The 57671-nt window shown below is 39.7% G+C and carries 50 protein-coding genes and 1 tRNA gene (2 of these 51 cut by a window edge); 31 read left to right on the top strand and 20 right to left on the bottom strand.

All coding sequences use genetic code 11. From position 1 onward, the window contains the following. The 7 genes from miaB to groL form a co-directional block, all read left to right on the top strand. On the top strand, positions 1 to 1104 hold the 3' portion of the coding sequence (miaB, locus tag BLS33_RS07810) for a tRNA (N6-isopentenyl adenosine(37)-C2)-methylthiotransferase MiaB (protein WP_089887017.1). The gene continues 342 nt to the left of window position 1, outside the view; the window shows 1104 of its 1446 coding nt (coding positions 343-1446); its start codon lies off the left edge, out of view; it ends in the stop codon at positions 1102 to 1104. 71 nt (positions 1105 to 1175) lie between these two features. Continuing rightward, positions 1176 to 2450 carry a sigma-54 interaction domain-containing protein gene (locus tag BLS33_RS07805; RefSeq protein WP_089887015.1) on the top strand — a complete coding sequence of 425 codons (1275 nt, stop codon included), beginning with the start codon at positions 1176 to 1178 and terminating at the stop codon, positions 2448 to 2450. A gap of 64 nt (positions 2451 to 2514) precedes the next feature. Continuing rightward, positions 2515 to 3045: an LptE family protein gene (locus tag BLS33_RS07800; protein ID WP_089887013.1), complete on the top strand. Its 531-nt coding sequence runs from the start codon at positions 2515 to 2517 to the stop codon at positions 3043 to 3045. 104 nt (positions 3046 to 3149) lie between these two features. Further along, positions 3150 to 4076: a hypothetical protein gene (locus BLS33_RS07795; protein WP_089887010.1), complete on the top strand. Its 927-nt coding sequence runs from the start codon at positions 3150 to 3152 to the stop codon at positions 4074 to 4076. Between the two features lie 4 nt (positions 4077 to 4080). Then, complete coding sequence (gene secG, locus BLS33_RS07790) at positions 4081 to 4455, top strand: preprotein translocase subunit SecG (protein WP_089887008.1); 375 nt, start codon at positions 4081 to 4083, stop codon at positions 4453 to 4455. A 147-nt stretch (positions 4456 to 4602) separates the two neighbouring features. After that, complete coding sequence (locus BLS33_RS07785; RefSeq protein ID WP_089887006.1) at positions 4603 to 4881, top strand: co-chaperone GroES; 279 nt, start codon at positions 4603 to 4605, stop codon at positions 4879 to 4881. A 112-nt stretch (positions 4882 to 4993) separates the two neighbouring features. After that, positions 4994 to 6634, top strand: coding sequence for a chaperonin GroEL (gene groL, locus BLS33_RS07780; RefSeq protein WP_089887004.1), 1641 nt, complete (start codon positions 4994 to 4996; stop codon positions 6632 to 6634). A gap of 99 nt (positions 6635 to 6733) precedes the next feature. Here the strand turns inward: groL and BLS33_RS07775 are convergent, their stop codons facing one another. The 7 genes from BLS33_RS07775 to BLS33_RS07745 all read right to left on the bottom strand — a co-directional run bounded on the left by BLS33_RS07775 (position 6734) and on the right by BLS33_RS07745 (position 15212). Then, positions 6734 to 7825, bottom strand: a complete 1092-nt coding sequence (locus tag BLS33_RS07775) for a DUF3179 domain-containing protein (RefSeq protein WP_089887002.1) — start codon at positions 7823 to 7825, stop codon at positions 6734 to 6736. A gap of 5 nt (positions 7826 to 7830) precedes the next feature. Then, a complete protein-coding gene (locus tag BLS33_RS07770; protein WP_143017585.1) occupies positions 7831 to 8796 on the bottom strand; it encodes a transporter in 966 nt (321 codons plus the stop codon). A 110-nt stretch (positions 8797 to 8906) separates the two neighbouring features. After that, positions 8907 to 9263: a heavy-metal-associated domain-containing protein gene (locus BLS33_RS07765; protein ID WP_089886998.1), complete on the bottom strand. Its 357-nt coding sequence runs from the start codon at positions 9261 to 9263 to the stop codon at positions 8907 to 8909. Positions 9264 to 9281: 18 nt separating this feature from the next. Then, complete coding sequence (locus tag BLS33_RS07760) at positions 9282 to 11543, bottom strand: TonB-dependent receptor plug domain-containing protein (RefSeq protein WP_089886996.1); 2262 nt, start codon at positions 11541 to 11543, stop codon at positions 9282 to 9284. A 23-nt stretch (positions 11544 to 11566) separates the two neighbouring features. Further along, complete coding sequence (locus tag BLS33_RS07755) at positions 11567 to 14062, bottom strand: heavy metal translocating P-type ATPase (RefSeq protein ID WP_089886993.1); 2496 nt, start codon at positions 14060 to 14062, stop codon at positions 11567 to 11569. Positions 14063 to 14135: 73 nt separating this feature from the next. After that, a complete protein-coding gene (locus tag BLS33_RS07750; RefSeq protein WP_089887174.1) occupies positions 14136 to 14702 on the bottom strand; it encodes an AraC family transcriptional regulator in 567 nt (188 codons plus the stop codon). Positions 14703 to 14798: 96 nt separating this feature from the next. Then, a complete protein-coding gene (locus BLS33_RS07745) occupies positions 14799 to 15212 on the bottom strand; it encodes an HYC_CC_PP family protein (protein ID WP_089886990.1) in 414 nt (137 codons plus the stop codon). A 213-nt stretch (positions 15213 to 15425) separates the two neighbouring features. On the opposite strand from BLS33_RS07745, the gene BLS33_RS07740 reads away from it, so the two are divergent. From BLS33_RS07740 to rodA, 7 genes are all read left to right on the top strand, one after another. Then, complete coding sequence (locus tag BLS33_RS07740) at positions 15426 to 15722, top strand: hypothetical protein (RefSeq protein ID WP_089886987.1); 297 nt, start codon at positions 15426 to 15428, stop codon at positions 15720 to 15722. Positions 15723 to 15925: 203 nt separating this feature from the next. Then, positions 15926 to 16393, top strand: coding sequence for a GAF domain-containing protein (locus BLS33_RS07735; protein WP_089887171.1), 468 nt, complete (start codon positions 15926 to 15928; stop codon positions 16391 to 16393). A gap of 277 nt (positions 16394 to 16670) precedes the next feature. After that, a complete protein-coding gene (purH, locus tag BLS33_RS07730; RefSeq protein ID WP_089886984.1) occupies positions 16671 to 18203 on the top strand; it encodes a bifunctional phosphoribosylaminoimidazolecarboxamide formyltransferase/IMP cyclohydrolase in 1533 nt (510 codons plus the stop codon). A 65-nt stretch (positions 18204 to 18268) separates the two neighbouring features. Further along, positions 18269 to 19297, top strand: coding sequence for a rod shape-determining protein (locus tag BLS33_RS07725; RefSeq protein WP_089886981.1), 1029 nt, complete (start codon positions 18269 to 18271; stop codon positions 19295 to 19297). A gap of 97 nt (positions 19298 to 19394) precedes the next feature. Continuing rightward, on the top strand, positions 19395 to 20210 hold the full coding sequence (gene mreC, locus BLS33_RS07720) for a rod shape-determining protein MreC (protein WP_089886979.1): 816 nt from the start codon (positions 19395 to 19397) through the stop codon (positions 20208 to 20210). A 498-nt stretch (positions 20211 to 20708) separates the two neighbouring features. Continuing rightward, the gene (locus tag BLS33_RS07710; RefSeq protein WP_089886974.1) at positions 20709 to 22577 is read left to right on the top strand and encodes a peptidoglycan D,D-transpeptidase FtsI family protein; all 1869 of its coding nucleotides are present in this window, start codon (positions 20709 to 20711) and stop codon (positions 22575 to 22577) included. Continuing rightward, positions 22567 to 23850 (top strand): rod shape-determining protein RodA, encoded by a 1284-nt coding sequence (gene rodA, locus BLS33_RS07705; RefSeq protein WP_089886972.1) that lies wholly within the window; start codon positions 22567 to 22569, stop codon positions 23848 to 23850. Before BLS33_RS07710 ends, rodA begins: the two co-directional genes overlap by 11 nt. A gap of 70 nt (positions 23851 to 23920) precedes the next feature. Here the strand turns inward: rodA and BLS33_RS07700 are convergent, their stop codons facing one another. Continuing rightward, positions 23921 to 24742 (bottom strand): DNA/RNA non-specific endonuclease, encoded by an 822-nt coding sequence (locus BLS33_RS07700; protein ID WP_089886970.1) that lies wholly within the window; start codon positions 24740 to 24742, stop codon positions 23921 to 23923. A gap of 154 nt (positions 24743 to 24896) precedes the next feature. Between BLS33_RS07700 and msrB the strand changes: the two genes are divergently transcribed. From msrB to BLS33_RS07670, 6 genes are all read left to right on the top strand, one after another. Then, entirely contained in the window at positions 24897 to 25361 is a 465-nt protein-coding gene (msrB, locus tag BLS33_RS07695; protein WP_089886968.1) for a peptide-methionine (R)-S-oxide reductase MsrB, read from the top strand. Beyond that, the gene (gene msrA / locus BLS33_RS07690) at positions 25351 to 25902 is read left to right on the top strand and encodes a peptide-methionine (S)-S-oxide reductase MsrA (protein ID WP_089886966.1); all 552 of its coding nucleotides are present in this window, start codon (positions 25351 to 25353) and stop codon (positions 25900 to 25902) included. The genes msrB and msrA overlap by 11 nt, the downstream gene beginning before the upstream one ends. Positions 25903 to 26093: 191 nt before the next feature. Further along, complete coding sequence (locus BLS33_RS07685; RefSeq protein WP_245731322.1) at positions 26094 to 26537, top strand: peroxiredoxin family protein; 444 nt, start codon at positions 26094 to 26096, stop codon at positions 26535 to 26537. A gap of 28 nt (positions 26538 to 26565) precedes the next feature. Continuing rightward, positions 26566 to 26877 carry a GNAT family N-acetyltransferase gene (locus BLS33_RS07680; protein ID WP_089886963.1) on the top strand — a complete coding sequence of 104 codons (312 nt, stop codon included), beginning with the start codon at positions 26566 to 26568 and terminating at the stop codon, positions 26875 to 26877. 64 nt (positions 26878 to 26941) lie between these two features. Beyond that, positions 26942 to 27190, top strand: coding sequence for a peptide methionine sulfoxide reductase (locus BLS33_RS07675; RefSeq protein ID WP_089887169.1), 249 nt, complete (start codon positions 26942 to 26944; stop codon positions 27188 to 27190). Between the two features lie 8 nt (positions 27191 to 27198). Further along, positions 27199 to 27720 (top strand): peptide-methionine (S)-S-oxide reductase, encoded by a 522-nt coding sequence (locus BLS33_RS07670; protein WP_089886960.1) that lies wholly within the window; start codon positions 27199 to 27201, stop codon positions 27718 to 27720. Positions 27721 to 27734: 14 nt separating this feature from the next. On the opposite strand, the gene BLS33_RS07665 is transcribed toward BLS33_RS07670, so the two are convergent. Together BLS33_RS07665 and BLS33_RS07660 are read right to left on the bottom strand one after the other, a co-directional pair. Further along, positions 27735 to 29507: an SLC13 family permease gene (locus tag BLS33_RS07665; RefSeq protein ID WP_089886958.1), complete on the bottom strand. Its 1773-nt coding sequence runs from the start codon at positions 29505 to 29507 to the stop codon at positions 27735 to 27737. Positions 29508 to 29792: 285 nt separating this feature from the next. Beyond that, positions 29793 to 31991, bottom strand: a complete 2199-nt coding sequence (locus tag BLS33_RS07660; RefSeq protein WP_089887166.1) for a carboxy terminal-processing peptidase — start codon at positions 31989 to 31991, stop codon at positions 29793 to 29795. 202 nt (positions 31992 to 32193) lie between these two features. Between BLS33_RS07660 and surE the strand changes: the two genes are divergently transcribed. The 5 genes from surE (at position 32194) to BLS33_RS07635 (ending at position 37116) form a co-directional block, all read left to right on the top strand. Then, positions 32194 to 32967, top strand: a complete 774-nt coding sequence (gene surE / locus BLS33_RS07655; RefSeq protein WP_089886955.1) for a 5'/3'-nucleotidase SurE — start codon at positions 32194 to 32196, stop codon at positions 32965 to 32967. A 68-nt stretch (positions 32968 to 33035) separates the two neighbouring features. After that, positions 33036 to 33320 (top strand): hypothetical protein, encoded by a 285-nt coding sequence (locus tag BLS33_RS07650; protein ID WP_089886953.1) that lies wholly within the window; start codon positions 33036 to 33038, stop codon positions 33318 to 33320. Positions 33321 to 33362: 42 nt separating this feature from the next. Further along, positions 33363 to 34475 carry a lipid-A-disaccharide synthase gene (gene lpxB, locus BLS33_RS07645; RefSeq protein ID WP_089886951.1) on the top strand — a complete coding sequence of 371 codons (1113 nt, stop codon included), beginning with the start codon at positions 33363 to 33365 and terminating at the stop codon, positions 34473 to 34475. Positions 34476 to 34508: 33 nt separating this feature from the next. Then, positions 34509 to 35060: a C40 family peptidase gene (locus BLS33_RS07640; RefSeq protein ID WP_089886950.1), complete on the top strand. Its 552-nt coding sequence runs from the start codon at positions 34509 to 34511 to the stop codon at positions 35058 to 35060. Positions 35061 to 35088: 28 nt separating this feature from the next. Further along, entirely contained in the window at positions 35089 to 37116 is a 2028-nt protein-coding gene (locus tag BLS33_RS07635) for a ComEC/Rec2 family competence protein (protein WP_089886948.1), read from the top strand. Positions 37117 to 37144: 28 nt separating this feature from the next. Here the strand turns inward: BLS33_RS07635 and BLS33_RS07630 are convergent, their stop codons facing one another. Next, positions 37145 to 38503, bottom strand: coding sequence for a peptide MFS transporter (locus BLS33_RS07630; protein WP_089886945.1), 1359 nt, complete (start codon positions 38501 to 38503; stop codon positions 37145 to 37147). 11 nt (positions 38504 to 38514) lie between these two features. Beyond that, positions 38515 to 40680, bottom strand: coding sequence for a S9 family peptidase (locus tag BLS33_RS07625; protein WP_089886942.1), 2166 nt, complete (start codon positions 40678 to 40680; stop codon positions 38515 to 38517). Positions 40681 to 40923: 243 nt separating this feature from the next. Between BLS33_RS07625 and BLS33_RS07620 the strand changes: the two genes are divergently transcribed. Then, a complete protein-coding gene (locus tag BLS33_RS07620; RefSeq protein ID WP_089887163.1) occupies positions 40924 to 42246 on the top strand; it encodes a hydroxymethylglutaryl-CoA reductase, degradative in 1323 nt (440 codons plus the stop codon). Then, the gene (locus BLS33_RS07615; protein WP_089886939.1) at positions 42243 to 43190 is read left to right on the top strand and encodes a GYDIA family GHMP kinase; all 948 of its coding nucleotides are present in this window, start codon (positions 42243 to 42245) and stop codon (positions 43188 to 43190) included. Before BLS33_RS07620 ends, BLS33_RS07615 begins: the two co-directional genes overlap by 4 nt. A gap of 37 nt (positions 43191 to 43227) precedes the next feature. On the opposite strand, the gene BLS33_RS07610 is transcribed toward BLS33_RS07615, so the two are convergent. The 6 genes from BLS33_RS07610 to BLS33_RS07580 all read right to left on the bottom strand — a co-directional run bounded on the left by BLS33_RS07610 (position 43228) and on the right by BLS33_RS07580 (position 51043). Continuing rightward, complete coding sequence (locus tag BLS33_RS07610; RefSeq protein WP_089886936.1) at positions 43228 to 45345, bottom strand: peptidylprolyl isomerase; 2118 nt, start codon at positions 45343 to 45345, stop codon at positions 43228 to 43230. A gap of 160 nt (positions 45346 to 45505) precedes the next feature. Further along, positions 45506 to 46795, bottom strand: coding sequence for a hemolysin family protein (locus BLS33_RS07605; protein WP_089886934.1), 1290 nt, complete (start codon positions 46793 to 46795; stop codon positions 45506 to 45508). A 198-nt stretch (positions 46796 to 46993) separates the two neighbouring features. Further along, positions 46994 to 47602 (bottom strand): LPS export ABC transporter periplasmic protein LptC, encoded by a 609-nt coding sequence (gene lptC / locus BLS33_RS07595; RefSeq protein ID WP_262495062.1) that lies wholly within the window; start codon positions 47600 to 47602, stop codon positions 46994 to 46996. 3 nt (positions 47603 to 47605) lie between these two features. Then, positions 47606 to 48979 (bottom strand): tetratricopeptide repeat protein, encoded by a 1374-nt coding sequence (locus BLS33_RS07590; protein ID WP_089886925.1) that lies wholly within the window; start codon positions 48977 to 48979, stop codon positions 47606 to 47608. 42 nt (positions 48980 to 49021) lie between these two features. Further along, positions 49022 to 50314 carry a BamG family beta-barrel-assembly machinery protein gene (locus tag BLS33_RS07585; protein ID WP_089886922.1) on the bottom strand — a complete coding sequence of 431 codons (1293 nt, stop codon included), beginning with the start codon at positions 50312 to 50314 and terminating at the stop codon, positions 49022 to 49024. After that, on the bottom strand, positions 50315 to 51043 hold the full coding sequence (locus BLS33_RS07580; protein ID WP_089886920.1) for a type III pantothenate kinase: 729 nt from the start codon (positions 51041 to 51043) through the stop codon (positions 50315 to 50317). A 120-nt stretch (positions 51044 to 51163) separates the two neighbouring features. On the opposite strand from BLS33_RS07580, the gene BLS33_RS07575 reads away from it, so the two are divergent. Further along, a tRNA-Phe gene (locus tag BLS33_RS07575) sits at positions 51164 to 51236 on the top strand. A gap of 139 nt (positions 51237 to 51375) precedes the next feature. On the opposite strand, the gene BLS33_RS24820 is transcribed toward BLS33_RS07575, so the two are convergent. Further along, on the bottom strand, positions 51376 to 51522 hold the full coding sequence (locus BLS33_RS24820; protein WP_176801351.1) for a hypothetical protein: 147 nt from the start codon (positions 51520 to 51522) through the stop codon (positions 51376 to 51378). Positions 51523 to 51676: 154 nt separating this feature from the next. On the opposite strand from BLS33_RS24820, the gene BLS33_RS07570 reads away from it, so the two are divergent. The 3 genes from BLS33_RS07570 to BLS33_RS07560 all read left to right on the top strand — a co-directional run bounded on the left by BLS33_RS07570 (position 51677) and on the right by BLS33_RS07560 (position 57397). Then, on the top strand, positions 51677 to 52981 hold the full coding sequence (locus tag BLS33_RS07570) for an ADP-ribosylglycohydrolase family protein (RefSeq protein ID WP_089886918.1): 1305 nt from the start codon (positions 51677 to 51679) through the stop codon (positions 52979 to 52981). A gap of 244 nt (positions 52982 to 53225) precedes the next feature. Continuing rightward, positions 53226 to 56138, top strand: coding sequence for a PEP/pyruvate-binding domain-containing protein (locus BLS33_RS07565; RefSeq protein ID WP_089886915.1), 2913 nt, complete (start codon positions 53226 to 53228; stop codon positions 56136 to 56138). Further along, the gene (locus BLS33_RS07560; RefSeq protein WP_089886913.1) at positions 56135 to 57397 is read left to right on the top strand and encodes a serine hydrolase; all 1263 of its coding nucleotides are present in this window, start codon (positions 56135 to 56137) and stop codon (positions 57395 to 57397) included. The genes BLS33_RS07565 and BLS33_RS07560 overlap by 4 nt, the downstream gene beginning before the upstream one ends. On the opposite strand, the gene BLS33_RS07555 is transcribed toward BLS33_RS07560, so the two are convergent. Next, positions 57394 to 57671, bottom strand: the 3' portion of a protein-coding gene (locus BLS33_RS07555) for an Npt1/Npt2 family nucleotide transporter (protein WP_089886911.1). 2548 nt of this gene lie beyond the right edge of the window; the window shows 278 of its 2826 coding nt (coding positions 2549-2826); its start codon lies beyond the right edge, outside the window; it ends in the stop codon at positions 57394 to 57396. The genes BLS33_RS07560 and BLS33_RS07555 overlap by 4 nt on opposite strands.

The raw sequence follows: 57671 nt of genomic DNA, 5'->3' as shown, positions 1-57671 counted from the left end.
GAAGAGAAAATTGTGGACATGGTCGTGGGGCCAGATGCTTACAAAGACCTCCCCAATCTTGTTCAAGAGATCGATGAAGGCAGAAATGCCGTCAATGTACTTCTCTCTAAAGAAGAAACCTATGGTGATGTTGCCCCGGTACGTTTAAATTCGAACGGGGTTACCGCTTTCGTATCCATCACAAGGGGCTGCGACAACATGTGTACTTTTTGCGTCGTACCCTTTACGCGTGGGCGCGAACGTAGCCGTGACCCGCAGTCTATTATCGGCGAAGTAAACGATTTATGGAACAAAGGTTTTCGTGAAATAACCTTATTGGGACAAAATGTGGACAGTTACCTATGGTATGGCGGAGGATTAAAAAAGGGTTTCGATAAAGCCACCGATATGCAAAAGGCCACATCGGTAACTTTTGCCCAATTACTAGAACTAGTCGCCCTCGCACAACCAAAGATGCGCATTCGCTTTTCGACGTCAAACCCACAAGACCTGACGCTAGACGTAATTCATACCATGGCGAAGCACAAAAACATCTGCAAGCATATTCATCTTCCGGTGCAAAGCGGAAGCAATCGAATTCTTAAGGAAATGAATCGTTTGCACACACGTGAAGAATACTTTGAGCTTATCGATAACATCAAAAAAATAATTCCTGATTGTGGCATCTCGCAAGACATGATTATTGGTTTTCCTACCGAGACAGAAGAAGATCATAAAGACACCCTTTCTTTAATGGAATATGTGAAGTATGATTTCGGGTATATGTTCTCGTATTCCGAAAGGCCCGGAACCATGGCGGCCAGAAAACTTGAAGATGATGTTCCTGAAGAAATTAAAAAACGAAGGTTATCGGAAGTAATCGCATTGCAGAGAGCACATTGTCAAGAAAGAACCCAAGGAAACATCGGACAGGTTCAGGAAGTGCTTATTGAAGGCGCTTCGAAGAAATCAGATGCCCACTGGATGGGTCGCAATTCACATAATACGGTCGCCGTATTCCCAAAAGAAAACTATAAAGTAGGTGAATTTGTCAACGTAAAGATGCTCCATTGTACTTCGGCCACCCTGATTGGTGAAGCAGTGGGCTATTCTGAAAATAATTAAGCGTTTCATTATCTTATTTAAATTAAAGAGAGCTCCTGCAGCTATCTAAAACTAAGGGGACAGAGAAATAAATGGAATCTATACAAGCCATAAAACAACGTTTTGAAATCATCGGTAACGATGTAAAGCTAAATCGTGCAATTGAAAAGGCAATGCAAGTCGCACCTACCGATATCTCAGTTTTGGTAACGGGTGAGAGTGGTGTTGGCAAAGAGGCCATACCCAAAATCATTCATGCACTTTCGCACCGTAAGCATGCAAAGTATATCGCTGTGAACTGCGGCGCGATTCCAGAGGGCACGATAGATAGTGAACTTTTTGGCCACGAAAAAGGAGCCTTCACCGGGGCAACCCAAACCCGTAGTGGTTATTTTGAGGTCGCCGATGGTGGCACCATTTTTTTAGATGAGGTGGGCGAACTTCCCTTGACTACCCAAGTACGCCTACTTCGAGTTTTAGAGAATGGTGAATTTTTAAAAGTTGGATCTTCCCAAACACAAAAAACCAATGTACGTATTGTAGCCGCCACTAATGTAAATATGTTCGAGGCGATTAAAAAGGAAAAATTCAGGGAAGACCTGTACTATCGCTTGAGCACTGTTGAAATCAATATTCCGCCGCTACGCGAACGCCGGGATGACATTCATCTCTTATTTCGGAAATTTGCTTCCGATTTTGGACAGAAATACAAAATGCCCACACTTCGTTTAGACGATGATGCCGTTCAAATATTGTCAAAATACCGCTGGCCAGGAAACATCCGTCAGCTTCGAAACATTGCAGAGCAGATATCGGTATTAGAAAAAGGCCGATCTATTTCGGCATTTACCCTGAATAGTTATTTACCCAATTCACAAGGCTCCAACTTACCAGCAGTCATTGGTCGTGAAAAAAAAGAAAGCGATTTCACCAACGAACGCGAAATACTCTACAAGGTATTGTTCGATATGAAAGGCGATCTTAACGACCTTAAAAAACTGACCTTGGAGTTACTAAAGAACAATGACTCTCAAAAGGTACAGGAAGAAAATGAAAACTTGATTCAAAAAATTTATGGTAATAACGGGGAAGAAATAGAAGAGGAACAAAATTCAGACACTACTATGGAAGTGATGCGGCTTCCCGAACACGATAGAGAAAAGGCAGTACCTAAAGCACCCCAAGAGGACAAATATCATTTTGCCGAAGAAATACAAGAAGAGGAAACCCTATCTTTACAAGATAAAGAAATAGAGCTTATTAAAAAATCGTTGGAGCGTAATCGTGGAAAACGAAAAGCCGCCGCAGCGGAACTTGGTATTTCAGAACGAACGCTTTATCGAAAAATTAAACAATATGATCTTTAAAATCGGCTTCATGTATGTTTCCGATTTTGGTCATCTTCAACTAATACAAACCCAAGTCTTTTAAATGACAAAAAAATTGAATAAATTAAAAAACTTGATTGTCTTTTGTCTACCCCTTTTTTTACTTTGGGGCTGTGGCATTTATAATTTCACTGGTGGTAATGTAGGCACGGCAACCTCTTTTACGGTACCCACTTTTCAGAACTATGCTTCGCAAAGTCCTGGATCGACTTTCGAACCTGGCCTTGAACGAGATTTCACCTTGGCCTTACAAGACAGAATATTGAACCAGACCAATCTAGATTTGACCCCGAGTAACGGTGATTTATTATACGAAGGTGAAATAATCGAATATCGCATATCGCCGATGTCGGCTACGGCCCAACAGACGGCTGCCCAGAATAGGCTAACCATGGCAGTTAAAGTAAGGTTTTATAATAAAACAAAAGAAGATGCCGATTTTGACCAGCGTTTTTCTTTTTTTTATGATTATCCAGCAGCATCGCAATTATCATCGGTTAAAGACGAAGCGCTGCAAGTTATTTTTGAACGGATAACTCAAGATATTTTTAATGCCTCACTTGCCGATTGGTAGAAGCATTTTGAGGTTTTACAATAGCGAAAACATATGAATTCTTAAAATGTGCCATACCTCATCATAGTGTTACAAACTAAATAAGGAAGCAACCAGTAGTATAAATGAAAGTACAAGACTTCACATATCTCTTGCAAAACCCCAATAAAGTAGTCTCCCCAGTTCAGACCAAACACTTGGAAGATATTCTTGAGGAGTACCCATACTTTCAAGCCGCAAAAGCGCTACATTTAAAAGGACTCAAGAATCTGAATAGCTTTAAATACAACAAGGCACTCAAGATTACCGCGGCCTACACAACAGATCGCGACATTCTTTTTGATTTCATCACTTCCGACGAATTTTTACAAAACAGCATTGCCGACACTATTGCCGGCAAAACCACTCCTTTGGTTGACCAAGAAATTATTTCAGAGGAAATTGTAACTGTACCAGAAAACGCTCCAGCGACCACAGCATCGACCGAGCCCCAAATATCGCTGACTCCCGAGGATGCAGAGCAAATTCTAGACCCAAAACTTTTCAAGTCGAAAGATCCGGAAATAGATAAAAAACTGGCCGAAGAATCAAAGGCCAAACAGCAGTTACAAATAGGCAAGCCACTGCCCTTTACCAAAAAGGAAAAATATTCTTTTGCCGAATGGCTTCAGTTAACTTCACCCAAGGCAATACAACGAAATAAGGAAGAAAACGCTGCAACTTCCGACAAAGAAGAAAAACAATTCACGCTAGAGGAAGAGGTCTTAAAAAAGAAAAAGTTCGAGTTAATCGACAAGTTCATTGAAGACAATCCGAAAATAGCACCTATTGCCAAAGAAGACCCTTACCCCAAAATAGATATCAAGCCTTCAATCGAACTTCATAAAAAAGAGCTGATGACTGAGACGCTCGCCAAGGTCTATTTGGAACAAAAAAAGTATAAAAAGGCTATTCAATCCTATAAAATTTTAAGTTTGAAATATCCGGAAAAAAGTGGTTTCTTTGCAGACCGTATTCGAGCGGTGGAAAAATTACAGAAAGAAAACAAATAATATAATGAGTACCTTTTCAATATTCTTAATTCTTATAATCGTCGTATGTTTCCTTTTGGTCTTGGTCATTATGGTTCAAAACCCTAAAGGCGGCGGCTTATCATCTTCGTTTGGCGGAGGTGGCAGTCAAGTAGTTGGCGGTGTAAAAAAGACAGGTGACTTTTTAGATAAAAGTACATGGACCTTGGCTACTCTTCTTGTTGTTTTGATTTTGGCTTCCAATATTGCCCTTAAAGGTAATTTTGGCGATGCTGATTCTAAACTCTTACAAGGGGGCGATGATATTGAAACTACAGTTCCTGAAACCGTACCCGAAACGGTTCCTCAAGAAGTTCCGGCACCGGCAAGTAATGATGCCGATCCGACCGATAGTCAATAATCAATTACAAATATCATATCAAAATGCCAGCCAAAATGACAAGCTGGCATTTTTGCGTTAACAATATGTCAGTTTTCGCATCATGGCATAATTTCTGTCAATGCATACGTGGAATTATTAAAAATCAATTTTAAAATTTAAATTAATATGGCTAAAGTTAAGATTAAACCATTGGCAGATCGGGTTCTTATTGAACCTATGGCAGCCGAAACCAAAACGGCATCTGGCATCTATATTCCTGACACTGCAAAGGAAAAACCCCAACAAGGCAAAATTGTTGCTGTTGGACCCGGAACCAAAGATGAAAAGGTGACGGTAAAAGTAGGGGATACCGTTTTATACGGAAAGTATGCCGGTACCGAGCTTAAATTGGAAGGCACCGATTATCTTATGATGCGCGAAAGTGATGTTTTGGCGATTATTTAAACTATTTTAATTGTTCCCATAAATCTTGATAGCCATCAAGAGGGAATCCCAAAAACTTAAGATTAATTAAAACAAGTTCTCGTCAACACGAGAATGAAAATGAAAATTTATTATGGCAAAAGACATAAAATTTGATATCGATGCACGCGACGGCCTTAGAAGAGGTGTCGATGCATTGGCAAACGCAGTAAAAGTCACTTTAGGACCCAAGGGAAGAAACGTAATTATTAGCAAATCTTTTGGAGCACCACAAGTCACCAAAGATGGGGTGACCGTTGCAAAAGAAATAGAATTGGCAGACGCCCTTGAGAACATGGGTGCTCAAATGGTAAAAGAAGTTGCTTCAAAAACCAATGACTTGGCCGGTGACGGAACCACAACTGCCACCGTATTGGCACAAGCCATCGTTAAAGAAGGATTGAAAAACGTTGCTGCAGGTGCAAATCCAATGGATTTGAAAAGAGGTATCGACAAAGCCGTTGAGGCGATTGTAGCAGACCTTGGCAAACAAGCCAAAAAAGTTGGAGATTCTTCCGAGAAAATAAAACAAGTAGCTTCTATATCTTCGAATAACGATGAAGTTATCGGTGAACTTATCGCTGAGGCTTTTGGAAAAGTAGGTAAAGAAGGTGTTATTACTGTTGAAGAAGCCAAAGGAACCGATACTTATGTAGACGTTGTTGAAGGTATGCAATTCGATCGTGGTTATCTTTCTCCTTATTTTGTTACCGATTCTGAAAAAATGACTGCAGATTTGGAGAACCCATACATCTTGTTGTTTGACAAGAAGATTTCTTCAATGAAAGATTTGCTTCCTGTTTTAGAGCCCGTAGCTCAATCAGGTAAGCCATTGTTGATTATCGCTGAAGATGTTGATGGTGAAGCACTAGCTACTTTGGTAGTAAATAAATTAAGAGGGTCTTTGAAAATAGCAGCTGTAAAAGCTCCAGGTTTTGGAGATCGAAGAAAAGCCATGTTGGAAGACATCGCTATCTTGACCAAAGGTACTGTAATCTCAGAGGAAAGAGGGTTCTCACTTGACAATACAACTATCGACATGTTGGGTACTTGTGAAAAAGTAACTATCGACAAAGACAATACGACTATTGTTAACGGTGGCGGTGTTGCAAAAGACATTAAGTCTCGTGTTAATCAAATCAAATCGCAAATCGAAACTACTACTTCTGATTACGATAAGGAAAAACTACAAGAGCGTTTGGCCAAATTGGCCGGTGGTGTTGCCGTACTTTATGTAGGAGCAGCTTCTGAAGTTGAAATGAAAGAGAAGAAAGACCGTGTTGATGATGCCCTACACTCTACTAGAGCTGCCGTTGAAGAAGGTATTGTTGCTGGTGGTGGTGTTGCATTGCTAAGAGCCAAATCGGTACTTTCAAAGGTGAAAGTAGAAAATGCTGATGAGGAAACAGGTTTACAAATCGTTGCCAAAGCTATCGAATCTCCAATTAGGACTATCGTAAGCAACGCAGGTGGTGAAGGATCTGTAGTGGTTGCAAAAATTCTAGATGGTAAAGGAGATTTTGGTTATGACGCCAAATCCGAGACCTATGTTGATATGCTAAAAGCAGGTATAATCGATCCTAAAAAAGTGACTCGAATAGCTTTAGAAAATGCTGCATCTGTTGCTGGTATGATCTTAACTACCGAATGTGCTTTGACCGACATTAAGGAGGAAGCTCCTGCTGGCGGTGGTGGACACGCCCATGGCGGCGGCGGTATGCCCGGAATGATGTAATTCAAGTATAAATTATACTTACAATTTAAAACCGCCATGGAATGTCCATGGCGGTTTTTATTTTTTAGCGAGATTTGCGATTCAGGTAAACACCAAACTTTAGTCGCCATAAATTACCGTGTTATAAAAGGCGGGTATAGAAAACCAATATCCCATGAACGATTCGGAAGGTTTTAAGTGTTCGGATCCTGAAACGGCTTCCCCAAAAATATTGTACTGCCTACCTTGATTATCTTGCAATACGACTTCTGAGGTGCCATCAAAAACATATTCGAATTCCATACTATCCTGTGAAGCATCCAACTCAAATGAAGCTATAAAATTGGCATTACCTACGACCAGATAATTCCTTGCCCTGAAAGTATCTTTGATAACATGAGCCGTTTGAAAATCAGAAAATTGGTACACCTTGGCAAAACCGCCAATGACTATGGCATGAACCCTATCCTTCAAAGTCAATCTGGTATCTTTAGGCGTTGGAAAGAAAAATAAATTAGTATTGGTTTTGTAATCGGAATACGGATAGGTACCATAAGTTCTTGAAAAACCTGTATTCAAACTTATGACAATCGTATTCGGAAACATTGCTTTCCATGTCTTCCAATCCGTTTCAACAAGTGTAATCAAATCTATGTCTTTACCGGCCAAACTGCCATTTACAGATTCCCCCAAGATTTGTGACCAATTACTTTTCGTCGCCCTATCAAAGGGAATCAAATTCGTTTGGTACAACAGTCCCGAAACTCCAAAAGTGGTATCGCTTCCATCTATGAATCTGTTCCAACCAATGCCCGTTCCCGTCAGCGGGCAATAGGTGATTGCCAATGATGCATCCCCAATATTATCATTTACGATTTCATGCCAGTCCAGCACAATATGTTGATATGCTCTAATATCGTTCCCGTTCTTATATCCTAGAACCAGATCGGTATCTGACAAAAGTGAAGCATTTTCCGCTTTTACCATATCCGGATTTTCCAAAGCAGGTATGCCGTCCCTACCGGGGCCTCCATCCAACACGTCACTTACCGGTATAAGCCAATCCGTATAGGTGTTTTCTGTTTCATTTGGGTCAGGGTTAGAATTCGATGGCCGTGTTCCCGATGTATTTTGGGTTTCCTGTGTACTTGACGAGCTACAGGAAAATAGCGATAGGGCGTAGACCAAAAAAACTAATGTATTCCTTATCATAGCGTTTAATTTAAAATATTCAATTTTTTCTTTTTTAATACAAAGGAAATACCCGCAGTGAAACGAAGGGTAGGTGTCAATTGTGTGCCATCGACATAGCTATAAAGAGGGAGTTCCAATCTTGAGCTAATCGTGATACTCGGTGTCAGCAGTGCTGAAAGTTCTGGTCGTATGAAAATCCATTCACCGCCTGTATTGGGCAATCTCGAACCATCTATCTTATCGAAAGATGCTTTTCGATATTTGAATATCAGTCCAGGACTAAAAATGGTATTGAACAATAGAAATTGATCCGTATAACCCACATTGGCTTGGAATACGTTACCAAATTCATAACTGGATGAATCGCTTAAATAAGAAGTATTCTTACCGGTCAATCGATACGTAAGACTTGCTGAAATAGTCGCCGAAGGTCTAACAGAAAGTCCCTTTGAAACTGACGACCACCCTAAAACGTCCCAAGCACCACTTCCAGGTTGCAAATCTGCGATTAGTTGAAAACCTTCAGCAGTAGTCAAATCAGATTTACCCAATGGCACTTTTGTTCCCAGGCCTACATTCAAGACGGAATTTGTTCCCAAAATATCGGGAATGGCATATTTTATTAAAAATACTGCATCGCCAATTCCTTTTGTAGTAGTTAAATTTTCATTCCCGAATTGAGAGATAATGCGTTTCTGGTTGACCCATGTAAAAAGACTTTCAAAAGAAACCCTATCGGAAATAGCATAGCCCAAATTCAATAAAATAGAATTTGTAACTCTTAATCGTGAATCATCGTCTAGCTTCTCGACACCAGCATTTAGGGTGTTCAGATTATTATAGTCATAATTTAACCCAATATGTAACGACCCTTTGCCCTCGTTGGGTAGTCCCAAATTATTGGATAACGGCACCCCGCCCGAGCAACAGGTTTGTGACCATAAAGGTTCACCGTAGCATAAAAGCAGCATAAACAACAAAATCCGCACCAGTTCTCATTTAGAAGTTGTACGGATTTAGTAATAAAAAAGGGGATTTCCTTACAAGTCCGCAAGTAAACACGCTTTTATTTGCCAATTATTAATGAATAGCTGCCAAATCAATGATCGGCACCATCATCTGTATTATCTTCACGATACCTACAACATGGGTGTACACTCTCATAGGCCTCCTTAGTAGCTTTCAACTCTTTGGTATCATGACCAACGGCGACTATGGCCGTTTTAATTTTCATAGCATCCGTTTTACGCTCGTCCATAATAACGGCTAATTGATGCGTTGGAATATCCCATAGCGCATATTTAACTCCTTTAACACCCAAAGCAGCTTTTTCTATACGTTCTTTACACATGGCACACTTACCGTTGACATCAAAGGTCATTTTTTTATTCTTCTCTTGAGCAAAAGTTACAAGGGCAAAAAAGGTCATGGCTATTGATAAAATCGTCGTTTTCATTTTATTGGTATTTATTCGTTAAATTTTAAATCTAAATCCTGCGTAAAACATTCGGCCCATTATGGGCGCATATACTATTGTTGTATCAAAATTAGGACCAAAAGGGTTATCACCTCCCAAAACAGGATTGCTTTGTTGTACATCAGAGAGGTTTTCTCCTCCCATATACAGTTCAAACGCATTTGAGAACACTTTTGTTATCTGTGCATTCATATGGTTATACGGTGATGAATACGCCGCCAATTGATGCGCAACTGGATTAGAAGACGTATCGGGCAACCTTTTCTTACCCAAACTGTGCAAGGTGTAATCAAACTTCCACTGGGAGCCGTTTTCCCTTGCTTTGGTTTTATACCCAAAGTTAGCAAAAAACCGGTGCTGCGCCTGTAAGGGTTTCTGTAAAGAACCACTTTTATAATCTGTAGCAACATCATAATATTTATAGGCTGTGCGAAAATCTAACCGAGGCAAAAGCTCATAATTTACCTCTACCTGAAAACTACTGCCCTTACTCTCCCCGTCTAAATTATAAAAGGATACTTCCTGTGGGTTTTCCCAATCTACCACAACCTGATTTCTAAAATCGGTAATGTAATAATCAAAAACAATATTTCCCTTTCGACCCAAAAAATTAAACCCCTGCAGAAAGCTAACTCCGTAATTCCAAGCATCTTCTGGCTCCAAACCATAAACGTCTCCTTCTGAATTCAGAATTTTAATTTCTCTTGATGATGCAAACAGCTGCTGATTCTCGGCAAAAATATTCGCGGCACGCTTTCCCCTACCAAAAGAACCACGTAAGCTACCTTTTTCCCAAGGCGTATAGCGTATGTGAAATCTAGGGGTTATAAAAGTTCCCAGTCGGTTATGACTATCAACTCGAAGACCAGCAGTTAAACTTACCTTTTCTAGATTTTCAAAACTGTACTCAAAAAATGCCCCTGCGGATTTATCCTCCCTTGAATAATCTGTCGTGTTTACTAGCTCATTGTACCCATCGTAAGCAAAAGTAAGTCCGGTTTTGAACTTGTTTCTAGTATCGCCAATAATAGAATTAAAAAGCAGGTTCGTATAGATACTTTCGTGGTTTATGTCATAGCTTCTTAATCCGAAATACGAATCTTGCTTATGCAAACTGTACGCTGTTTGAAAACCAATACTTTGAAAAGGAAGCTCAGGAAAAACGTATCCCAATTTTAGTGACGTATCAAATCGCCGCGTATCAATTTCACCTCCCCACACTCCGGCTCCGCTCAATGCACCTCGATTTCTATCGACTCTGTCGGTATCAGGATTGAAATTAACCTGCCCAACTTGCTTTTCATCATTCAAGAATCGAACATTAAAAAAACTTACCCAACCCTTTTCAGCATCTTGGTACTGCCAACGGTTCATTACATTGATTTGATCAGCAATTGGCGCATCTAAGAATCCGTCTCTATTGTCGTCTTCTTTTTGGGTTCGCTTATTTCCGTGGACATACAAGCCCGTACTCCATTTATCGGTCAGTTTTTTATTTAAATGAGTATTCAACTCGTACCGGCCGTTCTCATTTCCGTACCCATTCACAAAAATGGCTGTATCGGTAAGCGGTTTTACCAACTCGGTATTTATTTGGCCCGAGATACTCTCATAGCCATTCACTACGCTACCTGCGCCCTTTGTAATTTGAATACTCTCTACCCAAGTACCGGGAGTAAATGTTAATCCGTACGCCTGAGAAGCACCGCGAACCATAGGAATATTCTCTTGTGTAATCAACAAATACGGACTCGTCAACCCCAACATCTGAATTTGTTTCGTTCCCGTTAACGCATCGGAAAAATTTACATCGATTGCCGGATTGGTTTCAAAGCTTTCCGCTAGATTACAGCAGGCCGCTTTCAACAATTCCGCACTATTAACCGTAACCACATTTTGCGGACTGAAATAGGCTTTCTGAATGGCGTCACGCTCTTGTCGCACGACTACTTCATCCAATTCATTGGATGCTTTTAAACTATGACGAATAGTTTTAGGCTCTTTTATAGTTAAAGTATCCGACTCAAAACCTACATAACTAATTATTAATCTATCGTATTCTTTTTTATAGGGAATAGAGAATCTTCCCTCTATATCGGTAACTACTCCCATTTGCGAATCTTGCCAATAGACATTGGCACCTGATAGCCCCGCGGTATTAGAATTTCCGGCCTCTACGATTATCCCTTCCACTTTTTCCTGAGAGAAAATGAGCCAAGGCACTACTGTTAAAATAAGTACTACTTTATATTTATTCATTTATTTTTTTTGCTCAAACTTTATCAATTAATTTTTGCCGCTCGTAGACGCAAAGCGTTGGCGATTACAGAAACAGAACTAAAACTCATGGCCAATGCGGCAATCATAGGCGAAAGCAACAATCCGAAAAATGGAAACAAAACTCCCGCCGCAATAGGAATACCAACAGTATTGTAAATCAATGCAAAAAATAAATTCTGCTTGATGTTTTTCATCACCGCATTGCTCAGCTTGCAGGCCTTCACAATACCATGCAAATCGCCTTTGACCAAGGTAATCGAAGCACTTTCGATAGCAACATCGGTACCCGTACCCATGGCAATGCCCACATCACTTTTTGCCAATGCAGGTGCATCATTGATACCATCACCAGCGACCGCAACTTTTCTGCCCTCGGCCTGTAGACGTTCGACCTCTGCTAGTTTATCTTGTGGAAGCATTTCTGCTTTAAAGTCAGCCAAATTGAGTTGATCTGCTACGGCCTTTGCCGTATCGTAATTATCCCCTGTCAGCATGACCACCGCAATACCTGATTTTTGTAATTCCTCAATAGCCTTTTTACTCGTTTCCTTAATCTTATCACCAATAGCAACAAAACCGACAGCCTTTCCATCGATAGCCAAGTATGACACCGTTTTTCCTTGTTTTTGATGTACGACTACGTCTGATTTTAAATTATCTGTAATAGCAACTTTTGCTTCGACCATCATCTTTTCATTACCCAAAGCGATGGACGCACCATATATTTTTCCGGTAACCCCTTTTCCCGTTACGGAATCAAAATCGGCAACTTTCAAAAGTTCTACATTCTGGGCTTTTCCATATTTTACAGTTGCATCAGCCAATGGGTGTTCACTATATTGGTTTAAAGAAACGATGTACTGTAACACCTTTTTCGAATCGAAATTGGTAACACTGACAACTTTTTCCACCGATGGTTTTCCTTCTGTTATGGTTCCAGTTTTATCGACAACTAGGGTATCAATTTTGTCCATACGCTCCAAAGCCTCGGCATTCTTGATCAACACACCTGATTGTGCCCCTTTCCCCACACCGACCATCACCGACATCGGTGTTGCCAGACCTAAAGCACACGGACAGGCAATTATTAATACGGCAATCGCATTGACCAACGCATAGACATAGGCAGGTTCAGGCCCGAAAATGACCCAAACTACAAAGGTGACCACCGAAATAAAGACTACTGCGGGCACAAAATAACTTGAAATTTTATCAGCCAATTTTTGAATAGGAGCCTGACTACGACTCGCTTTGTTCACCATTTCGATAATTTGGGAAAGCAAGGTATCTGCACCTACTTTTTCGGCCTTCATCACAAAGGAACGTTTGCCATTTATGGTACCCGAACTCACCTTATCTCCTTCTACTTTTTGAACAGGTACGGGTTCTCCCGTAATCATAGATTCATCAACCGTACTTTCACCATCGTCGACAACACCATCAACGGGAATTTTATCTCCAGGTTTTACCCGTAACAAATCACCTTTTGAAATTTGGTCGATCGCAATGGTTTCATCTTTTCCATCAACAATTCGGATTGCGCTATTGGGAGCCAATTTCAACAACTCTTTTACTGCAGAATTGGTCTTACTGTGTGCGCGAGCTTCCAACAACTGGCCAAAAAGCACCAAGGTCAAAATAACCGTAGCGGCCTCAAAATATACATGAACTGTGCCTTGTTCTGTTTTAAATTGGGGCGGAAAGAAGTCCGGTACCAAAATAGCAAACACACTGAACAACCATGCTACACCTGCACCAATACCAATTAAGGTAAACATGTTGAGATTCCATGTTTTTACAGAACGGTAGGCACGTTCAAAGAACATCCAAGTAGCATAAAAAACTACAGGAATCGAAAGTGCAAACTGAATCCAATTCCAAGACTTTAAGCTCAATAGTTTATAAAGCGGATTATTAGGTACCATCTCTGACATGGCGATGATAAAAATGGGCAACGTAAAAGCGACCGCTATTTTGAACTTGTTCAGAAGCTTGCCGTAACTTTTTTCTTCCGCAGAGATATCTGCCTGCTTTGGCACTAATTCCATGCCACATATAGGGCAATCACCCAGCTCATCACGAACAACTTCGGGATGCATAGGACAGGTATATTCTTGGGTTACGCTATTGGAGGCACTAACCTGTTCGACCAAATCCATACCGCACACTGGGCAATCGCCCGGCTCGGTATACGTTTTGTCGCCTTCACAATGCATAGGGCAATAAAAAGTACCGTTGCCATTCTCCTGTTTTGTCGGTTTAGTGACCTCGTTACGATGATGGGAACCTGGTTTATGAATGGAATAATGTCCACCATCTTCTTTCATTACATTTTGCAACGTTTCTAAGGGAATTTCTTTATCCATTTCTAAAATGGCTTCGGCCTTTTCTAAATCTACCGAAACATTGGTCACCCCCTTAACGTTGGCCAATACCTGCTCTACATGGGCTCTACACCCATTGCAAGTCATTCCGTGAATATGATATGTATGATTCATTCGTATATTCTTTAAGTATGACACAAAGTTACCACGGAAATTCAGCGCACACTTGACTAGTTATGGTTAAGACTTATACAATTTGGTCTAAGGGTTTGCGCGCCCAATTTTGTGAATTCTTGTATTCAGACATTGACAACCCCGTTACCGCTTTAAACTGCCGAGCGAGATGGCTGCTACTTTTATAGCCCAAAGTATATGCTATCTCGGAAAAGCTCAAATTGTTCATTTGAATCAACTCTTTAGTTCTTTCCGTTTTTAAATTGATAACATATTTTTCTATGGATACACCTTCTGTTTTGCTAAAAAGTTTACTTAGCAAGGAATACTCACGATTTAGTTTTTCTACTAAAAAAGCGGAAACATTCTCTTCCTTTCTTAACTTTTCAGGATTGACAAAATCAATAAGATTCGATTTTACTGCTTCTATTAGAATTTCGTTTTTATCTAAAATCAATTCAAAACCCCTGCTTTCCAAAATATGACGCACTTGTTCAAAATCCAATGGAAAATCGGATGCCACGCTAACCGCGCCTAATTCAACATCGATAGGTGAAGCGCCGATTTCTTCAAATGATTGGGAAACAATCATTTTACATCGATCGCAAACCATATTTTTTATACGGAAAGTGGTTGTCATTTGATAATTTTTAGCAAGCTCAGAATTATTGAAATACATCGAATTTATGCAATCCGAATGCACCTCGAAAAAATGATAGAAAAAACTAAAAAGAAATCAAATCAAGAAGATAGCATCAAGTAAATGGATATTCTTGACAATTTTGGGCGGTATATATGCTGAATATGAAATATACTTAGCCTGCAATGGCTCGAACAGGCCAACATAAGAAGGTGCATAATCAGCGAAGAACAGGCCGTGTTCTAGGTCTAAATCGTTAAAAGCAGGTTTGAGGTCATTCTGACCTTCCACAGCAATTACCTCATGGGCACAGCAAGAGTTTTTTTCTTGGGTCACTTCCGTTTCGTATTCCGAAGACGGGTTCATTCCACAACCTTGCGCATCGACAAAAAAAGCAATATCCACTAAGTGCCCCATACAATAGTGCTTCTCTACTTTCCAAGAAATTGTAGAAAATAGCAGCACGACCGCCATTAGGCAAGAAAAATAGCGATGTAGTTTTTCTTTCATCAGTGCAAAAATACAAATAATTCCGTGTTCAAAGAATTAAACCATTCTTCGATGAAAAATTGAATAGCACTACCATTTATCTGTTGTTTTTGAATTGAAGTGGTTTGTAGACTATGTTAAAATTTAAAATATCCCCTAACAGCTGTTAACCTTGTTACTCGAAAAGCATAAAAGAGCAAATAAAACATTTATTAATCTTTAAATTTTAGTATTATGAGAACAGCAGTTTTAGTTTTAGCCTTTTTGGCTTTCAGCGCAAACACCATGATGGGGCAAACCCGTTGTGCAGATGAAAATGGACGCCCTATTGAATGTCCCAAAATATACCAGATAAAGCCCGATTTGAATCCGCTTGGCCCAAATTGTCTGTCATGTCCAACAAATTTAGACCTTAAAAAAGATTGGCTCTTTAGAAATACTTTCTTCGAAAAAATAATAGGGTTGCCATTTATGATTGCAGCGACCACAGTGAAAATTTTTGATGGGAAGCAGATCAAAAGTGTCAAATAAAAACGTTAAGATGGCTGACTAAAGCGTCGGCATTTTAAAAAAGTTGAAGAATGGCCTATCTGGTATTGTTATCGGGTAGGTCATTTTTGCATTCAAAGTATTTAGGTATCCTTTTTCTAATGGTTACATAAGTTTCATTTTTGATTCGAATACGAAACATCACAAGTTTCTACAAAGCACTACTTTTGCAAAAAATCAAAATTATGTTCAGCGAATTGGAATTGAAAGTCAGTGCGATTTTAAGCACCTCTGACTCCTCCATAGAAAATCGGCTTCAAGCCGTATGTGAATTATTGAAGACCACGGTATCCCATTATGATTGGGTCGGATTCTATTTTAAGAACGGCAATAAAGAAGAATTGAAACTTGGCCCCTATTCCGGAGCGCCCACAGATCATACGATTATTCCATTTGGCAAGGGCATCTGCGGACAAGTAGCCGTCAGCAACCAGAATTTCGTAGTGCCCGATGTTAGTGCCCAAGATAATTACATCGCCTGCAGCCTGACCGTTAAATCCGAAATTGTTGTGCCTTTATTCTTAAATGGTGAAAATGTAGGTCAAATCGACATTGACTCAAATACAACAGACCCATTTTCCGAACAAGATGAACGGTTTTTAGAGTTTGTAAACCAAAATGTGGCCAAGATAATTGATGGCTACCTCGAATAATTACCCCTAAGCAGTAATAAAGCCGTTTTTACCAAAGAGCCAACGCAGCCCCTAAATATAGTGGAGACGGTTCAAAACTTTAACGATTTTGTTGATAACGCGACCGTACTTTTCCCTGTAAAAAAAGTACTTTTGCGCTGTTATACGCCCCGTGCTATTATAATCGGTTCCGAATAACCAGCAAACCATTCGAATTTTTGAAAATTAAACAATAAAGTATTCTCGAAATCGGCAATCAAAATCGAGGATTCATCCCACAATTCCAAACACAAAAAAAATGAGCAGTACCAAAAAAGCCACATCGGCCCTAATTTCCGTATTTCATAAAGATGGATTGGAACCCATCGTAAAAAAATTCGCAGAACTCGGCATTACCATCTATTCTACAGGAGGTACTGAAACATTTATTAAGGATTTGGGCATTGACGTCGTTCCCGTTGAGGAAGTTACCAGTTATCCCTCGATTTTAGGAGGAAGAGTAAAAACCCTTCACCCCAAAGTTTTTGGAGGCATTTTGAATCGCCAGGACAATGAAGGTGATGTTGCCCAATTGGAAGAGTATCAAATTCCACAATTGGATATCGTTATTGTTGATTTATATCCTTTTGAAAAAACCGTTGCCAGTGGTGCATCGGAACAAGATATTATTGAAAAAATAGATATCGGAGGTATTTCATTGATTCGCGCTGCGGCAAAGAACTTTAAAGATGTTCTTTGTGTCAGTTCAATGGAAGATTATAGTGATTTTCTAGATGTAATTTCTTCCAATAATGGAAATACTGTTTTAGAAGACCGTAAACGCTTTGCTGCAAAAGCATTCAATGTTTCCTCGCATTACGATACTGCAATTTTCAATTATTTTAATAAAGACAATCAAGAGACCGTTCTTAAGATTAGTGAAACTAATGGGCAGGTATTGCGCTATGGTGAAAACCCTCATCAAAAAGGTTTCTTTTTTGGTGATTTTGACGCCATATTTAGCAAATTACATGGCAAAGAACTCTCCTATAATAATTTACTCGATGTCGACGCAGCAGTAAACTTGATGAATGAATTCAAGAACGACGATCCCACTTTTGCCATACTAAAACACAACAACGCTTGTGGATTGGCAACAAGAAATACAATTCATTCAGCCTATGTCGATGCCTTGGCAGGAGACCCTGTTTCAGCATTTGGAGGCGTGCTTATCAGTAATGTTGAAATTGACAAAGCTACTGCCGATGAGATTCACAACTTGTTTTGCGAGGTAGTCATCGCGCCAAGTTATTCAGAAGAAGCTTTGCAAGTATTAAAAGGTAAGAAAAACCGCATCATACTTATACAGAATGAAATCGAACTACCTAACACTAATCTCAGGTCATGCCTGAATGGCGTATTGGTTCAAGAAAAAGATTCAAAGACTGATGCTTTGGCCGATTTGCAATACGTAACAAAAAAGCAACCCTCAAAAAGAGAAATTGAAGACCTTATTTTTGCTTCGAAGTTGTGTAAACATACAAAAAGCAACACCATTGTCTTGGCAAAAAACAAGCAATTATGTGCTAGCGGTACCGGGCAAACCTCTCGCGTAGACGCTCTGAATCAGGCGATTCACAAGGCTACATCCTTTAAGTTTGACTTAAATGGCGCGGTTATGGCAAGTGATGCTTTCTTTCCTTTCCCAGATTGTGTTGAGATAGCCAATAAAAGTGGTATTACCAGCGTTATACAACCCGGTGGGTCTATTAAAGATCAATTAAGTGTTGATTATTGCAATGAAAATGGTGTAGCCATGGTAATGACAGGCACGCGTCATTTTAAGCATTAATTTTACTACTTTTGTTGATGAAAATACACCCCTATCAAGCTACTAACATAACCAAACGATAAAAAATGGGATTTTTTGATTTCTTGACAGAGGAAATTGCCATCGATTTAGGTACGGCGAACACCCTGATCATTCACATGGACAAAGTCGTGGTCGATAGTCCATCTATTGTTGCCAGAGATAGAATTTCCGGCAAAATAATCGCTGTTGGCAAAGAGGCCAATATGATGCAAGGTAAGACCCACGAGAATATTAAAACGATTCGTCCTTTGAAAGATGGTGTAATCGCTGATTTCGATGCTTCTGAAAAGATGATCAGCATGTTCATCAAAAACATTCCAGCACTAAAGAAAAAATGGTTTCCACCTGCTTTACGCATGGTTATCTGCATTCCTTCAGGAATTACGGAAGTAGAGATGCGGGCAGTAAAAGAATCGGCTGAGCGTGTCAATGGTAAAGAAGTTTATCTTATTCACGAACCCATGGCCGCAGCCATCGGTATCGGATTGGATATTATGCAACCCAAGGGAAACATGATTGTTGATATAGGTGGTGGTACAACAGAAATTGCAGTCATTGCCCTAGGGGGTATCGTTTGTGATAAATCTGTCAAAATTGCCGGTGATGTTTTCACCAATGATATTATTTATTATATGCGTACCCAGCATAATTTATATGTAGGCGAAGCTACTGCTGAGAGCATTAAAATCGAGATAGGTTCAGCAACAGAAGATTTGCAGACACCCCCTGATGAAAAATCGGTACAGGGTAGAGACTTACTAACTGGAAAACCAAAACAAGTTCAAATTTCGTACAGGGAAATTGCTAAAGCGTTGGACAAATCGATTTTAAGAGTGGAGGACGCCGTTATGGAAACGCTATCTCAAACACCTCCAGAACTGGCTGCCGATATTTATAATACCGGTATTTACCTTGCGGGAGGAGGATCCATGCTTCGCGGACTTGATCGAAGATTGTCACAAAAAACAGATTTACCTGTTTATATCGCGGAAGACCCATTGCGCGCAGTCGTTCGAGGCACTGGTATTGCCTTGAAAAATCTTGAACGATACAAGAGTATTCTTATCAAGTAGACTTCATAGTAGAGTCGAGAAAATTTCAATAATTCAGGTATGTCATCGTTCCACGAATGAAGATGCTTTCACAGCTCGCACAAAAACAATTTAGTGAATGCAACAGATTATAAATTTTGTATTACGGTATAAGAGTTTTTTACTCTATTTCCTTTTACTGACAATAGCCTTGGCATTCACCATACAATCCCATTCGTACCATCAATCACGGTTTTTTAATTCTTCCAATTGGGTTACGGGAAATATCTACGAGACTTCACATGGAATTTCTTCCTATTTTGGACTTAGCGAAGAAAATAAAAAATTAGTTAACGAAAACAAACGGTTAAAAACTTTACTTTTCAATAGGGAAACAACCGATTCTATTGCTCTTGACTCCACCATCAACTACACTGTAGTCGCTGCCAGGGTCATCAAAAACAGTTTTACCGATCAGCGAAACTATATCACCATAAACAAGGGAAAAAATGACAGTATCAAGCAAGATATGGGGGTTATTACTTCAGAAGGTATTCTGGGCATAGTTGAGAACACTTCTGAAAATTTCGCAACAGTTCAGAGTATCTTAAATGAAAAATCAAATATCAATGCCAAAATTAAAAATAGTAATCATTTTGGATCACTGATATGGGATACCAAGACGTATAATGTGGTACAATTGGTCGATATTCCAAGATTCGTACAATTAAACGTTGGCGATACCATTGTTACCGGGGCCATGAGTAGTATTTTCCCTGAAAATATACCCATAGGCACCATAAAAAAATTCAATCTCGATACGGCCAAGAGTTTTTACAGTATTGATGTCGATCTTTTCAATGATATGACAAATATTAAAAATGTTTACATAGTTAACAATGTGTATAAATCTGAAATAGAGCAACTGGAAGCCAAGACCTTAAACAATGATTAGTAATTACTACTTTTTGAATGTCATTCGCTTTACATTGCTTGTATTAGTGCAGGTACTGGTCTTCAATAGGCTTAATTTCTTTGGGTTTATCAACCCGATGGTTTACATTCTTTTCATATACTGGTATCCTATCAAGGAAAACCGATCAGCTTTTATAGCATTAAGTTTTCTTCTCGGACTTTCCATTGATTTCTTTTCTGACACAATGGCATTGAACGCAGCATCTACGGTAACAATTGCTTATTTGCGCCCGACAATAATGCGATTTGTTTTTGGAGTCAACTTCGAATTCCAAAGTTTTAAGCTAAGTAATACCACTAAAGCACAACAAATCACGTTTTTAGCGTTACTAATAATAGTACATCATCTTGTTTTCTTCACCCTAGAAGTTTTTAGTTTGGAAAACTTTCTATTAGTTTTGAAAAAGACGGTTTCTATAGGTTTAGCAACATTGGTACTATGTTTGCTGTTTGGTTCATTATTCAGTGCTAGCAAAGAATGAAAAGAATTCTACTTTCTTCGATTATTATTATTATAGGAATTACGTTTATCAGCAGGTTATCATACCTACAGATATTCAGTTTTTCCCCTAATGAAGTGCTGGAAGACCCCGCCATAACACGGATTTACGACTATCCTGAACGTGGCTATATCTATGACAGAAATGGCAAATTATTGGTCGCAAACCAACCGGCCTACGATGTAATGGTTATTCCGAGAGAAGTAAGAGCCTTAGACACGCTAGAATTTTGCGGACTGCTGGGCATTGAAAAGGAAAAGTTCATTAAAAGCTTAAAAAAGGCTCGTATTTATTCCACCCGATTGCCCTCGGTTTTGGTACCTCAACTTTCCAAAGAAGATTACGCCAAACTACAGGAAAAAATGCGCCACTATCAGGGCTTCTATATTCAAAAACGCTCTTTGCGCGATTATGACACCTTTAGTGCTGCAAATGTTTTAGGCTATATCAGTGAGGTAAACGAACGTGATTTGGCCAAAAACCCTTTTTACATTCAGGGCGAATTAACAGGTCGATCCGGTGTGGAAAAACAATATGAAGATATTCTCCGAGGCAGAAAAGGCGTACAGTATATTCAAAAAGACCGATTTAACAGGGACATTGGCCCGTACAAAGACAAAATCATGGACACTTTGCCCGAACAAGGCAAGGAAATAAGTATTACCATAGACAAAGATTTACAGGAATACGGTGAACGATTGATGAATGGAAAACACGGAGGTATCGTCGCCATAGAGCCTTCTTCGGGTGAAATACTCTCCATGATATCTGGTCCCACATATAATCCTGCTTTATTAGTCGGTCGGGAACGTTCTAAAAATTATAGTGCTCTCCATTACGATACTATCGCTAAACCTTTATTCGATCGCTCCATTTCATTTGAAAAAGAGCCTGGATCCCCTTTCAAAACATTGAATGCCCTAGTCGCTTTGCAGGAAGGTGTAATTACTCCTGAAACATCAATCCGATGCTATAATGGTTTTTACATTGGCAGAAAAAAAAGAGGTTGTCACTGCGGTGGAGGTCTTAGGGATTTAAATAGCGGCATTTACCATTCATGCAATGCCTATTTTGCCGGGGTATTCCAAAAAATATTTAGTAAGTATCCCACTTCGGACGAAAGTATGGATGCTTGGGAAAAACACATTCGAAGTTTTGGTCTTGGCGGATATTTAGGTTCTGATATTTACACGGGCCGACCCGGAAGAGTGCCCAACAAAGAGTTATATGACAAATGGTATGGCGACAACCGATGGTCATGGTCTTATATTTATTCAAATGCCATAGGACAGGGTGAAATCGCCGTGACTCCACTTCAACTGGCTAATATGACTGCTGCCATAGCCAATCGGGGGCACTTCTATATTCCGCACATCTTAAAGAAAATTGAAGGTGAAGATATAACAGATCCGAAATTTACAGAACCTCAACATACTACTATTGATAAAAAGCACTTTGACCCTGTAGTTCAAGGCATGGCCGATGTTTACACTAAAGGAACCGCTAGATGGGTGCAAATACCAGATATAACGATTGCAGGAAAAACAGGTACTGTTGAAAATTTCACCAAAATAGATGGGGTCAAAACTCAATTGACCGACAACTCAGTTTTCGTTGCTTTTGCCCCAGTTGACAATCCGAAAATTGCCATCGCCGTCTATATAGAGAATGGCTACTATGGCTCTCGATATGCCGGACACATTGCTTCCTTGATGATTGAAAAATATATAAAAGGATTTATTACTCGAAAAGATCTCGAAAAAAAGATGTTAGATCGGACTTTAGAGCATGAATATGCCAAGCCTTACAGCGGAAAAGAGTTTAAGATTAACGAGTATGTCTGGTAAAAGTATCTTACGACGGATCGATTGGCTTACCGTACTCTTCTATTTGCTTCTGATAACGATTGGATGGGTCAATATTTATTCAAGCACATTTACAGAAGCCGAACCTTCGATTTTTAATTTTGGCACGTTACACGGCAAACAGTTATTTTTTATTGGTGTCAGTTTATTGGCAATTATCATAGTATTGGCTTTAGAGGCCAGTTTTTATGAACGTTTTGCCAGTGTTTTTTATGTTATTGCCATGATATTGCTCTTAGGCCTATTCGTTTTTGGCAAGACCGTGGCAGGTGCTACCTCTTGGTACAACTTGGGCTTCTTTAACCTGCAACCAACCGAATTGGCAAAGGTTGCCACAGCTTTGGCACTTGCAAAATATTTAAGCGACATACAAACCGACATTAAGCGTCACAAAGATCAATTGTACGCCTTCTTGATTTTATTAATACCCGCCTTATTGATAATTCCACAACCCGATCCCGGCAGTGCTTTAGTTTTCTTTTCATTGGCGTTTGTCATTTTTAGAGAGGGTCTACCTCTCTATTATTTAGGCATTGTATTTATTGCCATACTGGTATTTGTAACAACTTTAATGTTCGGTACCATATGGGTCATTATCGCATTGGCCTTAATGGTCGTCCTATTCTTCCTATTTAAGAAAAAAAGGTTTAGGGTGCCAATTATGCCATTGGCCTCTGCTTTGGTCGTCACAATATTATTTTCCCTATCGGTCAATTTCGTTTTCAACAACGTGTTCGAGCAACGCCATAGAGACCGATTCAGCCTATGGCTAAGGTTGGAAAAAGATCCCAAAAAACTTGAACAAATACGCAAAACTATAGGCTACAATACCTATCAATCTGAAAAGGCCATAGAGTCGGGGGGGCTTTTTGGCAAAGGGTTTTTAGAGGGAACTCGTACCAAAGGTGATTTCGTTCCGGAACAACATTCAGATTATATTTTTACTACTGTAGGTGAAGAATGGGGCTTCATCGGCACCACCAGTGTAATTCTACTTTTCACGCTCATGTTATTGCGACTGGTCTACTTGGCCGAGCGGCAAAAGACAGATTTTGCCCGTATGTACGGTTATGGTGTAATTTCAATTCTATTGATTCATTACTTCATAAATATAGGTATGGTTATCGGATTACTACCCACCATTGGAATTCCGTTGCCTTTATTTAGCTATGGGGGCTCAGGTATGATTTTCTTCACCATACTGATTTTTATATTTTTAAAATTGGATGCCAATAGGTTAAAGGAAGGAGTCTAGCATCCAGCAATCAAAAATTGCATATTTATTTTATGATGTTAAATCCAAGACCCATTAAGGATAAAGGTTACTAAAAACGCCACCCTTCCATATTCACGTTTTGTTCTAATTCAGCAGTTATCTCTATAGGAAGTTTCTCGAAAAAATCGATACCAGTCAATTTTTCGATTTGGTCTATGGGCACGGCAAATTGTTCAAGAGGTTTTGAACTAGGCCGACCAGGAATTAAAAAAGCTATTACTTCTAAATGTGATTTTTCGCCCTTGGCTACTATTTTATAATAATAGTTAGGCACATCTACATCCTCTTCACCGATTTCTTTAAGTCCATCTTCCAATACCCCACCGGTCACCACGAATATACTTCCATATCTTTTGGCCCACTGACGTACTTGCATTTCTAAACGGTTCCAAACACCCGCATTGAAATCTCGGTCTTGCGGACTTATATTACTTGTATAAAATGTTTCGTTATAGGCTTGCTCCGAAAATCGCCGATCACCAGCCGGACATAGATGTCCCCTATCGTAACCAGATCCACGATAGTTTCTCCAATCCGCAGATTTCGTCTTCACCTTGGGGTCTTCAATAAAATACGGGCGTTTGCGGTCGTCATTGGTCAAATGTTCTTTCTTAAGTTCATATGCTACCCATTCTGCCTGTTCATAAGGTTCATTATATGACAAGATATAATGGTTATGCGCCACGATGTCGCCCGTGGTAGAGCTTGGCAACATCGTTAATGACATTTCCGATTTAAAGTCTCCCTCAGCCGCCACAGAATAGGTGGCAGGGGTATAGAAATTTTCAAAAAGCCAAAACCCTATCACACAGATAAGCAACAATACTGTGAATATCGCTTTATTTCCTTTTATTGATTTTGCTCTTACCATGCGTCAAATTTAACTTAAATTAGTGGTATTGAAGCAGCTGCAATTTGTAAGGTCGAAAGAAAAAATTCGACTTAGTCAAGGCGTATTTCCCGTAGGATTAATTTGGGAAATTTCAATAAAAAAACAAGTCACTTAAATAGAAAGGAAACAAAAAATGCTTACTTGGAATAACATCATCAATTTTACGGTTAAAGGAAACCCCATACCAGATCGAAGATTAGAAAAACCCGAAGCTGAATGGCGGGCGCTATTAACTCCCGAACAGTTCAGGGTCACTCGTAAAAAGGGAACCGAAGCTCCGCATACAGGTGCATTGTGCAGCATTCATGAAGCAGGCAAGTATAATTGTGTGTGTTGTGACACCCCTTTATTCGATTCAACCATTAAATTCGAATCGGGTACTGGATGGCCCAGTTTTACACAGCCTATTACGGAAAATGCCATAAAGTATGAAAAAGACACGGCCTTTGGCATGGTAAGGGTCGAAGTTATGTGTAACACTTGCGATGCACACTTAGGCCATGTATTTCCTGACGGACCAGAGCCTAGTGGGTTGCGTTATTGTATTAACTCTGCTTCAATGCAGTTACAAAAAGAAAGAACAACGAATGAAAAATAAAAAATTGGAAATAGCCACACTCGGCGGTGGTTGCTTTTGGTGTATCGAAGCCGTTTTTCAAGAAGTCAAGGGTGTTGAAAAAATAGTATCAGGCTATACAGGAGGTTCCGCTCCGGGGAAACCGACCTATAGAGAAGTATGCTCAGGTCTAACAGGCCATGCAGAAGTGGTACAGGTGACCTTTGACCCAGAAGTTATATCATACCATGATTTACTTGTCATCTTTATGACCAGTCATGACCCTACTACCTTAAATCGACAAGGTGCGGATGCCGGCACACAATACCGATCGGTAATCTATTACCATGATGAGAATCAAAAAGAAATTGCGGCTCTTGTGGCTAAGGAGGTCGCGCCTTATTACGAAAACCCAATAGTTACGGAGATAAGTCCATTGGAAACATTTTACGAAGCCGAAGCTTATCACCAGGATTATTACAGAAACAATACCACTCAAGGCTATTGCAGTGCTGTAATTACGCCAAAATTAGCAAAATTACGAAAGATGCATGCTGATAAATTAAAAGGAGTTTCTGCCTAATAGCACTGCCGCCTTGTGAAGCTTATTTTAGCAGTGCTATTTGATAAAAGGCTCAATATGAATACAACGAGTGGGCGATAATTATTAACAGACCGCAGTCTCGATTGACTCTTTCAAAAAATTAAGCTAAGACACTTATGAGCAATACGACCACTTACGGCATCAGTGGCTATAAAGCCCCTGAATTTTAAGTGACTCGGTGGATTGATGATATCGGACATACGATTCCACCTGTAAAACTTTCCGATTTTGATGGAAAGTTTAAAGTCGTCTATTGCTTTCAAAGTTGGTGCCCTGGTTGTCACAGCCGAGGTTTCCCTGCGCTGCAGAAATTGACCAAGGCTTTAACACACAACCCAGCCGTTGTCTTTTTAGCCATACAAACCGTGTTCGAAGGTTACGAGGCCAATACTCATGATAAAATGGTAGAAACGCAAAAAAAATATAATTTAAATATTCTTTTTGGTCACGATTTTGGCGATGATAGTTCGGATAATCGGTCTAAGGTTATGTACCACTATAGAACGGGGGGAACACCATGGTTTATTTTTATCGATCAAAAAAACAATGTAGTATTCAATGATTTTCATTTGAATGTCGAAAAGGCCATCGAGTTTTTAAAAACGATACAGTAAATGGGTATTCGTCTTAAAAACAAATGACATGAAACAAAGAAACAAAGCAGCCGAAACTTCGGGCCCTGAAATAAAACACGACAAAGAAAACAATCGGTTTTCAATGGAAATAGATGGCCAAACTGCCAAGGTCGAGTATTCCTTGCGCAATGGAAAAATGTTCTTAGTGTATTCTGAAGTACCCTATCAATTAAGAGGGCAGGGCATTGGTAAAGAATTAGTTGAAAAAACCTTCGAAAAATTGACTGAGGAAGGTTATTCGGCGGTGGCCGTTTGTTCCTATATTAAGGCGGTAGCCAAAAGAAGCAAAAAATGGAATTCCATTATAGATTATAACTGATTATAATTTGTTTTGGCAAAAAAATATCACCCCTTCTAAATTAAAAAATAATTATCTTTCTCCAATGTTGAAGCGAATAAAGGCCTTACCCTCAGGATATTCCGAAGTAGTCTACCAAACGAAAAGATATGGTGTAACGCGTACTGATTTCAACGATGGACGTAGTCATAAGGTTTATGCCGAAGAGTTGGGCGGTAAAAATTTTATTAGTCTCAATTATTATGTGACACACACTTCGGAGAAGTTAAAGCCTTGTGAGATGCCTGTAGAAAAGGTTGTTGATTTTTTAAACAATTACAAACTTCTGACGTAATACACGAAGTGTCTGATTCACTCAATAAAATAGCATTCGGCGGAGGATGCCACTGGTGCACAGAAGCGGTTTTTCAATCACTGAAAGGAGTTCAAAAGGTTGAACAAGGTTTTGTAGCATCCACCGAAAAAAACCACACCTTCTCCGAAGCTATAATTGTTCATTTTAATGCCAACTTGATTTCCCAGAAAGTCTTGATTGAAATTCATTTGTACACTCACAACAGTACATCAAATCATGCAATGCTCAACAAATATCGGTCTGCGATATACACGCTCTCAAAGAAACAGGCCATTGAAGCAAAACAAAGCCTTTCAGAATTACAACACGAATTTGACCAACGATTGATAACCCAGGTCTATCCTTTTTTTGAATTCAAATCTTCTGACCAACGATATATCAATTATTATATAAAAAACCCCAATAAACCCTTTTGCAAAAATCACATCACCCCTAAACTGCGCCTATTATTGTCTCAATTCATGAAACATGTCGATGTCAAAAAATTAGGAGGAGCTGTGAAGCCTTAGAGAATTAGCCATTTCTAAAATGGGAAAAAATATGGAATAATAAAGGAAGCCGCTATCCAACTAATAATATTCAATGGTGTGCCAAATTTCAAGAAATCATTGAACTTATAATTTCCTGGCGCATATACCATTGTATTGGTCGGATAGCTCATAGGCGTCATAAAGGTCAAAGAACAAGCAAACATAACAGCCACCAAAAAGGGCCGTTCACTGATTTCCATGGCCGAAGCCAAACCAATGACCACGGGGGTCATAAGTGCTGCGGTGGCCTTGCTTGAAATAAGATTCGTAGAAATAAATGTAATCAGATATATTAAGCTTAAGGTAATACGAGCATCATAATCACCAATGGTAGACTCTATAAATTGGGCAATTAGCTTCGCCCCCCCCGTTTTCTCCAGGGCAGCTCCCATAGAAAGTACACCAGCCATCATAAATATAACCTTCCATTCCACCGCATTATAAGCCTCGGCAGGCTTCAGAGTTCCAGTCAACACCATTAGCAAGGCTCCTACCATTGCACTAATTAAGATTGTGGTTATATTAAGAGCTGCCACTAAAACTACTCCTATAGCAATTAAAATTGCTGGAATCGCCTTTCGGTAATTGGTCTTTTTTTGGGCATACGCCGAAAGAGTGATCAAGAGTTTTTCAGTTTCTAAACGATCGACCTGTTCTTTTTTACCCAACACTAATAGCATGTCGCCTTCTTTAAGTGCTACTTTCGCAAGTTTATCAAAAATAATTTCGTTGCGATGCCGTATAGCTAATACTGACACCCCATAATTCTGACTAAACTTCAATGATTTTAATGAATTTTGTGCCAAACCTGAACCAAACGGAATAATCACTTCATAGAGTTGATAATCGACATCTTGGCCTTGGCCAATCTTCATTCGCTTATCACCCTTAATTTTATATCCCTGCAAATCTAAAAGCCTATTAAAAGTAATTGGGGGCACCATTACTTTTAGAATATCATCTTTTAGCATTAATGTATCTGGACCTACGGAATGCATTAAATTTCCATTCCTCAAAATGGTAAGAATACGAACCCCGTGATCCTTAACCAATTTTGAGTCAATTACCCGCTTATTGCAGTCGGAAGAATTCTCTTCAATGGCCAGTTCGGTAATATATTCTTCCGCCTTCTTGGTGAGCTCCATATTATTTTTACCCTTAGGAAGTAAAAACGGTCCGACCACAAAAATATAGGCAAATCCGATAAGCAATAGGCAGAAGGCGGCGCCCGTGAATTCGAACATTCCAAATTCCTCGAATCCATATTTTTTGGCATAACTACTAACCAAAATGTTCGTCGACGTTCCTATAAGAGTACAGGTTCCACCAAAAAGCGCGGCAAAGGAAATAGGCATCAATAATTTTCCTGGACTTATATTGGTTTCCCTACAAACAGTTAAGGCTATGGGCAACAACAATGCTACTACCGCCGTGTCGTTTATAAAGGCAGAAAAGATTCCTGAAATACCACAAAATACAATTAGGGCAATGAGGTAGTTTATTTTCGCCAATTTTATGATTTTATGGCTCAATCCATCCAAAATTCCTGAGCTGAATACGCCTCCGCTAACGACAAATATACACCCCAAGGTTAGGGTCGCCGGATGGTTAAAACCAGAAAAACCTTCCTCAGGATTAAGCACACCGGCCACTATAAAAAGAGCCATAATCAGAATAGAGGTCGTATCAATTGAAAAGTAGTCTTTTACAAATAAAAACACCCCTACCCCAATAATACAGAAGGTCAGAATCAAATTGATACTCATAAAGTGCCCTATTTAGGAACAGGTTCCATCAATTTGAAACCTGAATTAAATTTTACCTAAATATAATAGAATGTAAGTATAATAAGACATATAATACCTGATTTAAAATCACGTATAATACCAATCAAAAGAATAATATACCAGCCTGACTATACCATCCGGGCTATCAGATTCGCTTTGGCATACATTACGCAGCGGTCCATTTTCATGCACACTGCTTAATTTTTTCCAAAAAAAAAGCCCCGGCAAATATGCCGGGGCCAAGATTTCTAAAAAGTGTTCAATCTATCCTTTTACACTCACTAATTTACCGTTTTTGATATTGTTCATCTTCAAGTCTTGCAGCACATTGACTGCCTCTTCAACATAAACATCTTTGGCTAAATTTTGGTGCCAACGATCTCTTTTCTCACGTAAGACAGAATCTTGCGTAAAAAGTTCCTTTTCATATTTCAAGGAAGTAAAGTTTAATTTTGAATCGTAATCGGAAAGCTTTTTGAAATAATCCGATTTGGTACGATCCTTTTTATCTTCAGCTTTATAGACCTTATAGTTCAGTGAAATTTCAGTTTCATCTTGTTTAAGCTTGATCCATTTGGCATTCTCTTCTATCAATTTAAATTGTGGATTGGCCGCCATACGTTTTTTACTGTTTGCGATGGTCTGCTCATAGTCAATATACCCATCCCACGGCTTATAATCAGCAGGTGTTATTTTATCCCACTTTAAAGGGTTGTGCTGATCGCGCTCTCCTAAATCGATATAACTGTATTTGTCAGGAACCACAACATCACTTTTCACACCTTCCAATTGGGTAGAACCACCATTAATTCTATAAAATTTTTGGGTGGTTAATTTTATAGCACCTAAATCACCATGATCATTGGCATTCACAAGATTATCCAAAGGAATCACATTTTGAACAGTACCTTTTCCAAAAGTTTGCTTGCTTCCGATAACTACCGCTCTTTTATAATCTTGCATCGCTGCTGCCAAAATCTCAGATGCAGAGGCCGAAAGTTCGTTTACCAAAATAACCAATGGGCCGTCCCACTGAATACGCTCATCTTTATCATCATATACATCTTTGCGTTTGCCATTTGAACGTACCTGAACAATTGGACCATCTTTTATAAAAAGTCCTGCCATTTCGACTACGGTCTTCAATGAACCACCTCCATTATCGCGTAAATCCAATATAAGTCCCTCGGCACCTTCTTCTTTAAGGCGTTCTACTTCTTTTGCCACATCTGAAGCTGCATTGCGCTTGCTGTAATCGTCAAAGTCAACGTAGAATTTGGGCAGATTAATCAACCCGAATTTCTGATCTTCTTTGATGACATTCGCCGATTTGGCATATGATTCTTCCAATTCAACAACATCTCTTGTTAAAGAAATCACCTCTATTGACCCATCGACCTTACGCACCGTTAAATCAACGACCGTACCCTCAGGTCCCTTTATGAGTTTAATGGCATCTTCTAAACGCATACCTACAATATTGATAGGTTCTTCTCCGTTCTGCCCTACTTTAGTAATTTCATCACCTACTTCTAAGCGTTGGTCGCGCCATACGGGGCCACCAGAAATAATCTCTACAATTTTAGCGCCTTCCGGTTTCTTTTGCAATCGAGCACCAATTCCTTCAAATTTGCCCGACATGCTCATGTCGAACTTATCTTTATCATCAGGGGCAAAATAATAGGTATGGGGATCGAATTCATCAACAATGGTATTGATATACTGCACAAACCAATCTTTACGCTCTAAATCTTTTACAAAATCGAAAAACTCATCCAAGGTCTTTCGTGTCGATTCACGTGAGGCAATTTCAGCCTCTTTCGGAGACATAGGCTTATCAGATGTCTCTTCGGTCTCTTTAAACGTATCGCTTTCGACCTCAACAATTTTGCCATCGACATCAACAACTAACTTTTCCTTTGCAGGTTTGGCCGCCGAACGAGATAATTTCCCGTCATATGTAGCCATAGTAGCATATTTCAACTGCTTTCTCCATCGCTCTTTTAAATCGGCCTTCGATGCAGCAAAGGGTACTTCGTCATATTCTATATTGATGGTTTCATTGACATTATAATCAAAAGGTGTTGAAAGCACCTCTTTATAAATATCTTTCGCTTCTTCCATACGCTTCATCAAGCGATCATAAACGATATTGAAGAACGTTATGTCGGTGTTCTTTATTTGATCATCAATCTGAAATTTATACTGCTCAAATTCTTGGATATCGGATTCAAGAAAATAGCGCTTAGTAGGATCGATAATGTCTATAAAATCTTGGAATATACTGACAGAAAAATCGTCATTGATTTCTTTTGGCTCATAATGTCCTTTCTCGAGCACGTAGGTAATCAAATCCAACAGAAGTTTATCCTTATCATCATTGTCAAAGGACTTATTGGTAAAGCTACAAGAGGCTACGGCTACAAGTATAAGTAATAAGGGGTAAGCAAAATTCCTTCTCATATAATCTATCATTAAAAGTTTTGCGATTAATAAATGCCGCTGGGCCATAAATCGCCTGTTCAATTCCTATAATATAACGAATTCCCTAAGTTACTGAAAAAACCATGCCACTCCTTTAACACAGGACATTAATTTAATGTTAAAGCCGAACTTGAGGAACATATCTTTTTTAAAACGTACTTTTGCGCCATAAAGTATTTCAATGGGCAAACCTTTAATTTTAGTCACCAATGATGACGGAATTACGGCACCGGGACTTCGGGCCTTAATAAAGTATATGAAAACCATTGGAGAGGTCGTAGTGGTCGCACCCGACAGTCCACAATCGGGCAAAGGGCATGCCATAACCCTAGACAACACACTGTTTTCAGCTAAAATTACGGTAGATAAAGAACATGGAGCTACAGAAGAATACAGCTGTAGTGGCACTCCTGCAGATTGTGTAAAACTGGCCTTACAAGAAATTTTAGGACGGCGGCCCGATATCAGTGTCAGTGGTATAAACCATGGTTCGAATTCGTCTATCAATGTCATATACTCTGGCACTATGAGTGCCGCTATCGAAGCAGGAATCGAAGGCATACCCGCCATTGGTTTTTCTCTGTGCGATTATTCATGGGAAGCAGATTTCCAACCGGCAGAAACGGCAATAAAGAAAATAGTTAATGAAGCACTGGTAAATGGCATTCCTAGAGGAGTTGTGCTCAATGTGAATATTCCGAACCTGGGAAAGAAAGATTTAAAAGGAATAAAAATATGCCGACAGGCCCGTGCAAACTGGAAGGAAAAGTTTGATAAGCGAACCAATCCGATGGGTAAAGATTACTATTGGCTAACAGGAGAATTTGAACTTCTGGACAAAGGAGAAGATACTGACGAATGGGCTTTGGCTAATGGCTATATATCGGTTGTACCAACCCAGTTCGACCTTACCGCCCATCATGCCATACAGCAGTTGAATTCTTGGGATTTTTAATATAAGATTCGATTTTGATCAGTATATTCATGCCTTCTTTTTAAGAAAGCCTAAACTTAAATTAAAAAATGAATCAGAAAAAGGAGCTTTTTATAGGATTTGTCGTTGGCGTCATCGCTAATGTCTTGGGCACATTGATATACATTCTTTTGTTTTCAGAATTTGGGATAACCGAAACCTTCGAAGCGGCAATACAACAAGGTCATGTAGGTAGTTTATTGGCATTAGGCGCCATATTGAACCTGATTGTCTTTTTCGGATTTTTGAGACTGCGAAGAGATCAAAGGGCCAAAGGTGTTTTGATTGCCACTATTTTGACAGCGCTAATCATTCTTTACTATAAAGTTTTTTAACTACCATCAACAGTTTGCAGATGTATCGAATTTGAATCTATTATGAAATACTACATCATAGCGGGGGAAGCATCTGGCGATCTTCACGGATCGAACCTTATCAAAGCGCTAAAGGTCGAAGACCCAAAAGCTACCATACGCTGTTGGGGCGGCGACCTTATGCAGCAGGCAGGTGGCACTTTGGCAAAACACTATAAAGAAATGGCCTTTATGGGCTTTTTTGAAGTAATCTTGAATTTGAACACCATTGCCAAGAATATTACATTCTGCAAAAAAGACATACAGCAATTTAAGCCCGACGTCATTATTTTTATCGATTTTTCAGGGTTCAACTTGCGAATTGCCAAGTGGGCAAAAGAAAAAAGCTATAAGACCAATTATTATATCTCTCCCCAAATTTGGGCTTCTCGCGAAAGCCGTATTGAAAAGATTAAAAGGGATATCGATGCCATGTATGTCATTCTTCCCTTTGAAAAAGAATTTTATGAGCAAAAACATGGGTTTCCCGTACATTTTGTAGGTCATCCTTTGATCGATGCCATAGAAAGTCGTAAAAAAACCACTGAAACAACCTTTCGAAGAGAAAATAACCTGGACGAAAAAAAGCCGATTATAGCCTTATTGCCCGGAAGCAGAAAACAGGAGGTGCAAAAAATGTTACGTATTATGTTATCGGTAGTCGATGATTTTCAAAATTATAATTTTGTTATCGCAGGCGCTCCTAGTTTAGACAATGATTTTTACGCTCCTTTTTTAAACAACCCCAATGTTAGTTTCGTATCGAACAAGACCTATGACCTATTGAGCCATTCACATGCCGCATTGGTCACAAGCGGCACTGCTACATTGGAGACGGCGTTATTCAAGATTCCACAGGTGGTATGTTATAAAGCCAATTGGCTCTCATACCAAATTGCAAAACGGATCGTTACTTTAGATTATATATCGTTGGTGAACCTGATTATGGAAAAAGAAGTAGTCAAAGAGTTGATACAAGATGATCTGAATACCAAAAACCTGAAATTTGAGCTCTCTAAAATAATCGAAGGCCCATCGCGTGCATTGCAGATTGAAGCTTATTTTCAATTGGAAAAAAAATTAGGTGGTACGGGAGCCAGCAAAAAAGCCGCCAATCTTATTGTCCAAAATGTTTAATTTTGAGATTGCCGCCTTAAACTATAGTGTCGAATGATTCGCAACATTGGTTATTTATTACTCTTACTTATCGTGGCCAGCTGCGGTGCCACTAAGAAGAAAGCGGCCCATTCACAAGAACGAAAAGTCTCCGTAGCGGCATCGCCTAGAATTTCTGCACCAAGGGAAGAACGGGCCGAAAAAGAAACGAGGCGACCAAAATCAAAAGCAGAAAACATCATCAACACGGCATTAACCTTTTCAGGCGTTCGCTATAAATATGGCGGCACTACCACAAAAGGAATGGACTGTTCAGGACTGCTCTACATCTCCTTTGGAGAACACGACATTAACTTGCCAAGGGTCTCTTATCAGATGGCAGAGCAAGGCAACCCCATAAGATTAAAGAATATTGTAAAGGGTGATCTTCTTTTTTTCAAAACTGGAAAGGCATCCAAAAGAATCAACCATGTTGGCATGGTAGTGGCTATTGACGGAGATGACATCAAGTTTATTCACTCCACCACCTCTCGAGGCGTTATCGTGTCATCATTACACGAAGGATATTGGAACTATGCTTTTGTGAAAGCCACCCGAATCCTGTAACTTTCTGTTCCATATTAAACTGGCGCTCATGCGGCTCCTTAGATTTATTCCCATACAGCTGACCTTGTTTTTGGTAATTGGCATTTTAATTGGCCATTACCTGAACGTTGAAAGCACGACTATGTTCGTTGCTACACTTTTGGGCATTATCACCCTAGCCCTTCTTTTTATTCGTAAGAAGCCAAGAGGCTCCCTTGCCTATCCCATAGTGGTCGCACTAACCACAGTGTTTATGGGTATGCTTGCGGTTTCATTGTCAATGCCTAAAAATCAACCAAATCATTATTCCCACTTTAACACGTATCAAAAAGAGCTTTGGCTTCTAAAAGTTCGGGAAATTCTAAAACCAACCCCATTTTCAAATCGTTATGTAGTCGATGTCAAACGTATGGATAGCCTTCAAGTCTCAGGAAGAATCGTCGTTTCAATTTTAACTGACAGTGCTACCCAATCACTTGATGTCGACAACGAAATTTTGACCTATGGTATTCTTGATACCATATCCCCTCCAATGAATCCACATCAGTTCGACTACAGACAATATTTGGAAGACTTGGGCATCTACCATCAACTACAGCTAAAAAACAACGAGTTTGCCATAACCAAAACGAGATCAACAACCCTGCACGGTCTGGCGGCCAAGCTTAGAAACCTTATAATAGCCAAACTAGAAAAGGCTCATTTTGGAGCCGACGAACTGGCGATTATTCAAGCGCTTTTATTAGGGCAACGAAACGACCTTTCAGAAGCTACTTATACGAACTATAAAGATGCGGGTGCCGTTCATATCTTAGCCGTTTCAGGTCTGCATATAGGCATTATATTACTCTTACTGCAATTTCTGTTACGTCCATTAGAGCTATTACCACATGGTAGAACCCTAAAGCTCGCCATTATTCTTATACTACTTTGGGCCTTCGCCTTTTTGGCGGGGTTATCAGCTTCGGTCACAAGAGCTGTCACCATGTTTTCTTTTGTGGCTTATGCGTTGTATTTAAACAGACCCAGTAACACGTTTAATATTTTGGCACTATCGATGTTCGCCATCCTATTGGTTGTAAACCCGAACCTGCTGTTCCAAGTAGGTTTCCAAATGAGCTATGCTGCCGTGTTTTCGATTGTGTGGATATATCCCCTGTTCCAAAAATTATGGTCTCCCAAAAATGGCATTCTTCGAAAAATATGGCAACTACTTGCCGTAAGCCTAGCTGCTCAGGTAGGGGTCGTACCTATAAGTCTTTTTTATTTTCATCAATTTCCCGGACTGTTCTTTATTTCAAACCTTTTGATAGTGCCCGCTTTAGGATTAATTCTAGGGATGGGCATTTTAGTCATCGTCTTGGCATTATTAGACCTTCTTCCCGATTTTTTGGTTACTATTTACGATACGCTAATTTTTTGGATGAATGCCATCATAGCATGGGTGGCACAACAGGAAGCATTTCTTTTTAAGAATATTTCCTTTGATGGTGTACAAATGATAGTAGCTTATTGTGTCTTGATAAGTTTGGTATGGTGTCTTATCACGCCTACATTCAAGCGAATGATGGGCTTAGGGCTAAGCATTATTGCTTTTCAGGCTTGGTTGTTTTACATCAGCTATCAAACCCAGAAAAAGGAGGTTCTTTTTGTAGGCCATCAAACAAGGAACTCCGTTTTAATACATCAAAAGGGGAGTCAGCTCTTTGTCATGGCCCAAGACACCAATAGAATTAAGCCAATGGCCACAAATTATCAAATTGGTGAGCATATAGCGTCAATCAAGTACAGCCCTTTAAAAAATAGCTATGAGTGGCAAAACAGCCAGATACTTGTAATCGACAGTTTAGGCCTTCATGCCCCAAAAGAGTTCCGCCCTGATTATGTGTGGTTGACCCAATCACCTAAATTAAATTTAAACCGATTAATCGATTCGTTGCAACCCCGATTTATCATTGCCGACGGTAGCAATTACAAAAGTTATATTATGCGGTGGTCGGAAACTTGTGATAAAAGAAAACTCCCTTTTCACTATACAGGTGAAAAAGGAGCTTATTATTTTAAAGAAAAACCATGATAAATTAGACTTTTCGGTGCCTTCGGACCTAGTTTGCTATTTTGCGTTCATCATCTTCAGCGCCATGAGTCAACGCCTTTAATTTTTTAAGGAATACCCAAATCAACAATCCAAAAAGAATACAAAATAAGGCGATTCCCGTAAATACCTTGTATTCCCCGAACTGGGAAGCAGATTCACCTAATAATCCAGCCACTTTATTACCTAAGCCAGTGGTTGCAAAATAAAGCCCCATCATTAAGGATGCGTATTTGGCAGGCGCCAACTTGGTCACAAAAGAAAGTGACACCGGTGATAGACTGAGCTCCCCGACAGTATGAAACAGATAAGCCAAAATCAACCAATACATAGCTGCAGAACCAGATTCATGAAATTGAGCCGTAGCTGCGGTCATAAACAAGAATCCTATACCCATAATCATAAGTCCCATAATCATCTTAAAAAGAGAAGAAGCCTCTTTACCTTTCAGTTTCCGGTTAGCCCAGAAATTTGCGACTACGGCTCCTAAGGTTATTATGAAAAACGCATTAACCGATTGAAACCACGAAGCGGGAACCTCCCACCCCATTAACATCCTATTCGTATTATCCTTGGCAAAAATATTCATAAGCCCTCCGGCCTGTTCGAAGGCTCCAAAGAAAACGATGACCATGAGAAAAGAAAGGATCAATACGATGACCCGATCTTTTTCTATTTTCGTAAGCGGTCTCTTTAACGACTCTCGATCTTCTTCATTTTCAGATTTCCCTAAGTAGTCTCCAACACCTTGTAAATGTTTTTGGCCGTACAAAAACTGAACAAGACCTAGAAGCATACATATACCGGCAAGGCCAAAACCATAATGCCAACCATAGACCTCACCCACATAACCAACAATCAAACTAGAGAGAAAAGCGCCGATATTGATCCCAATATAAAAAATGGTAAAGCCTTTATCCCTTCGAATATCACCTTTAGGATATAGGCCACCTACCATTGTAGATATATTTGGCTTTAACATTCCTACCCCTGAAATTATAAAGCCAAGTCCCGTGTAAAATGCCCATAATTCCTCAATGGCTAAAATACTATGCCCTATAACCAATAGTATAGCACCGACTATCACTGCTTTTTTTTGGCCCAGCACTCGATCCGCAATGATGCCTCCTGGAATGGAGGCTACATATACCAACATCGTATACCACCCATAAAGTTTAAGTGCTTCCAAATTTGTCCATCCCAAGCCAGGGTTACTCTCCGTAGTCGCAGTTACCAGATACAATACCAAAATGGCCCGCATCCCGTAGTAAGAAAAACGCTCCCACATTTCGGTAAAAAATAAAACATACAGTCCTACAGGATGTCCAAAAAGTTCTTTTCGTTTTATAGGTTGAATCGTATCCGCCATAAATAATTAAATTATAAGTTATCCTTAATGAAATTAGTCATCATATTATAGAGGTGAACACGCGTATTACCACCATAAATGCTGTGATTTTTATCGGGATAAATTGCCCAATCGAATTGTTTGTTGGCTTGCACCAATGCTTCTATCATGCGCATACTGTTTTGCACATGTACATTATCATCGCCCGACCCATGGATCAAAAGATAATCACCTTTTAAGAGTTCAGGATAATTGAATGGCGAATTATCATCGTAACCACTAGCATTTTCTTGCGGTGTTTGCATGTAACGTTCCGTATAGATTGAATCATAAAAGCGCCATGAGGTTACCGGCGCCACGGCAATCGCGGTCTCAAAAACATCATTACCTTTTAAAATACAATTGGTAGACATAAAACCCCCATAACTCCAACCCCAAATTCCAGTTCGTTTAGCATCGATATATGGAAGTTCACTTAACTTCTTAGCGGCAGTAATCTGATCTTCAACTTCGTATTTGCCAAGTTCTTTCTGGGTAATTTTCTTAAAATCGCTGCCTTTGAAACCAGTACCTCTTCCATCAACGCATGCTATAATATAGCCCTGCTGTGCCAACATTTCGTGCCAGTAGTCATTAGAAGCCATCCAGCGGTTTGCAACACTCTGCGAGCCCGGACCACTATATTGGGTCATGAACAACGGATATTTTTTTGAAGAATCAAAATCTTTAGGTTTGATCATATACATATTTAGATCATTACCATTTACCTTCAAGGTAGAAAACTCCTTAAAACTGATATCATAACCACTTAACTTCTGCTTTAACGCAGCATTGTCTTTGATACTCTTTAGTTTCTTACCGGTCAAGGCCAAATGCAACGTGTAAACCGGCGGTGTTGCAGCATTGGAATACGTATTGACGAAATAAGTAAAATCTGCGCTGAAATCAGCTGTATTTGTCCCTTTGTCGGCAGCTAGCGCCTCTTTATTCTTGCCACCGCTTGATATACTATAAACACCTCTATTAATCGAGCCATTTTCAGTTGATTGATAATAAACCCTATCTTCATTTTGATCGTATCCATAATAATTGGTGACTTCCCATTGACCTTTTGTTATCTGATTCATCAATTGGCCCTCTTCATTATACAGGTAAATATGATTATTTCCATCTTTTTCGCTGGTCCATATGAAACTATCATCAGCTAAGAAAGTCAAATTATCGGTAACATCAACATAGGCCTTGTCTCTTTCTTCAAGCAACAATGAAACGGAGTTGTCCGTGGCATTAACCGCATGAAGCATCAAATGGTCTTGATGGCGATTGATAGTCTGTACGCTCAAATAGTTCGAGTTGTGCATCCATTTGATACGTGGAATATAGTAGGCGTCTCCTAAATCAACTTTTGAAATTTGCCCATCTTGAACATCGAAAATATGTAAGGTCACTATGGCATTGTTTTCTCCAGCTTTAGGATATTTAAACACATAAGGCCTTGGGTAGAGTTCCGCTCCATACACATCCATCGAAAACTCAGGCACATCGGTCTCATCAAAACGTAAGAACGCTATTTTAGTTCCATTCGAATTCCATGCAAAGGCACGCACAAAAGCAAACTCTTCTTCGTAGACCCAGTCGGTCACCCCATTGATGATTTTGTTTTTGACGCCGTCATCTGTAATTTGCCTTGTTTTTTTTGAGGTTATATCGAAAATGTAAAGATTGTTGCTCGATACATAGGCAACTTGCCTACCATCTGGCGATAGTAAAGGTTCTTGAATTTTGGCATCTGAAACCTTGGTCAAGCTTTTAGATTCAATGTCATAAACAAAAAAAATACCCAATGTTGAACGTCTAAAAATCGGTTCTACTTGGGTAGCCAAAAGAATTTTTGATTCATCTTCACTAAAGGAATAGGAAGAAAAATTTTGTATCGACTCCAAATCGCTTGAAGAAACAATGGTTTCGACCTTCTCTAAAGTAGTATAGTCATACTTGTCGAGACGACTGCTGCCATTAGACCTGTCTAAATTGAGAATGGTGTATTGCTTACCATTTTTCATCGATTGCAGTAGTGGCAAGCCTTCGGTATCAAATTCCCCTGCATAAATTTTTTCTACTGAAATCTGTTTCCCTTGCGCATTTATCGTTGCAAAAAAACCAAGGGAAAAAATCAAAAGAACATAAAAATTTTTCATCAAAATAAATTTTCACAGCTAGCAAATCTGATAGTTATCACATTGCGTATTAGCCGTCCATTTTATCTAAACACTCCAAAGAGCCTTCAAAAATCCTCAAAAATCGGTTCATTTTGTCAATTTTACTAATTATTCTTCTTAAAAAAGCGGGTCACGACATAAAAAGCACAATTTTAAGAGTGGTAAACGGTCGCCCGCATTTTCGTCATAATGCGTATCTTTGTCATAGTAACTACCAACCTTATGACTTCTCCTATTGAAGGATTTTCCAAACTGACCAAGAACGAAAAAATAGAGTGGATCGCTGAGCATTACACAGATAATTCCAAAACGACCAAGTCCATTTTAAAACGCTATTGGAACTCCGAAAACAAGCTTCAAAAACTGCACGACGAATTCATTGAGAACACAATTACCAATTTCTATCTCCCATTAGGTATTGCCCCAAACTTCTTGATTAACGACAAATTGTATGCCATTCCCATGGCCATAGAAGAAAGTTCGGTAGTTGCGGCAGCCAGTAAAGCGGCTAAATTTTGGTTGGATCGGGGGGGATTTAAAACCAAAGTGCTAGGCACGCAAAAAATTGGTCAAGTGCATTTCATGTACGTCGGAGATACTGAGAAACTGATTGCTTTTTTCAAATCGGTGAAATCAAAACTTATTTCAGATGCGGCCCATATCACAAAAAACATGGAGAAACGTGGTGGGGGCATCAAAGAGATAACCCTCCGCGATAAAAGCAACCAACTCAAAAACTACTTTCAGCTCCATTGTACATTTGAAACATTGGATGCTATGGGCGCTAATTTTATAAATTCATGCCTAGAACAATTTGCCAAGACCTTTAAAAAGGAAGCACAAATATTTGCCGTATTTACCGAAACGGAAAAAGATATCGAAATTGTGATGAGCATACTTTCGAATTACGTACCCAATTGTTTGGTACGCGCAGAGGTCAGTTGCCCTATACATAGACTAACGGCAAATGCTTCGATACCAGCGAGAGAGTTTGCCGACAAAATGGTCAGGGCCGTGAATATTGCCCAAATCGAGCCATTTAGAGCCGTCACACATAACAAGGGAATCATGAACGGCATCGATGCCGTGGTATTGGCCACTGGGAATGATTTTAGGGCCATTGAAGCAGGGGTTCATGCATATGCAAGCAAAGATGGATTATATACCAGCCTTTCACATGCAAATATCGAGAATGATATTTTTAAATTCTGGATTGAGGTACCCTTGGCACTAGGCACAGTAGGAGGGTTAACAAGTTTGCATCCAATGGTCAAACTGGCTTTAGAAATATTACATAAACCCTCGGCAAAAGAATTGATGCAAATAGTAGCCGTAGCCGGACTAGCACAGAATTTTGCAGCTTTAAGTTCATTGGTGACCACAGGAATCCAAGAAGGTCATATGAAAATGCACCTTATGAATATTCTCAATCAATTGGGTGCAACCAACGAGGAGAAACAGGTACTGAAACAGTATTTCAAAAAAAATACGGTCACACACAGTGCTGTTGTGGAAGCTTTTGAGAAGCTTAGAAAAGAACAATGAACCAGCAATTCTATAGCAACGGAAAACTTCTATTAACCGGCGAGTATGCGGTTCTCGATGGCGCATTGAGTTTAGCCCTGCCCAGTCGCTATGGGCAATCGCTTAAAATCTCAGCACACGCGTACCCTGAACTTCAATGGAGAAGCAAAGACGATAAAGGGTCAACTTGGTTCGAATCGGTTTTTGAGCTACATCCTATCGTGAAACAACAATCTATCGCTACAAAAACCAAAGGTCTAAAAGAACGGGAAACTGTAGCCATCGCCGAAATGCTTATTAAAATATTGACAGAGGCCCGAAAATTGAACCCTGAGTTTCTTTTAGGGAAGCAAGGGTATTCCGTTGAGACAAAATTAGACTTTCCCAGAAACTGGGGCCTCGGATCGTCATCTACGCTTATCAACAACGTCGCACAATGGGCACAAATCGATGCACAAACGCTCTTACAACGAACTTTCGGCGGCAGTGGGTATGATATTGCATGTGCACAGCATAACGGGCCAATTCAGTATCTAATCGAACCTAAGGGCAAAAGACCGGAAGTGAAAATGGTCGATTTTGACCCACCCTTTAAAGAGCAGCTATATTTCGTTCATTTGAACAAGAAGCAAAATAGCCGAGAGGGCATCGCCCAATACCGAAAACAAAAATTCGACACCTCTGAATTGGTGGAGAAAATATCAAGAATAACTCAAGACATCACCACTTGTAACACCTTGGTTCAATTCAACAGTTTAATTAAAGGGCACGAGGCAATTCTTTCTGAAGTACTTCAAATACCTACGATTAAAGAAAGTCATTTTTCCGATTTTGAAGGTGCTGTAAAAAGCCTTGGAGCCTGGGGAGGAGATTTTATTTTAGCAACGGGGGACAAGAAAACTCCACTTTATTTCAAAGAAAAAGGGTATGAAACTATCATACCCTATTCAAAAATGATTTTGTAGCTGACTATCAAGTTTTAAAACCTGTAGAAAACAGCTGCTAAAAGAAGGTGGCCCTTTTGTCTTCTATTTCGGCACGCTCTTTTAATGCGTTATAAACTTCAGTATTTACTCTGGCCGCATTAGTTGTTTTTAATGCATTGGCATAGGTACTATAGTTATCCAGTTTAGGAGCTTCGGTCTTCTTTGTTAGGGTTATCATGAAAATACCGCTATTTCCTTCTATTAGACCTGAAGTGTCTCCTTCTTTCATCGTAAACGCCCTTCCTACTACTTTAGGCTCACTACCAGCACCAGGAATTGTAGGAGACTTTACTGCAAGGGCCGAGGCTGTGGAAACAGCAACGTTATTGTCCTTTGCCAAGTCTTCCATAGTTTTTCCCTTGTTAGCTTCCAAAATTTGAGCTGCCTTACGTTCTTTTCGAATTTTAGGTAAAACCGTAGCAGAGGCTTCGTCAGCAGACATAAGTCCTTCTTCATATTTTGCAGTCAATTGTACAACCGCATATCCTCCATTGATATCAAAACGTTTGATATCCCCAATTTCAGAATCCCCTTTAAAAGCCCACTGAACTATGCTGCGTTGTGCGCCTAGCCCTGGTAGGTTTTCATCCATTGCCTTTATCTTATTCACGGGACGTACCACATAGTTGTTTTCCTTCGCTAAATCACTGAATGACTTTTCTGAAGAAGTCGATTCCATTTCAAATTTAGTGGCATCGGTAAACAAACCATTGCTTGTTTCTTCCGATGGTTGAATTTCCCTTGCCAAAGTAGCGATTTGAACAACATCTTCCTTATCATCGATTTTGATTACGTGAAAACCGAAATCGGTCTCTACCATGCCAATGGTACCGACAGAATTTTCAAAAGCGAAATCGTTGAATTCAGGAACCATTCTACCTTCTTGAAAATAACCAAGGTCACCACCATTAGGTGCTGACGGACCATCGGAATTATCTCTTGCCAATTCTACGAAAACAGCATCTTTTTTCTTTGCATCACGTAGTAATTCTTTAGCCTTCTTTTCAGCTTCTTCTTTTGTGCGCTTCACATCAGGGTTTGCCCTTTCGGCACCCTCGTACTGAATAAGAATATGGCTTGCCTTTACCGATCCATTTGGTTTTCTGTTGACCATTTTAGAAACTTTAAAGAAATCACCATCGCGATAGGGGCCAAAAAGCTCCCCTACTTTTAAGGTCATCAAAGTGTCTGCAAAATTAGATGGTAACTCCTTTTTTGCCCTATAGATCGTATCAAATTTCACATCTGAGTTTCTGTCAAGAAAATCAGTTATATTTTTTGTGTTTCTAAAACCTCTTAGAGTGTCGTTTTGATCATTTTGCGCATTGTACTCGATGGTATCGTCCATCAATTTGGCAATCTCATCCTCTACGGCTTTCTCATCTTCAGCAGATGGCTTTTCTTCAAAATAGACAAATTGAATATCTCTAGCCTTCTCTTGTTTAAAATCTTCCTTATGTGCTTGAATATAGGCCGAGATATCACTTTTAGACACTACAATAGAACTATCAGGTATAGACGTAAATGGTATTCTCACATATTTGATGTCCATTTTATCATTCGCAAGCTTATAATCCATCTCACCCTCTTTCAAAGTAGCACCAACCCCGGCTTTGACCAAGTTGAAATAAGTTTGCTCTTTGGCCATTTGAATTATGGCTTTTTCAGTTTGCAACCAACTATCATAACGAAGTGGGTTGGTCGCTTTCCAGCTTGCAACGGCATCTCTGAACATGTTTTCATCGAATACGCCGCTTTGATTTTGAAATTCAGGACTTTGGGCGTAACCGCTCGTTCTTAAAAAGTTAATAATCTGATCTTGCTCGATATCAACCCCTAAATCTTCGAATTGCTGCTCCAATATGCTGCTTCTTACCTGTTGCTCCCATACTTGATTAACAGTCTGCATAGTCGAACTTGATGGAGGAGCATTTCTTGTGGCAATCTCAAGGTTCTGCCTAAATTCGTCAATGGAAATCTCATCTCCATTTATTTCGGCGACCGTAGAGCCTATTTTCTCTCCTCCAAAACCAGTGCTGGTAAAAACCCCTGAAATCACAAATGCGAACAAGGCCAAGCCAATGATTAAAATCAAAACGGTTGTACGTTTTCTTATCTTCTCTAAAATAGCCATTTTATGGAATGTTTAAAATCAGGTGGCAAAACTACCACTTTTCTTTCATCTATCTAAAATTTTTTGTCTTAGGAATAAAAAACAAGCCACTGATTTTTATCGCCTTACCCATTTGGGCGTTTGATTAGCTGCCGCTCAGACCGACATGAAATGTTGAAGACTAATCTTTTTCAAGCACTTCTAGCTCAACCAAATCTATTTTCGTGTTGGAAACTTCCAGTATTGTAAATAAAAAGTGACCTACCTTTATCTCAGCATTTTTTTCAGGTATTTCGCCCGTTTCATTCACGATTAAACCTCCAACCGTCTCGTACTCATCATTTTCAGGCAAGTCTAACTTGTAGTTTTCATTGATATAATCAACCTCGAGACGCGCTGAAAATTTGTAGTGCGTGTCATCGATCTGCTCCTCGAGCAAATCGGTAGAATCATGTTCATCTTCAATTTCACCAAAAAGTTCTTCCACAATATCTTCGACAGTCATTAAGCCGGAAGTTCCACCATACTCATCCAATACTACGGCAATACTTTTACGTTTTTTTGTCAAAATGTTGAGAATACCGTGAATTAGCATTGTTTCAGGAACAAATTCTACTGGGAGGAGAATACTTTTTATCGTCTTTGGTTTCTTAAACAACTCATAAGAATGTACATAACCGATAATATTATCAATCGTGTTCTTATAGACCAATATTTTGGAATAACCCGTTTGTGTAAAAATCTTTGCCAAATTCTTGGGTGTCTCGTGAAGCTCGACAGCGGTGATTTCCGTTCTCGGTATCATTACCTCCCTTGCCTTGACTTCGGAGAACTCTAACGCGTTTTGAAAAATCTGTATTTCAGAATCTACCACATCTTCTTCCTCTACAGTTTCCATTTGCTCGGTGATGTAATCACCCAATTCTATTTTACTAAAGGCCAATTGTACTTCATCGCCATCCGTCTTAAAAATTGTTTTTAAAATAAAATCAGAAATCTTGATTACAAAATCAGATATCACCGAAAACAAAATATAAAAAAGATACGCGGGTAAGGCAAAAACCTTTAATAAGGTGTTCGCATATACCTGAAATAGTACTTTGGGTAAAAATTCAGCCGTCAACAATATTATTAAAGTTGAGATCAAAGTCTGAAAAAGAAGACTAAAATCTGTAAGCATTACGTTTATAAACCCATAGGCCGATGGCACCATTCCTTCGAACCACACCATCAACAGCTCACCCATATAAAGCCCGTAGACCACTAAAGCAATATTGTTGCCAATTAGCATCGTGGCAATAAACTTAGACGGTTTTTTGGTCAGGCGTGCAAGCACTTTGGCCAAAAAACCTTCCTGCTTCTTTACAATTTCGATATGTATTTTATTGGCAGAGATAAAAGCGATCTCCATCCCCGAGAAAAAGGCGGAAAGCAGTAAACAAGTTACAATAATAAATATAGCAATTCCCACGATTACCGTTGATTGTCTTGTTTTCTTTGTTCAAATTTCTTCCGATAATTCCTTCGAAAAAGAAACATCCCGACAGAAACTATTGCAAAAAAGACAAACAAATAGGCGTTTTGACGATCAGTATTCCAATCGGTGTAAATTCGATACAGTGAGAAAAATGCTACCCCCAAGTATAGATATTCGGTATACTTCAAAATTTTAATCATCAGCTTCTTCTTTTATCATCATTAAACCATTGGTCTTGTGCGCCTTTAAAAGGCTAAGGTCTTTATAGAAATCCATACCCTCTCCATCCATAACGGTACCGTCTTCAGGATTGGTATATTTAAATTTTTCTTGGGTAAAAATCCATTCGTTGTCTTGGTCATAATACAACTGGGAGGTTTCCAACTTTTTGCCATCATGTGATTCGATAATCACATTCCCTTGCAAATCTATCACATTTGATATGGAATATACAATTCCATAATCAGCCCTTATGATACTTTTACGATTCTCATCGTCAAAAAAGTCAACCTGAAGCCCTTCTGGAAAGGTCATGTGCGGAAAAGAAAGATTTTCATAGTTTTCCCCCACCGAACTAGTCAAAATCGCAATAACCTTTGAAGATGCGGAATCTTCACTATCTAGATCTTTTTGTGCTTTGGTACGCACCAACCTAAAGTTATGTGCGACACCTCTGGGGTACATTTGTTTCTGGGCTTCGTCTCCCACCCTTTTATAATTATCTTGACACGAAAAAAAAAGCATTGCCATTAAGATTAAAACGGCAATGCAATTCAATTTATTTCCAGAAAATAGTGTCACATCTTATAAATTGGGCACTTTTATGCTTCCGCCGACCCAGCAGCTGAAAGATATTGTCTTACCGGCATTTCCTGAATTAAAAATCTCGGTCTTAGAAGGTGCTTTCGCTCTATAACTCGCAGCAGCCTGATTGGCACTTGAACTTAATGCAGGATCAACTCTACCAGCTCTAACAGCCATGTCAGTGGCTTTCCAATACATCGCCTTTTTCTCAAAGGTTGTAGATCCACATTCATTGGCACTACTTGCATATAGGCTGGCAATCAACAAATAAGCCCTGCCGTTCGATGGATCTGCATCGATCGCCATTTGCGCATATTTTCTAGAAGTAGATTTACTCCCTTTTCTTTTATTGATAACAGCAACTTTATAGGCAATACCAGATTTCTTTTTTCCATCGGTCTGAAGACTCATAGCCTTATCGAAATCGGCCAATGCACCTTTAGTGTCACCATTCTTCATTTTTATCGTTCCGCTATAAACCCATCCTTCAGCAGAAGGATCTAAGGCCATTTGTGCGTCAAATAATTTTTGAAACATTGGATCGTCGGTACATTCTTTGTTGAACATTCTACCCACAGCGCGCTTTACCCAAGTAACGTCGCTTTTCTTTTCTTCAAAACTCTTTTCATATAAAGGAATCAAATTGTCGCAATCGGCCAAACTTCCTAACTTAGAGTCGATACTACCAGCAATTTTACCGTAGGATTCAGAATTAGTAGTTGCAATTTTCAACGACCTTTTCTCCTTCGAAGTAATCGTGCCCAATGAATCTCTCGGCAGTAACTTGGTTACAACAGCTGTCAACTCATTGTTCTCTTCCTCTATTTTGTCATTCACATCATCATAGACGTCGAATACTTCTTGCAAGTCTTTTTTACCAGACTTGTGCAAATCGACCAAACTGGAAAAATACAAATAAAGCGCTCTAGAGTTCTTGAAATTTTTACGGTCTTCTTGAAATGCCTTATGGAGCATTTCATAAATTTCAGAATCAGAACCCATTTTGTTCTCATATTTCAACAGAGCCTTGTCTATGGCCACCGTAGCCGGAGTCGCTTTTTTAGGAAAATACTTTGTGCTATTGTCATAAAGTGTCAATAAATCTTGTATGACGGCATCTTTTTCAGCTCCAGATGATTTTTCTATTTTATCTTTAAGAATACGTTCTCCATATAAGAAGTTAGCCCAGTTTACATCTGGACAGTTATCATACACCATTTTCCAAGGGGTATACGCTGCATCATAGTTTTTCACTTTGACATGCTCTACATAAATCGAAAGGTTGGTCATACATTCCTGATTTTGCGCTTGAGCATTACTAACTCCCATGAACCCCAAAAGCACTACCGCCGTGAAGTAAAATTTCCTTTTCATCTGATTAGATATTTTATATTTGGTTAATGTACTAAATTTTTATTAATTTATTTTCCTTTTCAAGAACCATAAATCGTTCAAAGACAATCCTACATTGACTTTAAAGTAACTCTCTTCAACTAAATCGGCTGACGTAGTACCCCTTCTTCCCAACTCAAAACCCAGGTTAAGATTCGAGGGAATTACTCTACTCAACGGTAATCCAACTCCAAAAGTTATGCCAAAGTTATTAATTTCCGCGTCATTGACCATCATACCAGTCTTGTCCAATCTCAATCCTGCGCGATATGTGATCCTTTTGATATAATTGTCAAAGGAGTCATGATCGGGAATAAAGAACCCTCCCAAAGCCAAGACGCTTGCATCTTTATACACCAAATTTTCGGTGTCTAAAAAACTATTTGAATACTCACTTAACCCTTGAAAGCTGTACTCGGCCCCCAAGAACCATTTTCGTTCTTCCCCATACCCCAAACCTAGGGTTGTTGTTGTAGGTATCTGAAAACCCTCTTTATCAAGACCTTGTGCAGCCAAATCAACATCAACGACTTCTATATCCCCACCATTCTGTAATGAAAAAGAACCGATTCTCCTCGTATTTCTGGCCACCAAATTAGCTTGGGTATTGATACGCAAGGTAGAATGTAACGTATGTCTCTCATTAATTTTTGGCGTGTAGTTCAAGGCATAGGCAAAATCTACCCCATTTATTTTTGACATCCGTTCGTCTTTCGTACCAAATTGAACATTCTCTGTCATCTGCAGGCGGCTGCTCTCTATAGTTCCAAAATTTAAATTGGCCGTGACCCCGATGCTCAGGTTTTTTATAACCTCGTAACCAGCAGAAAAATAGACTTTGTTCAAGCCGCCTTCACCAGAATATTGATTAGTGACCGCCTCTCCATTACTATTGGTAGTTTCCGATACCAAATTATAGCCTACCGATGAATAGGGCATAACACCGAAACCGATACCCAAACCTTTGCGCCAACTAAAAGCCAATGCAATATAATCAAGGTTGGTAATCGAACTACGCTGCTCATCGGTAAAACTTTTAAGACGTAATTCTTTACGAGAGACCCCTGCGGCGTAGGTTGTGATTCCGAAATCACCCCCTGCCGGTATTCCAAGCTTACTGTAGGCCGCCGGATTTTTTAGGTTTATATGGATACTATCGGCGTAAACACCAATACCTCCCATCATCTGATTCTCAGCGGTACTTGTGGTCCGCATGTCCCCAATTCCGAAGTAGGAATATGGTGAAGCAGTACCATTTTGGGCAAACAGGCCGGTTACGGCACCGTACACCAACAAAATAACAATTTTTTTAATCATTTAAGGTTTGTTGTACTCCAACAAATGGTTTAATCCCTCTAGGAGAAAATTGGAAAGCGCAAATATGGTATTTTTTAACCGTTTAGACAAAAAATGGGCATCACCGCCTGTTAAAATAACTGTTAAATCTGTGAAACGGGAATTATATTGGTCAATGACCCCATCAATTTCATGACAAATACCATTTATCACCCCGCTTTGAATACTGCTCTGGGTAGAGTTACCAATAAAATCAAAAGGCGCTTCAAACTTGAGCAAAGGCAAATTCGAAGTTTGTTCGTGCAAGGCCCTATACCGCATGTTCAAACCAGGAGAAATAGAACCACCTAGATATTCTCCATAATCGTTGACCATATCATAAGTAATACAGGTACCCGCATCGATTACCAGCGTATTGCCTTTTTGATTGTGATAAAAAGCGGCCGTGGCCAATGCAATTCTATCGGCACCAAGGGTCTGTGGTGTCGCATATGAATTCTTGAACGGGGTCTTTGTTTTATGGTCGAGCATATGCACAAAACAAAAAACGGACAACACTTTAATCATCTTTTCATCGAGCTCCCCCACCGCCGATACGATGGCACGCTCCAATTCTGGATACCGATCACAGACCTCCATTACCTGCTCAACATGTGATTCACCCCGCATTTGCTGCTGATGAAGCAATTTTCCCCTATCAAAAACGGCCAGTTTCACCGAACTATTTCCGACATCGATTATTAAGTTCATAGGGCAAAGATCAAAAAATGTTGGATAACGAGCACCTTTTTTTGAATTTTTGTTTGCAGTTCTTAAAATTGAAATTATATTTGCACCCGCCTTAGCAAAGCCTTTGGCTTAAAATGGCATGGTGCCTTAGCTCAGTTGGTAGAGCAATGGACTGAAAATCCATGTGTCCCTGGTTCGATTCCTGGAGGCACCACGAAAATCCCCGTACCTACGGGGATTTTTTGTTTATGATACATTTTCTATACATTATCCATAGCCCGAGCGGGGAAACTATTATGTCGGGGAGACTCTCGATGTAGCGGAACGACTGAAACTCCACAGAAAACATTATTTTAAAAAGGCATATACAGCGATGGCCACGGACTGGGAATTGGCCCTATCAAAAACACCATAATCAATAGTACTTTCCAGAGATTTTCAAGAAAAGCAGATTTTGCACCAATACCCCGATCTCCCTCTTTTTCATAACTATCAGACATTTTTTAATCGGTACAACTTAGAAAGCATCTATTACCAGCAAAAATAAAATCTGACTTTTATCCCTGATTATCATCCAGTGTATAAAAATGTATAAATCACCTTCACTGTAGGCATACAAATCGAAAAAAACTTAACTTTAAAAAAATAATAGGTTTGAAAAAGATACTCTCCCTGCTATCGCTCCTACCATTGCTTGCTGGTTTTTCTTGCAAGGAAATGCCGCTTAAAATCGATATCGAAGCCCCGAAGAAAATCGCTTATGGAGCAGATACCTTAAAGCTTTCCGAAACCGAGAAGTACGATAAAGTATTGGGCGCCCTTGTGGGTTCAGCCATAGGAGATGCTATGGGAGCTTCAACCGAAATGTGGCACCGAAAAGATATTCAATTGAAGTACGGTTATATCACCGGACTTACCCCTGCAGTTCGTACACAATCACCGGAGGGAACGTGGGGGCATAACCTTTCCGCTGGCACAACTACCGATGACACACGCTGGAAATTACTTATGGTCAAGTATTTTAGCGATAGTAAAGGGAAGCCCGAAGCTAAAAAATTCTCAAAATTCATAACTGACTACTACCAATCTCTTGCCAGAACCTTGGCCGATAAGGATCTTTTGACCAATACCGACCTATTGGACGAAAAAATAGAAAAAATGGATTGGATCAAGGAATGGGCCCGAGTTTCCCTAGCCTACCAAGAAAGTGATGAAGAATATCAAAAATCGTTAAACCGGTTTTATGGTGGAGAAATGTCATGTGCCGGACAACTTTATACCCCGATGTTCGGTCTTATCGCCCATAACGTAGAGGGCGCCTATAATATGGGCTACGCCCACTCTATTTTTGATTTGGGATACGCCAAAGATATATCTGGCTTAGTCGCTGCCATGACCCAAATGGCGATGCGCACCCAAAACATGGACTCTATATTGAATACCGCAACTTTTGTTGACCCCAATGGATATCAAGACAGTAGATTGGTAGGCCGTATCGCCTATTCGGTTGCCGATGTTTCTATAAAACACGTGCTAGGTGTAAATGACATAACACAAAACGATTCGGTAACCGCAAGAGATTCGCTTCAATTCAAAATGCCCAAAAATTTTACGGGAGCAGAAAGCGATTGGGTGCGTCAAGAAATGGTCTATCAATTTTTAGAAAAGAATGAAAAAGCTATCGCTTTCCATTCTGGTGAAATCTGGCAAATTCTGGTTACCGCCCTGCAATTTGGGGAAGGGGACTTCACAAAAACCATGCAGTTTATCGTAAATTACGGGCGAGACAATGACACCGTAGCCGCCGTAGTAGGTATGATTCTTGGAGCAAAAGACGGATTTTCGAATCTGCCCGAAGAACTACGGAATAAGGTATTGAAAGTAAACAAAGAGCAAATGGGCATTGACCTTGAAGCCTTGGCCCAAGAAATGTTACCTAGAGATAAAGAAACTCTATAAGCAAATCTAGTACTGAGGATAAATTACATTGCGCATTCATCAATCAAGAACAACTTATTTCGATCTGTTCTATACACTTTCTTTATTAATCATTTGATGTAAAATATTGGTAACCTCCCCTTCGTTTATCCGTTACCTAATACTACCTTATACTCCATGACCAATTAAATCGAACATTTCAATTATCAATTGAAATTGGCAGTACTTTTGCTATATTATAGTTCAAAGAACATTACTAGAATAAATGATTAAATACATACTAATTACATACGCTATACTATTTCTCTCGCCCATAGCAAATGGCCAGAAGAAGTGGGATGCCGACCAGTTAAAAAAACAAATAGCGGAATATAAAAATGATATTCGCGGCCCATATAAAGACATCCGCTGGTTTTGTGGTGATGGAAGTGTCCGTCTTCCAAAAGACCCCTGCCCTGAAAATATCGGTCCCGGTGTTCAACATGCGCGATATAAAGATGCCGTTCTTGCACTTGGAAAGGATCACCATATTTACTTGGGTCAATTGCTGACTTACACAGCTGCCGCCGATTTCTGGGATGCGGAAAACGACCACTCTCGTCTAAAACAGTACCAACTTGATAAATATCTACGCTCCGTAGATAATGGTTGGGTAAACCAAAAAGGCCAATTTTACCGCGGAGCCGTGCAAGCGGAAGATGAGGAAGCCTCCGGAATCGCATTTTACAAATGGTTATTGACGAAAGATAATGTCTTAAAGCAAAACTTTTTTCTTGTACGCCAATCACTCAAAGATATTCCCCATAGTGGAGACGATAATTTCGCCCAACTTATGCGTAGCCAGTCAAAAGTAATCGCCGATGAATACCCTGCTTTTATGGAGCTAAGGGTAAAAATACACGGTCAACCCGAAGCTGACGATATCGAAAAGGTAAAAGCATTTCGACAAAAGAACAGGGCCAAACTCAACACCTCTCTGAACCAAAAACTCAATGGACTCATTGCCACTATGACCAACTTCTTTGAACCGTTGGATATAAAAAATTTGGGGACCAAAGCCGCCGCACTAAAAAGCACTCCATTGGGCAATACTATCGATGACTATATTTCTAAAAACAGTAAAGTAAGTGACCCTGTACAACTCATTGTCGAAACTTCAAATCTCTTATTGCAAATAAGACAAGGAATTTTAGCCGAAAAAAGACCATCGTCACGACTTCAACTTCTAGATATTTCATTGAAACTCGAAGAGCTGCTATTTAAAAATGTTCCTAATTGGCAACCTCAAACACTAAAACAACAATTGCAGAAAATAGAAACTTTGGCAAAGGGTGCAGTTGGCGCCGGGTATTTGGAACTTTGGGAGTGGGAGCAGATACAACCCACATTGAGCAAATTCGATACTGAGCAAATGACGCTGGCGCAATTGACTACTATTTTAGAAACCGCCCGTAGCACTGTTGAGTGGAGTGCCGCCATGGTAAAGGCAAACTACCAAGAAGAAGTTAACACTTACAGTAGTTTCGAGCCCAAGACATATGGTTTTATTGATGACCGCATTCGCGGTTCTATAGCATTACATCTGGGAAAAAGTGTCGGTGATTTGGGTGATTTTATAGCCAGAGAATCAGCCTTGGTCAATACCATCATGGATATTACGAACCCAAGTACCGTACGCGGACTCAACCCTGGCTATGCATTTGGCGAATTAGTAGTTGTTGCAGGTTCACCGGAAGATATAGAGGTGTCCTCCAATAAGATCTATATTTTCAGAAAATCTCCTTCCGATTTAAAACCTGTAGCGGGTATAGCCACTGTTGCAGAGGGGAATATGGTTTCACACGTGCAGTTGCTCGCTCGAAATTTAGGTATACCCAATGCCGCGCTATCCGATGAAAATCTTCAAAGCCTACTCAAATATAGCGGACAAAACGTCTTCTATGCGGTATCGAACAAGGGCAACGTTATCTTAAAACCAGAGTCGCAGATGACGGCCCAAGAACGAGGACTGTTTATGAAAAAAAATCGTAGCACCGATAAAATTGAAGTGCCCATAGAAAAAATACGACTAGATCAAACTCAGATTTTGAATCTTAGAAATGTTGACGCAAGTGATTCAGGGGAGCTCTGCGGGCCAAAAGCGGCAAATCTAGGGCAGTTAAAGAAAATGTTCTCAGATAAAGTTGTGGAAGGCCTTGTCATACCCTTTGGCATATTTCGCGAACATATGGACCAAGCAATGCCTGGGCAAAACGACAGCTATTGGCAATTTTTAAAAACTATGTTCGCCAATGCGGATGAAATGCGCAGTAAAAACATTTCTGAGGCTGAAGTAGAGAATTTTCAATTGCTTCAGCTTCAAATATTACGCGATGCCATTAATAAAATGGACTTAAAGGCGGAGTTCATAACCCAGCTTGAAAGAGATTTCAAGGGTATTTTAGGTAAATCCCTTGGTGAAATCCCAGTTTTTCTACGTAGCGACACCAATATGGAAGATCTAAAAGATTTCACGGGTGCCGGTCTCAACCTTACCCTTTTCAATGTAGTCGACAAGCAGAAGATATTGAATGGCATCAAGCAAGTTTGGGCTTCACCATATACCGAACGAAGTTTTAAATGGCGCCAAAAGTATTTATTGAACCCTGAAAATGTCTTTCCTTCAATTTTAGTTATACCGAGTGTTGATGTTGATTATTCAGGCGTTTTGATTACAAAGGGCATCAATTCAGGGAATGAAAAAGACCTGACCGTTGCGTTTAGCAGAGGCGCTGGCGGAGCGGTTGATGGCCAGTCCGCAGAAACTTATACCATTTACGATAAGGGGGGATATCGGCTTTTGGCTCCTGCAAGGGAGACCTATTACAATAGTTTGCCACAAACTGGGGGAACGGGACAACAAACTGCAACTTTTGAGAAAGCTGTTTTGAACGAAAAGAATATCGGTGAAATCAGAGAATTCGCAAAAACCATTCGAAAAACACTTCCCAAAGAAACCAAATCAGATTATGATGGAGCTTATGACGTTGAACTCGGTTTTCAAAACGATAAATTATGGCTCTTTCAAATTCGACCCTTTGTTGAAAACAAAAAAGCCCTGAGTTCTGAGTATTTAGAATCGATTACCCCTAAAATAGATAGTAATAAAGAACTCTTACTTTCAACTAGACTTCAATGAAAAATATAATTTTATACACGAACCTGTTTTTTTGTTGCTCCGCTTTTTCGGTACTAAACTATTACCCCATTGATGGGTATGAGTATACTGGAATCAAACGCCTTAAACGTTTGGAATTAATTAAAAGTGGCCGAATCAAGGATGCCACGGCACTTCCGGCAGGGGCACTAAAATCGTATAGCGAGATTAATCTAAACCTGACTTCTAGAAGTACCGACAGTGTGGGTATCATTCTAAAAAAAGATGAAGCTTTTCAATCTGAAATAAGCAATCTGTTCAAGGGACTTGACAAAAGTTATTCACTGGCAGTATTAGACATTTCCGATGTGAACAACATACGTTATGCACAACGCAATGAAACTTTCGGCTACCAACCTGGCAGCGTAGGGAAGCTTGCCGTATTGAACGGACTTTTTACGCAACTGGCCAACATATACCCCGATTCATGGGAGAAACGCACAGAGCTGTTGCGAAACAAATCGGTCAAGGCCGGGGTTTGGGGATTGACCGACGAGCATACAATCCCTATTTACAATATTGAAAAAAATACGTTGGTGAAGCGACAGGTAGTTGCCAGCGATGTCTTCACCCTATATGAATGGGCCGACCATATGCTCTCAGTGAGTAACAATGGGGCGGCCAGTATTGTTTGGCGCGAGGTATTGCTTATGGCCGCATTTGGCCATGATTACCCTTTGCTAACCGAGGAAGAAGCTTTGGAATACTTTAAGACAACGCCAAAAAAAGACTTAACGGATTTGGGTAATGATGTGGTCAATCTTCCATTGAGGGATTTGGGGATTACAGCGGATGAATGGCGCTTGGGCAGTTTTTTTACAAGAGGTGCGAATACGTATGTTGGCGATAAAGGAGGAAGTATCGGTACTCCTTTGGGGCTGATGAAATTTTTGGCTCAATTGGAACAGGGAAATGTCATTGATGCCCAGAGCAGTCTAGAGATGAAAAGATTACTATATATGACCGATAGACGCATACGTTATGCGCAAGCCCCTGCGTTAAAAGAAGCAGCCGTATATTTTAAATCGGGTAGCCTGTACAAATGCGACCGTAGTAAGGGAGAAGCTTGCGGAAAATATATGGGAAATGTTCAAAACTTTATGAATTCAGTGGCTATCGTCGAACACCCTGATAATTGTCGCTATTTGGTTGTTCTGATGACCAATGTTTTACGAAAAAATTCAGCCAGTGACCATATGTACCTAGCTGGGAATATCGACAAAATAATTCGGAAGAATTAATCTGAACGACGCATGGCATTTAAGGCTTCTGCTGCAAAAGTTCTTAATTTGAGATCATCACTTTTGACATAATTTTCGACAATTGGAATGTATTTTTCGCTTTTTTGGTGCTTTATCAAATACAGAACCGCTAATTTAAGTTTAAGGTCATTGCCTTCGAGCAAAAGCTTGAAACACTCCATTTCGGTCGGTACCGTATGTTTTATTTTATGGAGCACTTCTTCCGAAGACACATCCAAGGCGGTTTCTTCGATAATGGGCAACAAGGTTCTTT

The sequence above is a fragment of the Kriegella aquimaris genome (assembly GCF_900103215.1).
Taxonomy (GTDB): Bacteria; Bacteroidota; Bacteroidia; order Flavobacteriales; family Flavobacteriaceae; genus Kriegella; species Kriegella aquimaris.
Note: the sequence above shows the minus strand (reverse complement) of the source record. Positions and strands in the feature narration are given on the sequence as shown.

Coding starts and splice junctions, on each gene's coding strand:
- BLS33_RS07805 (WP_089887015.1), top strand. CDS start 1,176: ATGGAATCTATACAAGCCATAAAACAACGTTTTGAAATCATCGGTAAC.
- BLS33_RS07800 (WP_089887013.1), top strand. CDS start 2,515: ATGACAAAAAAATTGAATAAATTAAAAAACTTGATTGTCTTTTGTCTA.
- BLS33_RS07795 (WP_089887010.1), top strand. CDS start 3,150: ATGAAAGTACAAGACTTCACATATCTCTTGCAAAACCCCAATAAAGTA.
- secG (WP_089887008.1), top strand. CDS start 4,081: ATGAGTACCTTTTCAATATTCTTAATTCTTATAATCGTCGTATGTTTC.
- BLS33_RS07785 (WP_089887006.1), top strand. CDS start 4,603: ATGGCTAAAGTTAAGATTAAACCATTGGCAGATCGGGTTCTTATTGAA.
- groL (WP_089887004.1), top strand. CDS start 4,994: ATGGCAAAAGACATAAAATTTGATATCGATGCACGCGACGGCCTTAGA.
- BLS33_RS07775 (WP_089887002.1), bottom strand. CDS start 7,825: ATGATAAGGAATACATTAGTTTTTTTGGTCTACGCCCTATCGCTATTT.
- BLS33_RS07765 (WP_089886998.1), bottom strand. CDS start 9,263: ATGAAAACGACGATTTTATCAATAGCCATGACCTTTTTTGCCCTTGTA.
- BLS33_RS07760 (WP_089886996.1), bottom strand. CDS start 11,543: ATGAATAAATATAAAGTAGTACTTATTTTAACAGTAGTGCCTTGGCTC.
- BLS33_RS07755 (WP_089886993.1), bottom strand. CDS start 14,062: ATGAATCATACATATCATATTCACGGAATGACTTGCAATGGGTGTAGA.
- BLS33_RS07750 (WP_089887174.1), bottom strand. CDS start 14,702: ATGACAACCACTTTCCGTATAAAAAATATGGTTTGCGATCGATGTAAA.
- BLS33_RS07745 (WP_089886990.1), bottom strand. CDS start 15,212: ATGAAAGAAAAACTACATCGCTATTTTTCTTGCCTAATGGCGGTCGTG.
- BLS33_RS07740 (WP_089886987.1), top strand. CDS start 15,426: ATGAGAACAGCAGTTTTAGTTTTAGCCTTTTTGGCTTTCAGCGCAAAC.
- BLS33_RS07735 (WP_089887171.1), top strand. CDS start 15,926: ATGTTCAGCGAATTGGAATTGAAAGTCAGTGCGATTTTAAGCACCTCT.
- purH (WP_089886984.1), top strand. CDS start 16,671: ATGAGCAGTACCAAAAAAGCCACATCGGCCCTAATTTCCGTATTTCAT.
- BLS33_RS07725 (WP_089886981.1), top strand. CDS start 18,269: ATGGGATTTTTTGATTTCTTGACAGAGGAAATTGCCATCGATTTAGGT.
- mreC (WP_089886979.1), top strand. CDS start 19,395: ATGCAACAGATTATAAATTTTGTATTACGGTATAAGAGTTTTTTACTC.
- BLS33_RS07710 (WP_089886974.1), top strand. CDS start 20,709: ATGAAAAGAATTCTACTTTCTTCGATTATTATTATTATAGGAATTACG.
- rodA (WP_089886972.1), top strand. CDS start 22,567: ATGTCTGGTAAAAGTATCTTACGACGGATCGATTGGCTTACCGTACTC.
- BLS33_RS07700 (WP_089886970.1), bottom strand. CDS start 24,742: ATGGTAAGAGCAAAATCAATAAAAGGAAATAAAGCGATATTCACAGTA.
- msrB (WP_089886968.1), top strand. CDS start 24,897: ATGCTTACTTGGAATAACATCATCAATTTTACGGTTAAAGGAAACCCC.
- msrA (WP_089886966.1), top strand. CDS start 25,351: ATGAAAAATAAAAAATTGGAAATAGCCACACTCGGCGGTGGTTGCTTT.
- BLS33_RS07680 (WP_089886963.1), top strand. CDS start 26,566: ATGAAACAAAGAAACAAAGCAGCCGAAACTTCGGGCCCTGAAATAAAA.
- BLS33_RS07675 (WP_089887169.1), top strand. CDS start 26,942: ATGTTGAAGCGAATAAAGGCCTTACCCTCAGGATATTCCGAAGTAGTC.
- BLS33_RS07665 (WP_089886958.1), bottom strand. CDS start 29,507: ATGAGTATCAATTTGATTCTGACCTTCTGTATTATTGGGGTAGGGGTG.
- BLS33_RS07660 (WP_089887166.1), bottom strand. CDS start 31,991: ATGAGAAGGAATTTTGCTTACCCCTTATTACTTATACTTGTAGCCGTA.
- surE (WP_089886955.1), top strand. CDS start 32,194: ATGGGCAAACCTTTAATTTTAGTCACCAATGATGACGGAATTACGGCA.
- BLS33_RS07650 (WP_089886953.1), top strand. CDS start 33,036: ATGAATCAGAAAAAGGAGCTTTTTATAGGATTTGTCGTTGGCGTCATC.
- lpxB (WP_089886951.1), top strand. CDS start 33,363: ATGAAATACTACATCATAGCGGGGGAAGCATCTGGCGATCTTCACGGA.
- BLS33_RS07640 (WP_089886950.1), top strand. CDS start 34,509: ATGATTCGCAACATTGGTTATTTATTACTCTTACTTATCGTGGCCAGC.
- BLS33_RS07635 (WP_089886948.1), top strand. CDS start 35,089: ATGCGGCTCCTTAGATTTATTCCCATACAGCTGACCTTGTTTTTGGTA.
- BLS33_RS07630 (WP_089886945.1), bottom strand. CDS start 38,503: ATGGCGGATACGATTCAACCTATAAAACGAAAAGAACTTTTTGGACAT.
- BLS33_RS07625 (WP_089886942.1), bottom strand. CDS start 40,680: ATGAAAAATTTTTATGTTCTTTTGATTTTTTCCCTTGGTTTTTTTGCA.
- BLS33_RS07620 (WP_089887163.1), top strand. CDS start 40,924: ATGACTTCTCCTATTGAAGGATTTTCCAAACTGACCAAGAACGAAAAA.
- BLS33_RS07615 (WP_089886939.1), top strand. CDS start 42,243: ATGAACCAGCAATTCTATAGCAACGGAAAACTTCTATTAACCGGCGAG.
- BLS33_RS07610 (WP_089886936.1), bottom strand. CDS start 45,345: ATGGCTATTTTAGAGAAGATAAGAAAACGTACAACCGTTTTGATTTTA.
- BLS33_RS07590 (WP_089886925.1), bottom strand. CDS start 48,979: ATGAAAAGGAAATTTTACTTCACGGCGGTAGTGCTTTTGGGGTTCATG.
- BLS33_RS07585 (WP_089886922.1), bottom strand. CDS start 50,314: ATGATTAAAAAAATTGTTATTTTGTTGGTGTACGGTGCCGTAACCGGC.
- BLS33_RS07580 (WP_089886920.1), bottom strand. CDS start 51,043: ATGAACTTAATAATCGATGTCGGAAATAGTTCGGTGAAACTGGCCGTT.
- BLS33_RS24820 (WP_176801351.1), bottom strand. CDS start 51,522: ATGTCTGATAGTTATGAAAAAGAGGGAGATCGGGGTATTGGTGCAAAA.
- BLS33_RS07565 (WP_089886915.1), top strand. CDS start 53,226: ATGATTAAATACATACTAATTACATACGCTATACTATTTCTCTCGCCC.
- BLS33_RS07560 (WP_089886913.1), top strand. CDS start 56,135: ATGAAAAATATAATTTTATACACGAACCTGTTTTTTTGTTGCTCCGCT.